Here is a 55,895-nt window from a genome sequence, read left to right as displayed (position 1 = left end):
CGGCGGGTTGCCGATCTCGCCGATCTGCGAGTTGATCCGGCCCACCAGCAGATCAATGTCGTCGCGCAGCTTCTTGTACTCCTCGACGCGTTCCCTCGACGGCGTGGCCACCTGCAGGAAGGCGGTCTCGTTCGGGTCGAGCTGGCCATCGCGGAAGAGCTCACCCAGGGCACGGATCCGCTGGCGCAGGCCCTTGGTGTAGTCCAGCCGGTCGACGCCCAGGAAGATGGTCTTCGGGTTGCCCAGGTCCTCCCGGAGCTTCTCGGCCTCCTGGGTCACCTCCGGATCCTCGGCCAAGGCCTTGAAACCGTCGGCGTCGATGGAGATCGGGTAGGCCCGTGCCCGCACGATCCGGCCGTCGGGCATGGTGATGGTGTCCCGGCTGGCCTGCACCCCGGAGAGTTGCTTGGCCAGCCGAACATAGTTGGCCGCACCACCGGGCAGCTGGAAGCCGATCAGGTCCGCGCCCAACAGGCCCTCCACCAACTCCTTGCGCCAGGGCAGCTGTTGGAAGAGTTCCTTGGGCGGGAAGGGGATGTGGAGGAAGAAGCCGATCTTGAGGTCCGGACGCAGTTCGCGCAGCATGGTCGGCACCAGGTGCAGCTGGTAGTCCTGCACCCACACCGTCGCGCCCTCGGCAGCAACGTCGGCGGCGGCCTGGGCGAACCGACGGTTGACCTCGCGGTAGCAGTCCCACCATTCGCGGTGGTACTCCGGGGGAGCGACGACGTCGTGGTACAGCGGCCAAAGCGTCGCATTGCTGAAGCCCTCGTAGAAGTCCTCGACATCGTGCGTGCTCAGCGGGACGGGGACGATCTGGTACCCCTCATGGGTGAATCCGTCGATGGTCTCGTCGGGGGCGCCGTGCCAGCCGATCCAGGCACCGCCCTTGCGCTTCATCACCGGCTCCAGCGCCGTGACCAGCCCGCCGGGTGAGGTGCGCCAGATGGGTTCTCCGTCGGGCCCGGTCTTGCGATCCACGGGCAGGCGGTTGGCGACGACGACGAAGTCTGCGGTGTTCATCTGTTCCCTCACATCCCTGAGACGGTTCACCCCGACCCTATCGCCCCCAGAATTCATCACACCCCAGCCAAAGGGGTGGGATCGTGGCCATCCGTGGCAGGCTTGTCCCATGACTGCGATGTCCGAAAACAAGCCCTCGAGCAAGGTCAACGACGACGACTTCCCGGAGGCCGGCGCCTGGCGCGCCGTCACGCCCGAGGGGGAGGCCGCCATCCAGGCCATCGTCGCCAATCCGCAGGCGAGCCTGCTGGCCAGCGACTTCGACGGCACGCTTGCGCCGATCGTGCAGAACCCGGCCGAGGCACACATCCATCCCGGTGCCCGGGCCGCCTTCGCTGCACTGGGGGAGCGGCTGGGGCAGATCGCGATCGTCACGGGACGGCCGGTTGCCGCCGCCCGGGAGCTGGGCCAGCTGGACGACGACTCGGGCTTCGCCCGGTTGGTGCTGCTGGGCCAGTACGCCCAGGAGCAGTGGGATGCGGCCACCGACGAGTTGACCATGCCGCCGGTGCCCGAATCGGTCGCCCAGGCCCTTGAGGAGCTGGAAGCGCTGCTGGCCAGCCCCGACGCCCCGGTGGATCTGTCCGGCGTGGTGTTGGAGGACAAGGGCCGCGCGATCGGCGTGCACACCCGGCGCGCCACGGATCCGTCAGGAAGCCTGGCCTGGCTGGAACAGCCGGTGGCCAAGATCGCCGAGCATCACGGTTTGGTGGTGGAGCCCGGGCGCCACGTCATCGAGCTACGCAGTTCCAACATCACCAAGGGTGACGGGATCGACGCACTGGTCACCCGCTTCCAGCCCAAGGTGTTGGTGATGATGGGCGATGACCTGGGTGATCTGGCAGCCTTCGCCCGGATCAAGCAGCTGCGTGCCGAGGGAATGACGGGTGTCTGCGTGGTGTCTGCGTCGGTGGAGCAGCCGACGGTGGCCGAGCAGGCCGACGTGCTGTGCGGCGGCCCCGACGGGATCGCGGCCTGGCTTGAGGACCTGATCCGGGCCTTGGACAGCGCCTCCTGAACCGAGCGTCACTCGCTAGGGTCGGGCGCGTCAGGCGGCGCGGGCCGCGGCGAGGTCGACGAGGAGGTCGCGATGAGCGAGCAGTACAAGCCTGGTGAGCAGGTTCCCAGCACGGTCCCGACCCACTGGTACAACCTTGCCGCCGACTTCCCCGAGCCGATGGCGCCGGCCCTCAACCCCGCCACCCGCGAACCGCTGGGGCCCGAGGACCTGGCGCCGCTGTTCCCGATGGCGCTGATCGAGCAGGAGGTCTCCACCGAACGCTGGATCGAGATCCCGCAGCCGGTGCGGGAGGTCTACGCCAAGTGGCGTCCGTCGCCGCTGATCCGCGCCAACCGGCTGGAGCAGGCGCTGGGCACCGGTGCCCGGATCTACTACAAGTATGAGGGGGTCAGCCCGGCCGGCTCCCACAAGCCGAACACCGCCATTCCCCAGGCCTGGTACAACAAGCAGGAGGGGATCAACCGGCTCACCACCGAGACCGGCGCCGGGCAATGGGGCGCCTCGCTGAGCCTGGCCTGCGCCCTGTTCGACATGGTGTGCGAGGTCTGGCAGGTGCGTTCCTCCTACGACTCCAAGCCCTACCGGCGGGCGCAGATGGAGGTCTATGGATCCTCCTGCCACCCCTCGCCCAGCGAACTGACCGCGGCCGGCCGGGCCATGCTGGCCAAGGATCCCGACACCACCGGCAGCCTCGGGATGGCGATCAGCGAGGCCGTCGAGGTGGCCGCACAACACGACGACGTTCACTACGCGCTGGGCAGCGTGCTGAACCACGTGATGCTGCACCAGACGGTGATCGGGATCGAGGCGCTGGAGCAGCTCAAGGCAGCGGGGGAGCGGCAGGCCGACGTGGTCTTCGCCTGCGCCGGCGGCGGCTCCAATCTGGCCGGGCTCACCTTCCCGCTGATCGGGCAGAACCTGCGCGAGGGCACCACCAGTCGCTTCGTCGCCTGTGAGCCGGCGGCCTGCCCGTCGCTGACCCAGGGCGAATTCCGCTACGACTTCGGCGACGTGGCCGGGCTGACCCCGATGCTCAAGATGCACACCCTGGGCTCGGACTTCGTCCCGCCGGCCATCCACTCCGGCGGGCTGCGCTACCACGGCATGTCCCCGATGGTCTCGCACGCGGTGAACCTGGGCCTGATGGAGGCCGTCGCCGTCGAGCAGGACGATGCCTTCGCCGCCGGACTGCAGTTTGCCCGTACCGAGGGGATCATTCCAGCGCCCGAATCCACCCACGCCGTCGCGGAGGCGATCAGGCACGCCCGTTCGGCCCAGGACGGCGAGGTGATCTTGTTCGGGCTGTCCGGCAATGGCGTCCTGGACCTGGTGGCCTACGAGGACTACGTCTGAGACGCGCTAGGATCGGCCGTCGGCAAGGTGAGGGGCGTTAGCTCAGCCGGTCAGAGCAGGGGACTCATAATCCCTGGGTCGCGGGTTCGAGCCCCGCACGCCCCACCACATCGTGCTCAGCTCAGCGGAGCACGAGTTCCACTCCGAAGCGTTGGAAGTCTCGGTCGAAGCTGGCCAGCCGCGCATCGTGCTCTACAGCTATGGCGGCAATGTGCGCATCCGTTGACAGATTTCCAGCGGCTCCATCCTCCCGGAGCAGGCGCGACAGGATCTCGGCGTGACGTGGGCCCGGTTCGGCAACGGTGATTCGAGGATGCGCGAGCCAACCCCCCACGGCGTCCAGAGCCTCGTTGATCGTGAGCGGCGAAGTGAACAACCGACCATTCGTGGTGATGCGGATGAAGCCCAGGAGCGAGACCCACGGCATCCCCAGGAGTTCAGTCTGCTGCGCGGCCTGACTGAGCCAACCACGTGCTCGGTCATGCTGAGCACTGCCGGTATGAACCGCATGAATCAGGACATTGGTGTCAAGGACGATCATCGCCCAAGCTCCAGCGCGTGAGCGCGCTCCAAGGAGTCCAGTTCATCGGCCAACTGATTCGCATGTGTGAGGTCGACGGCACAGGGGCCGAGGTCACGCATCGGAAAGGCGAGAGGAACCTCATCATCTCCACCGCCCCCGAGTTGCTCCCGCAGTGCACCGTTCAGGACGTCCTTGAACTTCATCCGCCTCACCTCCATCTCCCGCTGCAAGAGCAGTACGACGTCTTCGTCCAGTGTCACCGTGGTACGCATGAGTGCTCATAGCATCACGGTTAATGATGCAGTGATGCATGGCGAGCTTCTTGACCTTCTTCACGGTGCGGTGTGAGCTGGGTGCATGGGTGACGAGCTCTACGAGAACGAGACCGAACAGACGATGACCCGGGAGCGGGCGGCGGCCCGGCTGCGGGAGATTGCCGACGACCTGTCGCGGCACAGCAGATCCGGATCAGCCATGGGGATCGCGACGTGGTGGTGCCGGTACCCAAGCAGGTGACGCTCGCGGTCGAGGTGGAGTCGGGCGAGGAGTCCGAGCTGGAGATCACCATCAGCTGGTGAGACCCCTCGACAGGCTCGGGGATCGTGGTTGGGTTGGCCTCTCGGCGGCGGCCGAGCTTGTCGAGGCCCCTCAGAGTGCGTCGAACAGGCCCTCGAGGGTTCGGCCGACCCCGGAGTCGTCGTGGCTTCCCGCGGTGCCGAATCCCGCGGCCAGCAGCAGCGGGTGGGCATCGGCCATCGCATAGCCATGCCCGACGGCGTGCAGCATCTCCAGGTCATTGGGCATGTCGCCAAAGGCCACCGCGTCCGCCAGATCCACCGAGAGCTCCTGGGCCAGCCGGGTCAGCGTCGAGGCCTTGCTGACACCCAGCGCAGACACCTCCAGCAGCCCCAGTGGCCCGCCCAGCGACCAGGTGCAGGTGAGTCGGTCGTCGCAGACGGGCATCAGCTGCTGCGCGAGCTCGTCGCTGTTGTGTCGTTCGCTGATCACCAGCATCTTCACGAAGGGTCGAGTGGCCACCAACTGGGAGATGTCACCGATGGCCTCCGCTTCCACATGGTCGGGGCGCAGCGGGAAGTGCTCCTCCCGAGCCCAACCCAGACCGTATTCCAGCCCGAAGACGATCTCCGGGCAGATGGCACGCATCTCGCGGGCCACGTCCAGACACAGGTCGGCGGGCACGGGGAAGGTCTCCACCAGCTCACCGGCGGCCAGGTCATAGACCGCGGCGCCATTGCTGCTCAACACATAGGGGTGGGCGGCGCGGATCGGGTCCAGTACGTCCAGCCATCGGGCCGGACGACCGGTGGCCACCACCACGGGTATCCCCAGGTCGGCGGCCCGCAGCATCGCGTCGACATTGCGTTGGCTGGCGCGGCCGTCGGCGCCCAAGAAGGTGCCGTCCAGATCGGTGGCAACCAGCGAGGGGTGCATCACAGCCTCTTGTTCGGCGTCGGGCTACCCGCCTCGCCGGAACTGGTGCCGGAGGGGTCGACGGATTCCATCGACGGCGAGTCGCTCGGCTTGGTCGGCTGGCCATCGCTCGGGCTGGGCGAGCCCGACGATGGCGAACCCGAACCGGACGAGGGGGATGGCGACGCCGAGGACGGCGAGGAGGATCCGCTGGACGGCGACGGGCTGCCCGAGGATGGGGAGGGGGAGCCGGAGGACGGTGAGGGGGAGCCGGACGAGGGCGACGGCGAACCGGATGACGGCGGGGGAGAACCCGACGGCGGCGGCGTCTGCGACGACGGGGGAGGCGTGGTGGGCAGCGGTGGCGGCGGTGGAACCGGCGGCTTGTTCTGGAAGAGCAGCACTGCGATCAGCAGTGCCAGCGCCGAGAGCAGGATCATCAACAGCCAACTGACCAGGATCGACATCCAGCCGGCCCGGTCGGTTCGGCCGGGCCACGGCAGTGGCCAGACCCGCCAGGTGCCGGGCTGGGAGTCGTCGATCCAGTGCAGCCGGTAGTCCGGGCCGGTCGGGCCACCCAGAAAGCTCGTGGAGGAAAGATCGACGCTGCGCAGCAGTCGTTCGGCCTCGGCGACGGCGGCGTCGGTGCCGTCATAGGCCAGCGCCACCCACGGTGCCAGCGGCTTGCCCTGCGGATCCACCGGGGAATCATCGTCGGGCACGAAACGGTGGCCAAGACGTCCGCCGTCCTGCCCCTGGCCACCGCGCGCGACGACGGTGTCGATGTGCAACTTGTTGACCTCGCCGGCCAGCCGCTCCCGGGAGGCGGCATCCTCGGCGGCGCCGTGCGCCAGCATGATGAGCATCACCTGACGGTGGGCGCCCTTGGAATCGACCCCATGGGCCAGGTAGCCGACGCCGGGCGGGCCGGCCAGCAGGCGGGCGTCCAGCCAGAAACCGCCGACGCGTGGTGGGTCCGACGGCAGCAGGGGTGCGGTGAACGGCCCGTGGGCTCCCGCGCTCGGCGGGGCGACGGGCGGCTGCGGCTCGGGGCCGGGCCCTAGCTGATCGGGGCCGGGCTGGGACAGGTCGTCGGACATCGGGTCCATCTCACCACATCCGGCCAAGTCACCGCGTCGGGGACGCCCGCGTGGCACGAAGCCCGGCAGCCGCACGCAGTTCTGGGCGCAAGGTATCGTGGCAACCACGTGCCCAGCCGAGCCCGCACAGTCCAGGAGATATCGCGTGAGCAGCACCCCCGACGCCGCCCCCGGCGGCCCGACGACCAAGCCCGCCAGCGGCCTGTCCAACAAGGAGGCCGCCCAGCTGCTGGGTGAAGCAATTGCCCAGGTGCAGCGGGTGATCGTCGGCCAGGAACACATGGTGGAGCAGCTGATGGTCGGCCTGCTGGCCAAGGGCCACATCCTGTTGGAAGGCGTCCCCGGCGTCGCCAAGACCTTGGCCGTGCGCAGCTTCGCCACCGTCGTCGGCGGGGAATTCGCCCGCGTGCAGTTCACGCCTGACCTGGTGCCCTCGGACATCGTCGGCACCCGGATCTACTCCGCCTCCAAGGAGTCCTTCGACATCGAGCTCGGCCCGGTCTTCGTGAACTTCGTGCTGGCCGACGAGATCAACCGCGCCCCCGCGAAGGTGCAGTCGGCGATGCTCGAGCTGATGGCGGAGAAGCAGGTCTCGATCGCCGGTGTCACCTACCCGGCCAAGAAGCCGTTCATCGTGATCGCCACCCAGAACCCGGTGGAGTCCGAGGGTGTCTATCCGCTGCCCGAGGCGCAGCGCGACCGCTTCCTGCTCAAGGTCGACGTGCCCTACCCTCGCGGCAACGAGGAATTCGAGATCCTGCGACGGATGTCGGTCAGCCCGCCGGAACCCACCAATGTGCTCGACCCGGAGAAGGTGCTGCAGCTGCAGGAGATGGCCAGCAATGTCTTCGTGCACAACCTGGTGGCCGAGTACATCGTCCGGCTGGTGCTGGCCACCCGCACCCCGGCCGACTTCGGCATGCCGGATCTGACCAGCGTGATCCAGATCGGTTGCTCGCCGCGTGCGACGCTGGGTCTGGTGGCCGCCGCCCGCGCCCTGGCCTTGATCCACGGCCGGGACTATGTGCTGCCCACCGACGTGCAGGCCGTCGCCCCCGACGTGATGGCCCACCGTCTGGTGCTGGGTTTCGACGCCGTCGCCGACAACATCGCGCCCGCACAGGTGGTGGAGCGGATCCTGGCAATGGTGCCGCCGCCCACGCCGGTGTGGAACGAGCAGACCCGCAAGCAGCAGCACGAGCAGCATTCGGTGCACCCGGAGCTGCCGCCGCAGGGGCCACAGCAGCCGGGCTCACAGTCCAGCGCCGTGCCCCCGTCCGGACCGGTGCCGCCGCCCGCCAACCCGTTCAACCCACAGAACTGATCCATGACCCCTGTTCCGCACTTCGCCCCGCCTGACGACTCGTCGGGGCGAAACCTGGACGTCGGAGCCGCCGGCAGCGTGCTGGCCGCACCGACGGGTGCCACCCTGCCGCTGAGCAAACTGGCGCCCGAGGCGGCCCTGCGACGGCTGGAACTGACCATCGTGCGACGGCTGGAGGGCTTCCTGCACGGCGACCACCTGGGCCTGCTGCCCGGGCCCGGCTCCGACGTGAACGACGCCCGGGTCTACCAGCCCGGTCAGGACGACGTCCGCAAGATGGACTGGGCCGTCACCGCCCGCACCACCGTCCCGCACGTCCGCGACACGATTGCCGACCGGGAACTGGAGGTCTGGGCGCTGCTGGATGTCACCCCCAGCATGAACTGGGGCACCGAGGGCGTCACCAAGCGCGATCTCGGCATCGCCTCGATTGCCACCATCGGTTTCCTCAGCCAACGGATGGGTGACCGCTTCGGCGGCATGATCATGCGGCAGGACTCGATCAAGCGACTGCCCGCCAGCAGCGGCCGCACCGCCCTCTACGGCCTGTTGCGCAAGATGCTCGACGAGCCGATCGTGCCCGACCACGCCCCGGGCTCGATGACCCTGGCGCAGGGCATCGAACAGATGGTGCGAACCCAGCGGCGCCGCGGCATGCGGGTGGTGGTCAGCGACTTCCTCACCCCCGGCGACTCGGAGCTGGACCCGAATGTGGAACCCGAATGGGAGCGGGCGCTGCGTCGACTCGCCGTGCGCAACCAGGTGCTGTGCATCGAGGTGGTGGACAGCCACGAGATCGATTTCCCCGACGTCGGTGAGATGTTGATCAAGGATCCCGAAACCGACTTCGCGCGGTACGTGAACACCTCCGATCCGGCCGCGCGGGAGCGGATGAATGCCGCCTCGGCCGCGCAGCGCGAGCGGATCAAGATCGCGATGCGCCGGGCAGGCGTCGGCCACATCCAGTTGCGCACCGATCGCGACTGGGTGGAGGACATCGCCCGCTTCGTGCTGGCCTACCGTCGCACGGCGTCGATGCTGCACCAGCCGCCACAGGGGGTGAGCAAGTGATCCAGATGCTGAACCTGCTGATCAGCTGGCCGGAGTTCAAGAACCCGGGACGGCTGTGGAGCCTGGCGATCCTGCCGCTGCTGGTGATCGCCTACCTGCTGGCGCTGCGGCTCAAGGGCCGCACCGGCATCCGCTACACCAATACCGGCGTGCTGGGCGCGATCCTGCCCAAGCAGTCCCAGTGGCGACGCCACCTGGCCGTCGCGATGAGCCTGTGCTCGCTGATCGCGCTCAGCCTGGCCTGGGCCCGGCCGATGGGCGTCGAGCGGGTGCCGCGGGAACGCGCCACCGTCGTCGTGGTGATCGACGCCTCCCAGTCGATGATGGCCAAGGACGTCAAGCCCAACCGGCTGGACGCCGCCAAGGCCGAGGCGAAGATGTTCATCACCACCCTGCCCGACGGCTTCAATGTCTCCGTGGTGGCGCTCAGCGGCAGCCCGTCGGTGCGGATGCCACCGAGCGTCGACCGGGCCGCCACCGAACGTGCGATCGACGGGATCCAGCTGCAGGACGGCACCGCGATCGGCGAATCGATCTCGACCAGTCTGAAGGCGATCAAGCAGGCCCCGCCCGGAGCGGACAAGAAGCCCGCCCCCGGGTTGGTGGTGCTGCTCAGCGACGGCACCAACACCACCGGTGGTGACCCGTCGGGTGCGGCGGCGCAGGCCCGTTCCGCCAAGGTGCCGGTCTACACCATCGCCTATGGCACTTCCACCGGCTATGTGGATCTGGACGGCAAGCGGGAGCGGGTGCCACCGGATCCGACGCTGCTGCAGCAGATCGCCAAGGCGACCGGCGGCAGGTCGTGGAGCGCCGGCAGCGCCAATGACCTGAAGAATGTCTACAAGGACGTGAAGAGCCAGGTGGGGTATGAGGAGGTGCGCAAGGAGCGCACCGCCCAGTACGCCCTCTACGCGCTGGCCTTCGCGACGATTGCCGCGCTCGGCGCGGTCTCGATGGCAGCGAGGTGGCCGTGATGCTCGACGTCCTGCTGATGACCCAGTTCATGCGGCCGCGTCGGTTGTGGTTCCTGCTGCTGATCCCGGCGATCGGGCTGCTCTACCTGCTGCTCAACGGGCGATTCCGGCCCAACCCCGCCAGGCGTCGCAGCCGGCTGGATCTGGTGATCCCCAAGGATGCGGCGTGGAAGCGGCACGGCGCGGTCGCCCTGGCGCTGGCTTCACTGGCATCTTTGGTGGTGGCTTGGGCGATGCCCAAGGCGCACACCAATGTGCCGCGGGACAGGGCAACCATCGTGATCGCCGTCGACGTCTCACGTTCGATGATCGCCACCGACGTCGAGCCCAACAGGCTGGCCGCGGCCCAGTCCGCTGCACAGGCCTTCAACCAGCAGTTGCCCGATCGGTTCAATGTCTCGCTGGTGACCTTCGCCGCGACGACCGAGATGGTGGTGCCGCCCACCACCGACCGGGGTGCGGTGGATCGCGCCATCCAGAACCTGGAGGTGGCGCCGTCGACGGCGATCGGTGACGGGATCTATGCGTCGCTGGACGCGTTGAAGCTGGTGCCGCCGGATCCGCAGCATCCCAAGGAGGTGGCCCCTGCAGCGATCGTGCTGCTCTCAGATGGCGCCACCAACATCGGTCGGTCGTCGCTGACCGCCGCGGAGCAGGCCAAGAAGCAGAATGTTCCAGTCTACACCATTGCCTACGGCACCGCGACGGGTTATGTGATGGAGGGCGGTCAGCGCCAGCCGGTGCCGGTCAACCACGCGGAGCTGGCGGCCGTCGCCCGTGCCTCGGGTGGCAAGAAGTTCTCCGCGGCCAGCAAGGACGAGCTGGAGGCGGTCTACAAGACGATCGCCCAGTCCGTCGGTTACGAGAAGGTCTACACCGAGGTGACCGACAAGTACGCCGGTCTGGCGCTGCTCTTCGCCGTCCTGGCGTCGTTGGGTGTGATCTCGCTGGGTGCCCGCTGGCCGTGATGCAGTTGTCACGGCGTTGTGTCGGTGATTGATTGGAGACATGTCAGCCGACTCCATTGCCCAGAACCTCTCCGCCGTCGAGGACCGGATCGCGCAGGCGTGTTCCGCGGCGGGCCGGGACGTGTCGTCGGTGCGGCTGCTGCCGGTCAGCAAGACCCACCCGATCGGGCTGATCAGGCAGGTCGCGACTCGCGGCTACCCGCTCTTCGGCGAGAACAAGGTGCAGGAGCTGGTGGCCAAGTCCGCCGAGCTGCGGCCCGACGACGACTTCGGTTTCTCGGTGATCGGTCACCTGCAGACCAACAAGGCGCGGCCGGTGGCGGAGCTCGCCGACGAATTCCAGGCGCTGGATTCGGTCAAGCTGGCTCGCGAACTGGACAAGCGGCTGGCCGCGGTGAACCGACGGCTGCCGGTGTTGCTGCAGGTCAACTCGTCACGGGAACCGCAGAAGTCCGGGATCCTGCCGGAGGACCTGCTCGACGTGGCGAAGGCGCTGGAGCCCTTCGACCGGCTCGACGTGCGGGGCCTGATGACGGTGGCCGTCAACGGTGCCCCCGACGAGGTGTCGGCCTGCTTCGAGGAGATGCTGCGGTTGCAGGAGTCGTTGCGTCGCGACGAGGTCTTGGGAGCCGACTGGAATGAGCTGAGCATGGGCATGTCCGGCGATCTGGAGCTGGCCATCAGGCATGGTTCCACCTGCGTGCGGGTGGGCACCGCGATCTTCGGCGCCCGCAGCTACCCGACGGCGGCCTGAGCCCCCACCTGGAAGACCCCTCGACAAGCTCGGGGAACTCCGACGCAGCCACGATGGCAAAGCCTGTCGAGACCCCCGAACCACGCGCTACAGGTTCTCGATCTCCAGCACCGGGACGTCGTCGGCCGGGGTGAAGCCGAAGAGCTGGCTGAAGAAGCTCAACTGCGCCTCGACGACCGAGCGGCGGGTGCTCTGCTTGCGGAAGCCGTGCCCCTCGCCCTCGAACATGATCAGCGCGACGGGCAGCTGCTTGGCGCGCACCGCATCGGCCATGGACTCGGCCTGGTTGGGCGGCACCACCTTGTCGTCCAGCCCCTGCAGGATCAGCATCGGGCTGCTCAGCCGACCGACGTGGTGGATGGGGGAGCGCTCGAGGTACAGCTCGCGCGCCTCCGGGTAGGGGCTGACCAGCCCCAGCGGGTAGCGCGACTCGAACTTGTGGGTGTCGGTGACCAGCGTCTCCAGGTCACCGATCCCGTAGCGGCTGACGCCGGCGGCGAAGACGTCGGAGCTGACCAGCGCCTGCAGGGTGGTGTAGCCGCCGGCGGAACCGCCCTGGATCACCACCCGCTTGGGGTCGGCCAGCCCACGCTCCACCACGGCCTTCACCGCATCGATGGCGTCGTTCACGTCCGCGACGCCCCACTGCCCCTGCAGGCGGTTGCGGTAGGCGCGGCCGAAGCCCGCCGAGCCGGAGTAGTTCACGTCCAGCACCGCGAAACCCCGGGAGGTCCAGAACTGGAAGCCGGTGTTGTAGCCCGCCGGGGCCATCCCCGTCGGGCCGCCGTGGGTGTTGACGATCACCGGCGGCAGTTCCCCGTGGACGGGCGAACAACCGGGATTGGTCGGCGGGTAGTACCAGGTCTGGCTGAGGCCGTGGCGGCCCTCGAACCACATCGATTCGGCGCGGGAGACCCACGCCGGGTCGGGTTCCTGTTCGGCGCCGGCGCGCACGGTGCTGAGCTGTCCGGTGGTGAGGTCGACCTGCGCCACCTCCGTCTCCCGGTCGGCATGCCGGACGACGGCGAAGGCCCCGGCCGCTCCGATGGCGACGGCATCGACATCGGCCATCCGGTCACCCAGCTCCCGATGCTTGCCTGTCCGAACATCCAGCACCGAGAGCTGCGCCGCGCCGTCGACGTAGCCGCGCAGCAGCAGCGTGTGGTCGTCCACCAGGGCGTACTCGTCGCTGCCCAGCACCCAGACCGGGCGGCAGAAGTCGCTCTCGGCGCTCAGCACCTGGCGCAGGCTGTCGCCATTCCAGCTCCACGGGTTCCAGAAACCGCTCTCATCGCTGAGGAAGTGCAGCGTGCCGTCGCCGGCCCACGACGGGTGGACCGTGGAGATCTGCTCGCCACCGGCCACCTGTTCGGCGTCCATCACGGCGTCGCCCTCCAGCCGTCCGACCATCAGTCGGCTGCCATCCCACGGCATGTTCGGGTGGCTCCATTCCACCCAGGCCAGCCGGTCGTCGGCGCCCAGGGTGGGGTGGACGTAGAAATCGGAGCCGCGCACCAGCACGGTGCCGAAGTCCTCATTCGGGTGGTCCATCTGCAGCACGACGATGCTGGTCTCCACCTCGCCGTGCGTGTCGACGGTCTCCTCGCGGTGGTCCTCGCGCACCGCGATCACCATGCGGTGTTGCGGCACCACCCGCAGGTCACCGAAGCAGACCCGCTTGTCACAGGGGGTGATTGCCCGGTCCTGGTCGTGCTCCACCAGGTGCACGGCGCGATCCTCGTCGTTGACCCAGGCGATGATCTGGTCGCGGGCCTGCCAGGTACCGCCGCCATATTCCTGCACCCGGCCGCGGACATTGGCCGGCGCCGGGGTGATCTCGCTGGTCTGGTCGCCACGACGCCGCACCAAGGTCGTGCGGCCATCCTCCTCGGGCCGGGACTCCAGCCAGTAGACGTCCTGACCGTCGACTCCCACGGCACCCAGGCCCACACCGGAGGCGAGCATCGCGTCGATGGAGATCGGGGAGGGCCAGCTGCCGCAGGGTGCATTCGTCGTCGAAGTCATGCATCGAGCCTAGCCACTGCACCAGACCACTTGGCAGCCGACGTCTGCTGAGGCAGAATCATGGGCAACATCACCGCCCGGCCAGTTCCGAGTCTGCAGGGGAAGGCACGACTGGGGCCTTGGCAGGAGGACTGTGATGCTCGGCAACACCCGTGGGCTGCTCTTCGTCCACTCGACGCCGTCGGCGCTGTGCCCGCACATTGAATGGGCCGTCGAGGGCGTCCTTGGCGCGCCCGCACACTTCGACTGGACCCGCCAGCCCGCCCAACCCGGCACGCTGCGCGCGGAGCTGGCCTGGGGAGGTCCGGCCGGCACCGGGGCCCGGCTCGCCAGCGCCTTCCTGGCCTGGCAGCGGGTCCGCTTCGAGGTGACCCAGGATGCCGACGCGACGGGAGAGGGCAGCCGGTGGAGCTACACCCCGTCGCTGGGGATCTTCCACGCCGCCACCACCGTCAGCGGTGACATCACCGTGCCGGAAGAGCGGATCAAGCTGGCCATCGCCGAGGACGCCACCGGCGCCAAGACGCTGCGCATTGCGCTCGACGACCTGCTGGGCACCCCGTGGGACGACGAGCTGGAGGTCTTCCGGCATGCCAGCGAGGATGCCCCGGTCCGTTGGTTGCACCGCGCCGGTTAGGACTCGTCAACAAACCCCTCGACAGCCTGGGGGATCGGGGTTGGGTTCCCGCGCGTCGAAACCACGATGGCCGATCCGGTCAAGGCCCGGGTCACCTGTCGTCGAGCGGTTGAGCTTCCCAGAGCCAAGTGTAGAAGGCCAGTCGCTCCTCGTCGACGGATAGCCCGTAGCCGGAGAGGAAGGCCTTGGCCCAGCCCTCGCCGAAGTTCCATCCCAGGCTGAGGATGGCCGGTGCCAGATCGGCATGCCGGTCAGAGACTCCCAAGTGCCCCAGATCCACGTAGCCGCAGCATTCCCCGGCCTCGTCCAGCAGGAAGTTCGGATTGCAGGCGTCGCCGTGGCAGACCACCAAATCCGCCCCGGGCGTCTGCACCAGTCGTCGATCCCCGAGGTCAGCCAGCCGCTCCGACACCGACCAGTCGAAGGGGCAGTCGGCCACCGGAAGAGCGTCGTGGAAACGGCGCAGCGCCCGCCCCAGCGCGGGCACCACCACCTCGGGCCGGGTCACATTGCGCGGGCTGACCGCAGATTCGCCCGGCAGGGCGGCTGTGGCCAGCAGCGATTCGTCGTCGGTGCTCGCATAGGCAAGGACGGTCGGCACCGGCAGCCAGCGCTTCGCCCATTCCAGCCGAGCGGCCTCCGCGACCACGTCGAAGTCCGGGTGGGTGGGGCCGTGCTTCACGTACTCGCGGTCTGCCCCCTCGCCGATCTCCCAGGTGACACCGCCGATCCCGTTCACCCACACGGCGCGTGCCTGGCCATTCCCAGCGCGCTCGCGCACGTCGTCGGGAATCCGATCCGGCTGGGTCTGCGGAATGCTCATCCCACCAACCTGCCACAGACACTGTCGGTCAGCGCTCGGAACAGCCCTCGACAGGCTCGGGGAACGGGGTTGGGTTCCAGAAAGCACCTAGGCCGCGCCCGGAGAGTATCCGGACGCGGCCTGGGCGGGGGTGGGTAGAAGCCGTCAGCGGCTCTGGTTCTGGTTGGTCACCGCGATGGCGACGTTGTGGCCGCCGAAGCCGAAGGAGTTGTTCAGCGCGGCCAGGTCACCCTGGGGCAGCTCGCGGACCGTGGTGGCGATCTCCACCGGCAGGCCCGGCTCCAGGTTCTCGATGTTGATGGTGCCCGGGATCTTGCGGGTGTTCAGCGCCATCACCGTCGCGAAGGTCTCGATCGCGCCGGCGCCACCCAGCAGGTGACCGGTCATCGACTTGGTGGAGGTGACGATCAGGTCGTCAGCGGCATCGCCCAGCGCGGTGCGGATCGAGTTGGCCTCGGTCACGTCGCCCTTGGGGGTGGAGGTGCCATGCGCGTTGACGTGCTTGATGTCGCTGGGCTGCAGGCCGGATTCCTTCAGTGCGCGGGTCATGGCGGAGGCCTGACCGCGGCCGTCGGGATCGGGCTCGACGATGTCGTGGTTGTCGGCGCTGATGCCGGCGCCGGCCAGGGTGCCGTAGATCTTGGCGCCGCGGGCCTGGGCATGCTCCAGGCTCTCCAGCACCATGCAGACCGAACCCTCACCCATCACGAAGCCGTCGCGGCCGGTGTCCCAGGGACGCGACGCGGTCTCCGGGGAGTCGTTGCGGCGGCTGAGCGCCTGCATCTGGGCGAAGGCATTGATCGGCAGCGGGTGGATGACGGCCTCGGTGCCGCCGGCCAGCACGATGTCGGCGCGACCCAGCCGGATCATGTCGATGGCCAGGCTGATCGCCTCGTTGGAGGAGGCGCAGGCGCTGACTGGGGTGTGGATGCCGGCGCGGGCGCCCACCTTCAGGCCCACATTGGCGGCCGGGGCGTTGCTGATCAGCATCGGGATGGTGAACGGGCTGACCCGGCGCAGGCCCTTGCCCTTCTGGATGTCCCACTGGCCCAGCAGGGAGTGCAGGCCGCCGATGCCACTGGCCAGGCTGACGCCGATCCGGTCCTCGTCCAGGTTCTCGTTGACCTCGCCGAACTTCAGGCCGGCATCCGTCCAGGCCTCCTCGCCGGCCACCAGGGCCAGCTGGGTGGAGCGGTCCAGACGTCGGGCCTGGACCCGATCCAGCTTGCTGGCCGGATCGTCGATGGCCTGCGCGGCAAAGGTGACGGGCAGCTCCGCGGCCCAGTCCAGGTCAATGGTGCGAGCGCCGCTGATGCCCTCGAGCATCGCGCTCCAGGTGGTGGGCGCATCAACACCCAGCGGGGTGAATGCGCCAAAACCGGTGACAACAACGGTGGTCATGAGAACAACTCCTGTGAGTGAAGGATTGTGAGGGAGTGGAGTCGGGTGCGGGCGACGCACTCAACGTCGGCCCGCACCCGGTGTCAGGCTCAGGCCTGGGCGCGCTCGATGAAGGCCACGGCGTCGCCGACGGTCTTCAGGTTCTTGGCATCCTCGTCGGGGATGGAGACGCCGAACTTCTCCTCGCAGGCGTAGATGATCTCGACCATGCTGAGGGAGTCGACGTCCAGGTCCTCGGTGAAGGACTTGTCCAGCTGGACGTCCTCGACGCCGACGCCGGCGACGTCGTTGACGATCTCGGCGAGGTCGGAGCGGATCTCTTCGGTGCTGGCCATGATGGCCTCCTGTTTCTGTGTTGGTGTTGCGGGTGCTGTTACGGAGCCGCCGGGTGGCGGACCCCGGGATCAGGGGAGGGTGACGACCTGGCCGGCGAAGGTCAGGCCGGCCCCGAAGCCGATCAGCAGCGCGGTCTGGCCGCTGTGGGCCTGGCCGGACTGCAGGACGGCGTCCAGGGCCAGCGGCACGGAGGCTGCTGACGAATTGCCCATCTGGGCGATGTCCCGGGCGACGATGATGTCGCCGGGCAGCTTGAGGTGGCGCAACATGGAATCGGTGATCCGGTTGTTGGCCTGGTGCGGGATGAAGACCTCCAGGTCTTCCGGCTCGAGCCCCGCGGCCGCCAGCGTCTCGCGGGTCCGGTCGGAGATGAAGGTGGTGGCCCAGCGGAAGACCTTGGTGCCATCCATCCGGATGAAGGGGTGCTTCTGGTCCTCCGGCAGGCTGCGCCAGTTCTCGATCGACAGCACGTTGGCCTGGCTGGGGTCGGAACCCCAGACAGTCGGGCCGATCGCCGGCACATCGGAGGGGCCCACCACCACGGCGCCGGCGCCGTCACTGAAAAGGAAGGCGGTACCACGGTCGTTGTGGTCCAGGTTCTCGCTGAGCTTCTCGACGCCGATCACCAGCACGTGTACCGATGAGCCGGTGCGGATCAGCGAATCCGCCAGGGTCAGGCCGTAGCAGAAGCCCGCGCACGCGGCGGAGATGTCGAACATGGCGGGGCTGGGACAGCCCAGATCCTGCGCGACGAAGGAGGCCAGCGAGGGCATCTGCTGGGAATTGCTGACCGTCGCCAGGATGACGGTGTCGATCTGGTCGGCGCTCAGCCCGGCCCGCTCGATCGCCTGCCGGGCCGCGGCGACGGCCATGCTGCGCGGTGTCTCGTCGTCGGTGGCCCAGTGCCGCTGGGTGATGCCGGTGCGCTGCTGGATCCACTCGTCAGAGGAATCGATCATGGTGCACATCTCGGCGTTGTCCACCACGCGTGAACCGCGGTGGGCGCCGGTGCTGAGCAGCCGCGCGTAGGGTGCACCCTGTCGTACCTGGATGATTGCCATCTCAGTTGCCGTTCTGCGCGTGGGTCTCGACGAAGGCCCGGGCCTCGTCCAGCTGGTCGGGGGTGTTCAGGTTGAACAGCTCGACGCCCTTGAGGTTGCGCTTGGCAATCCCGGTCAGGGTGCCGGCCGGGGTGAGCTCCAGCAGCCCGGTGATGCCCCGGGCGGCCATGGTCTCCATGCACAGGTCCCAGCGCACCGGGTTGGCCACCTGGGCGACCAGCCGGTCCAGGTAGTCCCGGCCGGAGGCGACGGCGGCGCCGTCGCGGTTGCTGAGCAGGGCGACCCGGGCATCGCCGGGCTGCACGTCGGCGACCAGCGCGCGCAGCGTCTCCACGGCGGGCTCCATGTGCACGGTGTGGAAGGCGCCGGCGACACTCAGCGGGAAGAGCCGCGCACGGGCGGGCGGGTTCTCGGCAAAGGCGGCAAGCTGCTCCACGGTCCCGGCGGCGACGATCTGCCCGGAGCCGTTGTTGTTGGCGGCGGTGAGCCCTGCGGCCTCGATCGCGGCCAGCACCTCGTCGGCCTTGCCCCCGATCACGGCGGTCATCGACGTCGGGCGCACGGCAGAGGCCTTGGCCATCCCGCGGCCACGCTCGCGGACCAGCAGCATCGCGTCGTCCTCGCTGAGCACGCCTGCGATCGCGGCGGCGGCCAGTTCACCGACGCTGTGGCCGGCCACCATGCCAACCCGCTGATCCGCACCGGCATCACCGAGCAGTTCGGCCGCGGTGGCGATGGCCGAGGCCACCAGCAGCGGCTGGGCCACGGCGGTGTCCTTGATGGTCTCGGCATTGGCGGTGGTGCCGTGGCCGGCCAGATCGAGCTCGCTCACCTGGCCCAGACGGGCAAGGCGCCCCGCGAAGCTGTCGAGCTCCAGCCAGGGGGCGAGGAATCCGGGGGTCTGGGCGCCTTGTCCCGGCGCAACGATTGCAAGCACGTAACCACTGTGCAGGCTTGCTGAGAAGTCTGCGGGAGCCGACACGACGAAATCTCAGGCCCCGTTGTTGTCAGATCCCCACAAGCCCCGCTGACATCCCCGCAGGGGAAAGGTCGTCGACTTGTAGGGGTTGCTGAGTTCCCCCGATGTGATCCTGGACGAACCTTGTACGCGTGGACCGCGCCGCGGGTCAACGGGCGGTGGCCGCCAAACGTCCCAGGGTGATTGCCAGCCGCAGGACATAGGCATCGCGGGCGTCGGTGGGGGAGTAGCCCGTCACGTCCTGGATGCGCTTGATCCGGTAGCGCACGGTGTTGGCGTGCACGAACAGGTCCCGCGCGGTCGCCTCCACCGAGCAGGCATGATCCAGGAAGCTGACACAGGTCTCCAGCAGGTCACCGCCGGCCGCGGCCAGGGGCTCGAAGACCTCCTTGGCCAGGGTGCGACGGGCATGCCCGTCGCCGGCCAGCACCCGCTCGGGCAGGAGCTCCGAGGCCGGCAGGGCGCGGGCGCCCTCCGGCCAGGCGTCGGAGGCACGCAGGCCGCTGATCGCGGCCCGGGCCGATCGGGGGGATTCCACCAGGTCGTCGACCAGTGGGCCGATCACCACATGACCGTCACCGAAGAAGTCGGTCAGGGCCTCCACCACGGTGATCGCGCTGGCCTCGTCGGTGATGCTCGGCCCGCTGGCCACCATCACCAGCCGGTCGCCCTGCACCGAGGTGAGCACGTCCAGCTTCATCTTGATCGCCTGGCGACGCAGGTCCGTGGTCGCGTCATCACCCTGTTGATGCACATGCCCGACGGCGACGAAGACCTTGCTGCCGGAGTGCCAACCCAGGGTGGAGGCGCGGGAGACCATCGACTCGTCGGCCTCGGCGCGGACGATGGCGTCGACCACCAGGGCCTCCATCCGAGCATCCCACGCGCCGCGCACCTCGGCGGCCCGGGCATAGACCTCAGCGGCGGCGAAGGCCACCTCCCGGGAGTAGTGCACGATCGCGGTCTGCAGGAGGGGCAGGTCACCCTTGGGCACCAGGTGGGGCAGTTGCTCCTCCACCACGGTGATCGTGGTCCGCATCAGGTCGACGGTCTGGTGCAGGGTGATGTTGCGGGTCAGGGCGCGCGGGGCCGCGGCAAAGACATTGGCCGGGTCGAAGGCGACGTCGGGGTCATCGGCCACCCACTGGGTGAATCCGTCGATGCCGCCCCGGGCCACCACGCTGATCCAGGAACGGTGCTCTGCATCTAGCTCCCCGAACCACGGATGACGCTCGTCCATGGCGCTCAGCACGATGGTGGTCATCTTGCTGGTGGAGGTGGACAGCCGGGAGACCAACGCCTTGCGGGCGCGATCCGAGGGCACCAGCGCCCGTCCAGAGCCGGGGGTGGGAGCAGGCGCGCCGGCCGGGCCGTCAGCATCGCGATTCTTGCGTGGGAGCATCCTCGTCCTTCCTGTGACCAGTGAGCCTACTGCGCCTTGTGCCGTACGGTGGGGCGGTGGCCAGCACCGCAGACACCGTGGAACCGACCGTACCCGCCCCCGCCGAGGCCTTGCGGGAGATCGGCTTCTGGCTGGAACGGGCCCGGGCCGACAACTACCGGGTGAAGGCCTATCGGGGGGCCGCCGACGCGCTGGATTCCCTGGACGCCGACGATCTGGCCGCGTTGCAGGAGGCCGACGCCTGGTCCGCGGTGCCCGGGCTGGGCCGCAGCACCGTCGCCGTGATCCGTGACTGCCTGGCCGGACGCCTGCCCGAGCGGCTGGCCGAACTGCGAGCCTCGGGGGCCGAGCCCCTGGCCCGTTCCGCGGTGCGTGCCCTGGTGCGGGGAGACCTGCACAGTCACACCACCTGGTCGGACGGTGGCTCGTCGCTGGCCGAGATGGCCAACACCGCCGCCCGGCTGGGGCATGAATACCTGGCGATCACCGACCATTCACCCCGGCTCCGCGTGGCCCATGGGCTCAGCGCCGGCCGGCTGCGGGCGCAATGGGGCGAGATCGCCCGGGTCCAGGCCACGCTGGTCGCCGACGGCAGCAGACTGCGGCTGTTGCGGGGGATCGAGGTGGACATCCTGGATGACGGCTCGCTGGACCAGTCGGACGAAGCGCTGGACGGCCTGGACGTGGTGGTGGCCTCGGTGCACTCCAGGCTGCGCTCCGACCGGCAGTCCATGACCCGACGGATGGTGGCCGCCGTCGCCAATCCGCACACCACGGTGCTGGGGCACTGCACCGGGCGGCTGGTCGAGGGTTCCCGGGGCACCCGACCGCCGTCGGACTTCGACGCGGAGGTGGTCTTCGAGGCCTGCCGCCAGTTCGGCGTCGCGGTGGAGATCAATTCCCGTCCCGAACGGCAGGATCCGCCCGACGAACTGCTGGCCCTGGCCAGCCAGATCGGTTGCCTGTTCAGCATCGACACCGACGCGCACGCCCCCGGACAGCTGGACTTCCTGGCGCTGGGCTGTGCCCGCGCGGAGGCGGCGGGGATCGCGCCGGAGCGGATCATCACCACCTGGCCGGTGGATCGGCTGCTGGACTTCGCCGCTGGCTGAGGTGGGTCAGCCCTGCTTGGGCGGGGTGGGCCCGCCGAACATGATCTCGTCCCAGCTGGGGATCGAGGCGCGCTTCTTGCGCGGACGGGGCTTGGGCCGCGGCTGCGACGTCGGCTGCTGAGGAGTCTCCACCAGGGCGTCCTGCTCGGGCACCTCGGGTGCGGGGGCCTCGGGTGCGGGGGCCTCGACAGGCTCGGCCGTCGGGGTCGGGTCGGGAGCATCGGAACCACGGCCCACGAGCTTGTCGAGCGGCTCCTCCTCGGCTGCCGCGTCACCGGCGGCTTCGACGGGCTCGGCCAACGGAGCGATATCGCTCTCGACGGCCTCATCCAGGGTCTCCTGCACCGGATCGGTGCTGGGCAGCTCCACCTCGATGGTGTTCTGGCCGGGTTCGGGCTGGCTGACCTCCACCACCACGGGCGCCGCGGGAACCGCGACGGGGGCCTGGGCAGGCAGCTCGATCAGGGCCGACGGTTCGGCATCCTCGTCCTCGACATCCTCGCCCTCGACCTCCCCGGGGACCTCGACGGGCTCGGCCGTCGGGCTGGGATCCTGCGGCTGGGCAGGGATCGTGCCACGGTCCCCGAGCTCGTCGAGGAGCTCCTGGTCGGACGGCTCGTCCACCGGCTCGGCCGTCGGGGTTTCCTCGTGCGCCAAGGTCTCCTCGCGGACAGCGGCCAGCGCGGGGTGCTCGGCCTCGGCCGGGGGCTCGTCCGCGATCACCGGTTCCACCGCCACCTGCGGCTCGGCCTCCGCAACGTCCTCCACCTCGGCGGCGTCCAGCACCGCCAGCGACGGATCAGCAAGGGCCGCCTCGGACTGGCCCTCGGTGGCGTCGTCGGCTTCGGCCGGCTCCTCGGTCAGGTCAGCGCTCGGCTCCTGCGTCACGGGATTGGCCAGCCCGGCGTAGATGTTCACCGAGTCCTCGGCAAAGGAGCTGAGCATCTCGTAGAGCACGTCCATGTCCGAGGTGTTCTGCGGGACGAAGTCGTAGACCCCGTCAACCTCTTCCAGCTCGGCGGGGGAGTAGTCCTGCACCTCCTCCTCGTCCTCGATGTCGGAGGCCCGGGCCGGTGCGGGCTCGGCTTCGGGGGCCGGAGCAGGCTGCTCTGCAACCGGCTGGGTCTCCGGAGCCGGCTGGGTCTCCGGAGTCGGACGGGGGCCAGTGCCTGCGGGAGGCATGGACGGCTGCTTGGGGGCGCTGACCGAAGGCACATCACCCTGCACCGCGCGGAGCACCGCCAGCTCGTCGTGCAGGTCAATGGTGGGCTCGGCATCGGCCGCGACCGCCGAGGGCACCGGGCGGGGAGCGGGGGCGGCGGTGACCTCACCGATCAGCTGACGGGCCGCGTCATTGGTGGCGACGCTGAACCGAGCGCGCTGGTCAAAGACGAACTGCGCCTCGTGGCCCTCACCGTCGTGCTGCCAACGCCCGACGACACTCCACCGGCGATCCTCGTTGCGCCACGCGTCCCACGTGACGTCGTCCATGTTCACCTGCTGCGCCGCCAGCTTCTCCTCGACGACCGCCCGCATGGCCCGCACCGAGCCGGTCTCGCCCCGGCGTCGCACCGGACACTGCAGCGCGGTGCCAGCCACGTGCTCACGCTCGGCCAGCACCGGCGCGGCAAAGGGCTCCACCTTCTCCATCGGCAGGCCACACTCGCGCACCAGATCCTCCAGCGACGCTCCCGACCGGATCCGGGTCTGGATGTCGCGGGGACTCAGGGCGCTTGTCATGTCATCTCCAGGGCTGGTGGAACGGCTGCCATAGGTTGAGCTGTCAGGTGAAGCTGGTGCAGTTCTCGGGGTTGCGGCGCGCCGGGGGCACAGGCTGCAGGGCACGCAACCACAATTCTGCGTTGCCCAACCTACCGTGCCGCAAGCGATGATGCCCCGCAAGCCCGCGGCGCACCCTGCGGAGAGACCCTGCGGAGAGGGGTATCGGGAGGCTCACCTGTGGTTCAGAACCGCCGTGCAGCGGCCCCACCTGCCCATCAATGAGGTCAGACCGCCAGGTTTGCGCCACAAACCACATTCTGAGTGGCACCCGATGTCATGGTGGCACCGGCCTCGAACCAGAATGCGGTTTGTGTCACAGACCGGAAGGACTCGGCCAGCAGAGGGGCTCGGCTGACGGGTCCGGTGGCTGGTTGGGCAACCGGTGGCGGGTCTGGAAGGATCAGCCCATGACCTCACGCACCACCGAAGCCCCGTCCCTGGCCCCCTACGACGCCATCCTGTTGGTGTCCTTCGGGGGGCCGGAGAAGCCCGACGAGGTGGTGGACTTTCTGGAGGTGGTCACCGCCGGCTCCGGCATCCCGCGCTCCCGGCTGGCGACGGTGGGGGAGCACTACTTCCTGTTTGGTGGCAAGAGCCCAATCAATGACCAGAACAAGGCGCTCATGGCGGCGCTGGAGCAGGAGTTGGTCACCCGCGGCGTGCAGCTGCCGATCTACTGGGGCAATCGCAATTGGCATCCCTTCATCGCCGAGGCCGTGCAGCAGCTGAAGGCCGACGGTCACCGTCGGGTCTTGATGCTCACCACCAGCGCCTTCCCCTCCTATGCCGGCTGCCGTTCCTACCGTGAGGCGCTGGCCCCCGCGCTGGCCGAGCACGGCGACGATCTTCGGGTGGAGCGGATCGGCAACTACGGCCTGGACGAGGGTTTCGTCCAGGCAAATGCCGAAGCGCTGCGCACCGCGCTGACCGAGCTGCCGGGCGCCCGGGTGGTCTTCGTCACCCATTCCATTCCGACCGACATGGATGCCAATTCCGGCGTCGACGGCGAGGGAACCGGTGGCCGGGGCGCCTACACCCGCTGGCATCGGGAGCTGGCGGAGCGGGTCTTCGCCGAGCAGGGGATCGACGGCGAACACGATCTGGTCTTCTGCTCCCGTTCCGGGCGTCCGGGCCAGCCCTGGCTGGAGCCCGACGTGAACGACCATCTGGAAGCGCTGCACGCCCAGGGAATCGATCGGGTCGTGCTGGCCCCGATCGGCTTCATCTCCGACCACATGGAGGTGATCTACGACCTGGACACCCAGGCTCGCGAGACCTGCGACAAGCTGGGAATCCAGATGGTGCGGGCCGCCACCGCGGGTGTCTCCCCGGCCTTCGTCGCGACACTGGCCGATCGGCTGCTGGACCGGGCCGCTCAAGCACGGGAAACCGCCGACGGCGACCTGCCGTGCGACCTGGGCTGTGGTGGTGCGGGATGTTGCCCCAACCTGGGCGCACCAAACACCCCAGCCATCGACTGATCCGGCTTCGGCGAATAGGTTGGGAACAGGCCCACGGCCAGTGGGTCCGACCAGCATCGGAGGACCCATCGTGACCAGTGATACCCAACCCGACGCCCAGCCGGAAGCCACCCCGGAGGCGTCGACCACGGCATCGCCATGGGAAGACCTGGAACGCTACGTGGAGCAACCCCGGCTGAACAGCCTGGAGGTGGCGCCCGATGGCAGTTGGCTGCTGGCCGGGATCCAGACCATCAACCCGGACCGCACCGGCTATGTCACCGCGCTGTGGCGGATCGACCCCCACGGTGAGCGGGCGCCGCACCGGTTGACCCGCGGGGTGGAGGGGGAATCGGCGGCGGCCATCCTGCCCGACGGCTCCGTCGTGTTCACCTCGGACCGTCAGCTGCCCAAACCCGGCTCGCAGGACGCCGACCAGCCCGGCGAACGGGACAAGGCGCTGTGGTGCCTGCCGGCGCTCGGGGGCGAGGCTCACGTGCTGGCCCGACGGGAGGGTGGCTGGCGACGGGTGCAGGCCGCCCGCCGCGGCCGCCGACTGGTCTGCACCGTCGGGATGCGGGCGGGCCTGGAAGCCGACGCCGATCGCGAACTGAGGGTGAGCCGCGGCAGGACCGAGGTGCACGCGATCCTGCACGAGGGCGGCGGGGTGCGCTACTGGGATCAGGACCTGACCAGCGACACCGTCCGTTTCCTGACCGCCGAGTTGCCCACCGGGAGCGATCTCGTACTGGGCTCGAAGGATCTGCGGGCGGTCGCGGGTGACCTTGGCCGGCAATTGGCCGACGACGCCGTCCTGTCCGCGGATGGCAGTTTCCTGGTGGGCAGCTGGACCGATCGGCTCCCGCGCGGCCAGCGACGAACCAAGCTGGTCCGGATCGACGTCGATTCGGGCGAGCTGACCGACGTCGTCGCCGCCGAGGGCGATGACTTCCACCAGCCCGTGATCAGCGATGACGGCAGCCTGCTGGCCTGTGTCCGCAGTGTGCCCGGCAGTCCGCAGGAGGCGCCGCACGTGCACCTGCACCTGGTGGACCTGACCACCGGCGAACACCACGACCTGGCCGCCGACTGGCCTCGTTGGGGCAGCCCGGTGGCCTTCAGCCCGGACAAGGCCACGCTCTATGTCACCGCCGACGAGGACGGCGCCGGCCCGGTTTTCGCCGTCGACCTGGCGACCGGGCAGGTCCGGCGACTCACCGGCCCCGGCGCGCACAGCGCCGTCCGGGTCGCCCCGGACGGCTCCGCGCTGTACGCGCTGCGCGCCGCCTGGAACGAGCCGCCCACCCTGGTCCGGATCGATCCGCGGAGCGGGGACAGCACCGTGCTGCACAGCACGGTGCCTGATCTGCGGTTGCCGGGACGACTGGAGCGGGTGGAGACCACCGCCGACGACGGCGCCCGGATCCCCGGCTGGCTGATCCTGCCCGACGGTGCCTGTGCCGAGCAGCCGGCGCCACTGGTGCTGTGGGTGCATGGCGGGCCGTTGAACTCGTGGAATGCCTGGAGCTGGCGCTGGTGCCCCTGGTTGCTGGTCAGCCGCGGTCGTGCCGTGCTGTTGCCCGATCCGGCCCTGAGCACCGGCTATGGCCGGGACTTCATCCAGCGTGGCTGGGGCCGGTGGGGCGCCGAGCCGTACACCGACAGCCTGGCGATCACCGACGCCGTCGAGGCGCGGGAGGACATCGACCAGAGCCGCACCGCCATGATGGGCGGTTCCTTCGGCGGCTACATGGCCAACTGGATGGCCGGGCACACCGACCGTTTCCGGTGCATCGTCAGCCACGCCAGCCTCTGGAACCTGGAGACCTTCGGCACCACCACCGACGCCCCGTGGTTCTGGGATCGGGAGATGTCGCCGGAGATGATGCGCGCCAACTCCCCACACCACGCCGCCGACCAGATCACCACCCCCATGTTGGTGATCCACGGTGACAAGGACTATCGAGTGCCGATCGGCGAGGGCCTCGCGCTGTGGTGGGCGCTGGTCAGCAACCACGACGGCCCGGAGGCGGAGCTCCCGCACAAATTCCTGTACTTCCCCGACGAGAACCACTGGGTGCTCACCCCGCAGCATGCGATGGTCTGGTACCAGACCGTGCGGGCCTTCCTGGCGCACCATCTGGATGGCACGCCCTGGCAACGCCCCGGTCGGCTCTGAACCCCCTGTCGGAGCGTCCACGGGCAAAGGAAACCGACCATCGGGTAGGACAGGGGCCACCCAATTGGCGCGCGACTTCGGCGGGTGTGATACACATGTGCCTGCCGTTGAGCACCCACGGCGCCCGGGCCGGGAACAAATCCGCGCCCCGGTGGCGTTCTGGGGGCACACCGGGGACAAGGCAAGACCCGTGAGGGTCCACCCGGAACGACCCGCGAGGGCCAAACCCGGAACGACAGGGAAGGAAGAGATGGCGACCGACTACGACGCTCCTCGCAAGACCGACGAGGAAATGAGCGAAGACTCCATCGAGGAGCTCAAGACCCGTCGCAATGACAAGAACTCCGGCAAGGTCGACGAGGACGAGGTGGAGGCCGCCGAAGCCTTCGAGCTGCCCGGCGCCGACCTGTCGCACGAGGAGCTGACCGTGCGCGTCCTGCCTCGCCAGGCCGACGAGTTCACCTGCGGCTCCTGCTTCCTGGTGAAGGCCGCCAGCCAGCGCGCGGAGACCCGCAAGGGGATCGACTACTGCGTCGACTGCGTCTGAGCGCACCTGAGGACACAGCGAAGGGGCCGCATCCGGATGGATGCGGCCCCTTCGTCGTGTCGTCAGATCTTGATCTTCACATTCTTGGAGGTGTCCAGGTGCTCGCCGGTGACTTCCTCGAAGCGACGGCCGACGAAGCGGTTCATCGCCAGCTGGCTGACGCCCAGCCCCAGGCCGCTGGCCAGGGCCCAGATCGCGGCCTGGGTCGGGGGGACGTCGGGATCATTGGGGTCGGGCGGGGTGTCGCCGGTGGCGATCTTCCACGCCGTGCTGACCAGCTTCTGGGCGACGATCGTGGTGACAGCGCCCAACACGCCGGCATAGATCTTGAAACCAATGTTCTGGCTCGTGGTGGCCATGGGGTCTCCTCACGGTGATGGGGCGGTGCACATCCGGGTGCACATGTGATGTGCTTCGACACCCATGGTAGGCAACCCGGGGAACAGATCGGCCCGGGTGGGACCAACTTTCGCCCTTGGCGCAGTGCGACGGTAGGTTGGGCGGCATGCCGAAGGCCGACCAGAACCCCTCCGCCAGTTTCCGCGAGCGGCTGACCATTCCGATCAGCTGGTGGCTGCTCACCGTCGGCTTCGCCAGCACGCTGGTGATCGCGGTCGGCGCCTACCTGAACCTGCAGTTCGGGGCCGCGGTGGCGGTCCTGTGCCTGGTGGCGATCGGTCTGGCCTTCTGGTCCCATGGTCACGTCGTGGTCGGCGCCGACGCGACCGGCCTGCGGGCTGGCCGCGCGCACGTCGAATGGCCATGGGTGGCCGACGTCGAGGTATTGGACGCCAAGCAGGTCAAGGAATCGCTGGGCCCGGGTTCCCTGGCCTCCGGCTGGTTCCTGACCCGCCCCTATGTCAAAGGTGCCGTCCGGGTGGTGCTGGACGATCCGGCCGATCCGCACCCCTTCTGGCTGGTCAGCGCCCGGCACCCGGAGCGGCTGGCTGCCGTCGCCCGTGAACACCTGGCCGCGGCATCGTGACCGAACCCACCGAACTGCGGGTCAAGCGGCTGGATCCGGATCTGCCGGTGCCCCGCCGTGCACACCCCGATGATGCGGGGATAGACCTGATGACCAGCACCGACCTCACGCTGCAACCGGGCGAGCGCGCCCTGGTAGGCACCGGGATCGCCGTCGCCATCCCCGCCGGGTACGTCGGGCTGGTGCACCCCCGCTCCGGTCTGGCCGCCCGCAGCGGCCTGACCATCGTCAACGCCCCCGGCACCATCGACGCCGGCTATCGGGGTGAAGTCAAGATCTGCCTGCTGAACACCGACGCCAGCACGCCGATCACACTGCGCCGGGGCGACCGGATCGCCCAGCTGCTGGTGCAGTCCGTCGCCCTGCCGAGGCTGGTGGAGGTGGACGGGCTGGACGCCACCGAGCGGGGTGAGGGCGGCCACGGTTCCAGCGGCGGTGTCGCTGACTGGCAGGCAGGATAGGATCGCAGACGTTGCCGCGACGAGAGCCGGCGCGGCCTGCTGGAGGGACATTTCACGTGAGTGAGAACGACGCGGTGAACCAGACCGAGCTGAACGTCGCGGCCACCGAGCCCGGAGCCGACGAACAGCTGGCCGACGAGCAGCTGGAGGTCGTCAATCCCGACGACCCGCGCTGGGCCGAACTGGACGAGAAGAAGGACTGGCGCGAGGACGGCCCCTTCGACTTCGACGAGGTGGATCTGGACGCCGACGAGGTCGAGCGACTGGACTTCGGCAGCCTGATCATGACCCCCTTCGACGAGATGAACCTGCAGCTGCAGGTCGACGAGGAGACCCAGCAGGTGCAGGCGGCGCTGGTCATGCACGGCGAATCGGCCCTTGAGGTCGCCGTCTTCGGTGCCCCCGCCGTCACCTCCATGGCCGCAGACATCCGTCGGGACATGGTTGAGGTCACCAGCCAGCAGGGTGGCGACGTCCAGCTGGCCGAGGGCCCCTTCGGCACCGAGATCCGTCGGGTGATCCCGCTGCAGAATGACGAGGGCGAGACGATGTACCACGTCTCCCGCACCTGGTTCGCGCAGGGCCCGCGGTGGCTGCTGCGCGGCGTCCTGATGGGCGAGGCGGGCATGACCGAGGGCGTCGACGGCCCCAGCGCCGTGCTGTACGAGTTCTTCTGCAACCTGGTGGTGCGTCGCGACGACAGCCCGCGGGTTCCCGGTGATCTGATCCCGATGACCATCCCCGCCGAGTTGCTGGCCGATGCTCCCGAGGAGATCCAGGAAGCGCAGCGGACTGTCGGCGAGGGTCAGCCGCCCGTCACCGAGTGATGACGCCCATCGTCACCCAGAGCCCGGCCGGACGCTCCCGTGGGGGAGTGCTCGGCCGGGTCTTGCGTCGGCTGACCACCTCCGAGACGGCATTGCGCGACGAGTCGATGCGCACCGAGTCGACCGCCGCCGGCTGTCAGGCGATCGGGGAGGCGGCGCTGCGCCGGCCGGTGAAGCTGCGCGGCACCGTGCACATGGTCACGCTCAACCCTCGCGGGGTGAACCGCTGGCTGGAGGCCGTGCTCTCCGATGGCAGCGGGGAGGTCACGCTGATCTGGATGGGTCGCCGCGTGGTGCGCGGCATCGAGGCGGGCCGACGGCTGGAGGTGCAGGGTGTGATCACCCTCTACGACGGGCGCCCGACGATCTACAACCCGAAGTACTCCCTGCTGCCCGACTGACATTGGGGGCGTGCCGCCCCCAAACCCCCTGCCAGGGTCGAGAGGGCGCCTGGCTCTCGGACATTGGGTGGTCGGGTTTCTTGTTATCTGGAGTCGCTTTGCTCCGCGCTGTCCGTTCCGGCCGGGCGCACCGGCTCCTTCGTCGCCTGCCCGGTCGGGCTACTCACGCTCGTTCCTCGCGCTCGTAGCGGGTTGGTGGGCGACGGATTCAGGAGCTGACGGAATCGTCGGCGACATGGCGGTCGCGGGGGGCCAGCAGCTGGGAGAGCTCCAGTTCGTGGTCGGTGGAGACGACGAAGAGCAGTTCGTCGCCACCCTCCAGCGCGCCGTCGGGGTGCGGGGCCATCGCCCGGCCGTCGCGGATGATCGCCACCAGGATCGCGTCGCCGGGGAAGGTGATGGTGCGCAGGGTCTCGCCCACCCGGGGGCTTTCGAGGGGCAGGGTCATCTCCACCAGGTTGGTGTTGCCCTTCTGGAAGGTGAAGATCCGCACCAGGTCGCCGACGCTGACCGCCTCCTCCACCAGGGCGGACATCAGCCGCGGGGTGGAGACGGCGACGTCGACGCCCCAGACCTCGTCGAACATCCACTCGTTGCCGGGGTGGTTGACCCGGCCGACGGTGCGCGGCACCCCGAACTCGGTCTTGGCCAGCAGCGAGTGCACCAGATTGGCCTTGTCATCACCGGTGGCGGCGATGCAGACATCGCAGGTGTCCAGCCGAGCCTCCTGCAGCGTGTCCAGCTCGCAGGCGTCGGCCAACAGCCACTCCGCCTGCGGCACCGAATCGGTCTTGATTGCCTTCGGGTCGCGGTCGATCAGCAGCACCTGGTGGCCGTTGACGATCAGTTCCCGGGCGATGGAGCGGCCCACATTGCCGGCTCCGGCGATCACGATGCGCATGGCTTCTCCTCAGTCCTCATCGGCCATTGTTCTGCGGGCCATTCAGTGCTTGACGGGCGGTTCGCCCAGGATCTGTTCGATCTCGTCGGTGCGCTCCAGCTCGATGGCGGCGTAGAGCAGGTCACCGTCCTGCAGGATCGTCTCCGGGGTGGGCACCATGCCGGTGCCGTAGCGCATGATGAAGGGCAGGGGAGTGCGCACCGCGTCGGTGATGGCTCCGACGGTGCTGCCGATCCACTCCTCGTGGGTGTGCACCTGCACCAGCCGGGCATTGCCCGACGGATCCCGCCAAACCGGCTCCGAACCCTCGGGCAGCAGGCCGCGCAGCACCTGGTTGGCGGCCCAGCGCACGGTGGCCACGGTGGGGATGCCGAGCCGTTCGTAGACCTCGGCGCGGCCTTGGTCGTAGATCCGGGCGACCACATTGTGCACGCCGAACTCCTCGCGCACCACGCGGGCCGCCAGGATGTTGGAGTTGTCACCGCTGGAGACGGCAGCAAAACCGTCGGCCTCCCGGATCCCGGCCTTCTCCAGCACGGCGCGGTCGAAGCCCACGCCCTTGATGGTGGTGCCCTTGAACTCCGGGCCCAGCCGCCGGAAGGATTCGGCATTGACGTCGATCACCGAGACGGTGTGCCCGCGCTTCTCCAGGCTGCGCGCCAGGCTCGACCCGACGCGGCCACAACCCATGATGACGATGTGCACGCTGACCTCCGTTGTGTGCTTCGACGACGCATGAACGCTACCGCACCGAATCGGAGACCATTGCTCGGTGGGTCTAGAGTCATGCCGTGAGTCCAACGCATGCGATCAAGCGACTTCTGGTGGGCCGGAAGCTGGCCAGTACCCAGTTGGGGGAGACCCTGCTCCCCAAGCGGATTGCGTTACCCGTCTTCGCCAGTGACGCGTTGAGTTCGGTGGCCTACGCCCCCGACGAGATCCTGCTCACCCTCAGCCTGGCCGGGATGGCCGGCTTCGCCTTCAGCTGGCAGGTGGGTCTGCTGGTCGCTCTGGTGATGGCCGTCGTCGTGCTCTCCTACCGGCAGACCGTGCACGCCTACCCCTCCGGCGGCGGCGACTATGAGGTGGCGACGGTCAACATCGGCCCCAATGCCGGCTTGACCGTGGCGAGCGCCCTGCTGGTGGACTACGTGCTCACCGTCGCCGTCTCCGTCTCCTCCGGCGTGCAGAATGCCGAAGCGATGCTGCCCTGGCTGGCGGGCCGAGAGGGCATCGTCGCTGCCGGGGTGATCGTGGTGCTGATGGCCCTGAACCTGCGCGGCGTGCGCGAATCGGGCACCATCTTCGCCATTCCCACCTACCTGTTCATGGCGGGAATCCTGGGGATGACAGCATGGGGATTCGCCCGGATCCACCTGTTGGGCGACGATCTGCGCGCCGAGACCGCCGACTGGACGGTGGCCAGCACCAGCGAGTACACCAACTTCACCGGAGTGCTGATGATCGCGCTGCTGGCCCGGGCCTTCAGCTCCGGTTGCGCCGCCCTGACCGGCGTCGAGGCGATCAGCAATGGCGTCCCCGCCTTCAAGAAGCCCAAGAGCAGGAATGCCGCCACCACGCTGGCGCTGCTGGGCACCATAGCCATCACCATGCTGCTGGGCATCATCTGGCTGGCAAATCGCACCGGAGTGAAGCTGATCGACCCCAAGGGAGGCTCCTACTATGTGACCGCCTCGGGCGAGCGGGTGACGGGTGAGGGCACCACGGTGGTCGGTCAGCTGGCCCGGGTGGTCTTCCTCGACAGCTTCCAGCCGGCCTTCTACTTCATCGTCACCGTGACCATGGTGATCCTCTTCCTGGCCGCCAACACCGCCTTCAACGGCTTCCCGACGCTGGGCTCCATCCTGGCCCGCGACGGCTACCTGCCGCGCCAGCTGCACACCCGCGGCGACCGGTTGGCCTATTCCAACGGCATCATGTCCCTGGCGCTGGCCGCGATCGCCCTGGTGCTGATCTTCAATGGTTCCGTCACGGCGCTGATCCAGCTCTACGTGGTGGGCGTGTTCGTCAGCTTCACCGTCAGCCAGTTCGGCATGCTGCGGCACTGGACCCGCCACCTGAAGACCGAGACCGATCCCGACGAACGCCGTCACATGCAGCGTTCCCGGATGATCAATGCGATCGGGCTGACCCTGACCGGCGTCGTCCTGGTGGTGGTGCTGCTCAGCAAGTTCCTGCACGGCGCCTACCTGGCGATCATCGCGATGATCGTGGTCTTCACCATGATGAAGGCCATTCGTCGGCACTACACCACGGTGGCCAAGGAGGTGGCGCTGGCCGGGGCCAGCGACCGTGCCCTGCCCAGTCGGGTGCGGGCCGTGGTCTTCGTCGGCGACGTGAACAAGCCGATGATGCGCGCCCTGAGTTTCGCCAAGGCCACCCGACCATCGCACCTGGACGCGGTGTCGGTCAGCGTCGACGACGAGGAGTCGCAGGAGTTGGTACAGGCCTGGGAGAGGGAGAACATCGACGTGCCGCTGAAGGTGATCGCCTCGCCCTTCCGCGAGGTCACGGGCCCCTTCATCGACCATGTGAAGCGGCTGCGCAGCGACAACCCGCGCGACGTGGTCTGCGTCTACATCCCGGAGGTGGTGGTCGGCCACTGGTGGGAGCAGTTGCTGCACAACCAGACCGCACTGGTGGTCCGCACCCGGCTGCACTTCATGCCCGGCGTGATGGTGACCAGCGTGCCCTACCAGCTGCGGTCCTCCGCGGACGCCGACGAGAAGTATGTGCACGATGATCCGACGGCTTGGCGGATGGTGGGCAAATGAGCACGGGCAATGAGCCAGAGGAGACGCCGATCGGCCCCATGCAGGTGGGGTCGGTTGCACACGGCGGGCACTGCGTGGCCCGCTTCGAAGGCCGGGTGATCTTCGTCCGACATGCGCTGCCGGGGGAGAGCGTGATGGTGCGGGTCACCGATGCCTCGCACAAGAACTTCTGGCGCGGCGACGCGGTGGAGATCCTGCAGGCCTCCCCGGAGCGGACGGAACCGCCCTGCCCGGTGGCGGTGCCCGCTGGGTGTGGGGGCTGTGACTTCCAGCACGTCACGGCGACGGGCCAGCGTCGACTGAAGGGCGGCGTGATCCGGGAGCAGCTGGCCCATCTGGCGGGGATCGTCTGGGAGGGCGAGGTGGAGGCCGTCGGGCCGCTGACCGGCTGGCGTACCCGCACCCGCTTCCTGGTCGATCGGCAGGGCAGCGCGCCGAAGGTGGGGATGCGCGCCCACCGGTCGCACGCGCTGATCCCGCTCCCCGCTCGGGGCTGCCTGATCGCCGACGAGAAGACGCCGTCGCCGGCCGAACTGGATCGGATCGCTGCCCAGACCGGAGCCGAGGAGATCCGGGTGGTGGTTCCCGTCGACGGTGAGCCGCGGGTCATCACCAGCCGGGAACAGGGCGCCGAGCTGGTGGTGGAGCACTGCGCAAGCCGCGACCACCTGGTGCGCGCCGATGGCTTCTGGCAGGTGCATCCCCAGGCGGCGTCGACGCTGACCGAGGCGGTGCTGCAGCTCTTGCAGCCGGCCCGGGGGGAGAGCGCGCTGGATCTCTACTGCGGCGTCGGACTCTTCGCGGGGGCACTGTCCGACCAGGGGTGCACGGTGGTGGGTGTGGAGCAGGTGTCCCGGTCCGTCCAGCTGGCCCGACGCAATGTGCCCAAGGGCCGCTTCATCGCGGCGCCCTTGGCCAGGGCACTGCGCCAGCTGCCGCCCCGGGTGGACCTGATCGTGCTGGATCCGCCGCGGACCGGAGCGGGTGCCCAGGTGGTCACCCATCTGGCGGGGCTCGGTGCCAGGGCCATCGCCTACGTCGCCTGTGATCCGGCTGCCCTGGCACGAGATCTGAAGACCTTTGCCCAGCAGGGCTACCGGGCCGAGCTGATCCGGGCCTTCGACCTCTTCCCGATGACCCACCACGTCGAGTGCGTGGCGCTGTTGGTGCGGGACTGAGCTGGGTGGAGCCCGAGATGGCCGACGAGACGGGCGGGGCGGTGGTCAACCAGCCGTCGCGCGGTGCAGGATGAACCTTGACGAGCCCCGCCTTCGGTCCGCTCGCCGGAGGTTCCAGGGAGGGGCGAGCAGGCAGGGAACCGAGAGCGCCCAGAACGCCCCCGCCGAGTACGCCACCGGCGCCATCCGGATGGTTGCCCTCGCAGTGGTCGGCGTGGTCTGCCTGGTGACCATTCCGTCGGTGGTGATGACCGTCAACGGGTCACGTCTGGGCGTGGTTGGCGCCGTCCTGGCGATCTCCCACCAGGTGGTGACCGCGGTGGGCATCGTCCGGGTTGCGTCCAGCCGGCGGCTGTTCTGGTGTGCCGGCGCGATGCTGGCCGCTTCCTTTGCACTGTTGATGACGCACTGGAACCTCAATCCGGGCACCGCGCCCTGGGCGCCGGGTTTCCTGGCCTTCGGCTGGGTGGCGTGGGCCACCTGGGTGCTGCACCTGCGCTCCCAGATCGGCCTGATGCTGGGCTTCTTCGCCGCCCTGGCCCTGCTCGATGCCGCGCTGGTCGGTCTGGCCCGGCAACCGGGGCACGAGTTGCTGGTCTCACTGTGGTATCTGGTGCCCCCACTGGTGATGGCGCTGTTCGGTCTCGCGCTGCGGCTGGTCTCCCACCAGGTGGAACAGGAGATGATGCGACGCCGCGCGATCCTGGAATCCACCGCCTGGCAGCGACGCGAGCTGTTCGCCCGGTCGGAGGCGGCGCGGCTCCTGCACGACCACATCCTGCACGCCTTGCATGCGGTGGCCCGCATCGGTGGTGAGATCACCCCGCAGATGGCGTCGGACGAGTGCGCGTCGGCGCTGCGAGAGCTGGAGCATCCCCGCTCGACGGACCCGACCCAATCACTGCGCGAGCGACTGTCGGCTGATCCCTTGGTCGACATCCTGGATCCCATCATCACGGGGGACACGGGCCAGCTCCCGACCGATGTCACCGAGGCAATGGCGGGTGCGGTCCATGCCGCTCTGGCCAATGTCCGCGAACATGCCCAAGCATCCCGGGTGAGCATCACCCTGGAGTCCCAGCCACGCCCGCGGGTTGAGGTGAGCGATGACGGACTGGGATTCGTCCCGGACCGACTGCCCCGGCAGGGGCTTGGGCTGCGGCACTCGATCGTGGCGCGGATGGAGGACGTCGGGGGAGCCGCCAAGGTGACCAGCGCGCCCCGCCGGGGGACGACGGTCACCCTGACCTGGCCACGGGAGGACGGCGCGCCGGATCCGTTGTGGGTGGGTTCCACCAAGCGGCAGGTCCGTCGCCTGCTGACCCTGACCGCGCTGCCGGGTCTCGCCGTCACCGTGGTGGCCGCGGTCCTGATGGCGATCGCCCATGGCGCATGGCTGGTGGCGCTGTGTTCCCTGGTGCCGGTGGCGGTCGGACTGGTCCATTGCCGCACCCTCTTCCATCGGCCGGGGACGTGCGCCGAAGAGGTCGTGTTGCTGGTGACCGGCCTGGCGAGCTGGTGGGGTCTGCTCGCGCTGGCGCCCACCACGTCCCCGGGCAAGGCGGTCCACGGGCTGTGGTTCCTGTGGGCCTGCTCGGCGCTGATGCACCTGGCCGTCTTGCAGCAGCCGGTCAGGCGGGCCCTGCTGACGGTGCTGGGTTGGGTGGCTCTGGCGGGTCTGGGACTGGCCCTGTCCCGGTCCGCCTGGACCCTCGTGCAGGCCTGGCCGGTGGTCCTGGTGCCACTGGGCGAGGGCCTGGCCACCATCGCCGTCCAGGCCCGGGTGCGACTGCTGGAGCGGCTGCAGCTCGACGAACGCCGGCTGACGACCGAGTCCCAGCAGGAGGTGGCGGCCCGCCGGCGTGACTTGCAGCTCAAGGACTACTGGTCGCAGCAGGTGACCGGGGAGGCAATGCCGCTGATCCGGACGATCGCCGACGGGCTGGAGATCACGCCCGAGCGGATCCGGCATGCCGAGCTGCTCGAGGCCACCCTGCGCGACGAGCTGCTGCTGGGGCCCGAACAGACCACCATGCTGCAGGTGCTGAACACCCTGCGGCGCAAGGGCTGGCACGCCAACACCCCGTCGGTCACGCCCGACGAGCGGGTCTTCCTGGATGCGGTTGCCTACTGGCTGACTCGGATCGGTGAACCGGTGCGGCACCGGCAGGAGGTGAAGGTCAGCATCTCCCGGGGGATGGCGACGCTGGTGGTACTGGAACCCGCAGCGGAGCAGTTGGCCCTGTGGGGGCAGACGGCGGGCCAGTTGGGGGCCCAGCTGGATTCCGGGCCGGGTTTTGCCCGGCTGCGTGCTCCGCTGCCGGACCGGCCGTCGGGCCGGTATTGACGAGTGGGATGATTGGCGGGTGCCCAAGACCAGCGCCAAGTGTCCCATTCGCCCGGGGGATCCGTGCAGCCTGTGCCAGCCCGGCGCCGACGGCCCGCACAACTGCGGTCTGGTCTACCTGGTGATGGACGACCCGCAGTTGCGCGAACAATGGAACGCCAATCGGCTGGAGCTGCGCGCGAGGGCGGCCCGCACGGCCTTTGCCGCGTCCGCGCAGTAACTCCGCTGCGGGTCGGCCGCCGGACGGGAAATGCCTAGTCGCCGCCCAAGTCGACGAGATTTAGAGCATTATTTCCGCACGTTATTAGGCGGTCCGTTGGCTGGCAGCAAGGGGTCTGCTGTAGCAGACTGTGAGAGGAATTCCCGTTCGCCCGGGCACGTCCCGATGAACGTGATATCTTGATATCAAGAGACTTTGGCGCAGGCGCCAAGGCAGCCCGATCAGGAGTGATGCATGAGCGTCAACAGTTTTGGGGCCAAGAGCACCCTTGAGGTGAACGGCCAGTCCTACGAGATCTTCCGGCTCGACGCGGTTGAGGGCCACGAGAAGCTTCCCTACAGCCTCAAGGTGCTCCTTGAGAACCTGCTGCGCACCGAGGATGGTGCCAACATCACCGCTGAGGACATCAAGGCCCTCGCGGCCGGCGCTCCCACCGGTGAGCCCGACCAGGAGATCCAGTTCACCCCCGCCCGCGTGATCATGCAGGACTTCACCGGCGTCGCCTGCGTGGTTGACCTGGCCACCATGCGTCAGGCCGTCGCGGATCTGGGTGGCGACGCCGCCAAGGTGAACCCGCTGGCCCCGGCCGAGCTGGTCATCGACCACTCCGTGATCGCCGAGTACTTCGGCACCGCCGATGCCCTGCAGCTGAACACCGACGTCGAGTACCAGCGCAACCTGGAGCGTTACAAGCTGCTGCGTTGGGCGCAGGGCGCCTTCGACGAGTTCAAGGTCGTGCCCCCGGGCACCGGCATCGTCCACCAGGTCAACATCGAGAACCTGGCCCGGGTGATCTTCCCGCGCACCGTCGACGGCGTGCTGCAGGCCTACCCCGACAGCTGCGTCGGCACCGACTCGCACACCACCATGGTCAACGGCCTGGGCGTCGTGGGCTGGGGCGTCGGCGGCATCGAGGCCGAGGCTGCCATGCTCGGCCAGCCGATCAGCATGCTGATCCCCAAGGTCGTCGGCTTCAAGCTCTCCGGCAAGCTCAACGAGGGCGTCACCGCCACCGACATGGTGCTGACCATCACCGAGATGCTGCGTGAGCACAAGGTCGTCGGCAAGTTCGTCGAGTTCTACGGCCCCGGCGTCTCCGAGGTTCCGCTGGCCAACCGCGCCACGATCGGCAACATGAGCCCCGAGTACGGCTCCACCATCGCCATCTGGCCGATCGACGACAAGACCACCGACTACCTGCGTCTGACCGGCCGCGAGGAAGACCAGATCGCTCTGGTCGAGGCCTACGCCAAGGAGCAGGGCCTGTGGCACGACGCCGCCAACGAGCCGGTCTACTCCGAGTACATCGAGCTGGACCTGTCGACGGTCGTCCCGTCGATCGCCGGCCCGAAGCGCCCGCAGGACCGGATCGTGCTGGCCGAGTCCAAGCCCTCCTTCGCCGAATCGGTCAAGGCCTACACCGACGACCCGGCCAAGACCGTCTCGGTCACCCTGGCCGACGGCCGCAGCTTCGAGCTGGCCAACGGCGCCGTGACCGTCGCCTCCATCACCTCCTGCACCAACACCTCCAACCCGAGCGTGATGATCGGTGCGGCGCTGGTGGCCAAGAAGGCGATCGAGAAGGGCATGCAGCCCAAGCCGTGGGTCAAGACCACCGTCGCCCCCGGCTCCCAGGTCGTCACCGACTACTACGAGAAGTCCGGTCTGCAGAAGTACCTGGACGAGCTGCAGTTCAACACCGTCGGCTACGGCTGCGTCACCTGCATCGGCAACACCGGCCCGCTGATCCCCGAGGTCTCCAAGGCGATCAATGACAATGACCTGGCCGTCACCGCCGTTCTGTCGGGCAACCGCAACTTCGAGGGCCGGATCAGCCCCGACGTGAAGATGAACTACCTGGCCAGCCCGCCGCTGGTGATTGTCTACGCCCTGGCCGGCACCATGGACATCGACCTGGACAAGGATCCGATCGGCCAGGACTCCGATGGCAATGACGTCTTCATGAAGGATGTCTGGCCCACCCAGGCGGAGATCGACGAGGTGATCGGCAGCTCGATCAGCGCCGAGATGTACTCCAACCGTTACGCCGACGTCTTCGCCGGCGACGAGCGTTGGCAGAACCTGGAGACCCCGGACGGCAACCTGTTCGCCTGGGACGATGCCTCCACCTACATCCGTCGCGCCCCCTACTTCGACGGCATGCCGGCCGAGCCGACCGCCGTCGAGGACGTCACGGGTGCCAAGGTGCTGCTGAAGCTGGGCGATTCGGTCACTACCGACCACATCTCCCCGGCCGGCTCCATCAAGTCGGATTCCCCGGCGGGCAAGTACCTCACCGAGCGTGGCGTCGAGCGCGCCGACTACAACTCGCTGGGTAGCCGTCGTGGCAACCACGAGGTGATGATCCGCGGCACCTTCGCCAACATCCGGCTGCGCAACCAGATCGCGCCCGGCACCGAGGGTGGCTTCACCCGTGACTTCACCCAGCCCGACGGCCCGGTGACCACGGTCTACGACGCCGCCGAGGCCTACGCCAAGGCCGGCACCCCGCTGGTCGTCCTGGCCGGCAAGGAGTACGGCTCTGGTTCGTCGCGTGACTGGGCAGCCAAGGGCACCACGCTGCTGGGCGTCAAGGTGGTCATCGCCGAGAGCTACGAGCGGATCCACCGCTCCAACCTGATCGGCATGGGCGTCATCCCGCTGCAGTACCCGGAGGGCCAGAATGCCGAGTCGCTCGGCCTGGACGGCACCGAGACCTTCGATGTCTCCGGTGTCACCGAGCTGAACGAGGGCGTGACCCCCAAGACCCTGCACGTCGTCGCCACCAAGACCGACGGCAGCACGGTGGAGTTCGACGCCGTCCTGCGAATCGACACCCCCGGAGAGCGGGCGTACTACCTCAACGGCGGCATCCTGCAGTACGTGCTGCGCCAGTTGATGAAGTGATCTGCTGATCCCAGTCGATCGGCTGAGGGCCGCATTCCCCACCGGGAGTGCGGCCCTCTGGTGTGTCCGTCCGATTTCGCGGTGGACGAACGTGTACCGGTGCTGGCTCCGCGTGAACCCCATCCCCGCTACGGTCACTGGCAGAGTTTTCCACTGGCCCGTCGATCAGGAGGCCCCGCATGACCACCTCTCGCAGCACCACCATCCTCGCCCTGTCCACCGTCGCCCTGCTGTCGCTGAGCGCCTGCGGTGGCGACAAGAAGGAATCCGCCGCACCGGCATCCAGCAGCTCGACGGTGGCCGTCCCCGGCTCCGACGCCAGCTCTGCCGGGGCCACGGACCAGGCCAGCACCGAGGCCTCCGGTCAGTCATCCGATGCGGCCAGCGCCGATGCCAGTGCAGCTGCCAGCGAGGGGGGTGCGGCCTCAGGCGATGGCAAGAGCTACACCGACGCCCAGCTGCAGGCCATGCTGAAGGGCGTCAAGGTGAATGGGGTGGCGCTGCAGCCCGCTCCGGCCCAGCTCACCGCGCAGATCAAGAAGGTCAATGCCGCGGACATGATGGCGCAGAGCATGAAGACGGCAACGGTGACGCCGGATGCCTGCAAGACTGCCACCCTGGCCAATGCGAAGCTGATGCCCGCCTCCACGCCGCTGGCAGTCTCCGGGGCCAAGAGCCTGCCGCTGGTGATCGTGCGCACCCTGCCGAGCGGGGAGGACGCCAAGAAGCTGGTGGAGGCCGCGAACACCACCGCGGATGCCTGCAAGAACTTCTCGATGACGATGAGCCAGAGTGGTCAGAAGGTGACGGTCAAGGGCACCACCCAGACCATGGCACTGGATTCGGCCAGCTCGCAGACCGAATCCGGGCAGAAGACCAGCGTGAGCGTCGCCGGCCAGAGCCAGGTGACCACCAGTGCGCTGGGCCATGTGGACAATGTCTTCATCCAGATCACCGACATGAGTGGCGGGAAGATCACCCAGAGCCAGTTGAACACCGTGCTGGAGGACGTGGCCAAGGCGGTTGCCGCCAAGAAGTAGTTCCCTGACGAGGCGTTCGGCGCCCGTCCCGGTCTCCGGGGCGGGCGCTGTTGCACGTTCGGGGGACGCAGGAGTCCCTCGTCGAACAGGTTTGCGAAAAAATGTCAGAGGCGACTGGCAGTGTTCGAGGCGGTGGGGGAGGGCCACGGGCATTGCACCGGGCAACACCCCACACCTATCATCGAACACATATTCGAAGGAGTGCGACATGTCGGTGGCCTTCAGGCAGTACCAGGACCGTCCGCCGCGCGAGCAGGCCAGCGGTCGGCCGGGCCCGCAGGAATTCCACTCCGGCGGTTCACTGCGGATCGTGCCCGATTCGGGCGAGCGCCGAGCCGGGGCGGCCCCGGAGCGTATCTATGTGCCGCCGGGCTGGCCCACCGAGGTGTTGCCGCCGGGCGCCCCGGACTGGGAGGCCAGCGCCATCGGCTGGCTGTTGGACCAGTGCCCGGCCGACTACCGCGGCTACCCGGTGCTGCGGCGCCACCCCGTCGTGCTGGCCCGCTTTGCCGCGGAATTCGTGGAGGGGCAGATCCGCTCGTCGCGGCAGGCCCTGGCGACAACCCGGCCGAGCCTGGGGGAGTACGTCGACCATGCGGTGCTGGACCAGGCCGCGGAGGCGATCCAGACCGAGGGGGCACGGCTGGTACGAGTACGGCGAGCCGTGATGCTGGTGGAGGAGGCACTACGGGGGCGAATCTTCCTGCGCAAACTCTGACTTCCAGCCGGTTGAGGCCGTGAACTTGGCCAACGGCCCTAGGATGTTTCTCATGGCTTTGTTGGAACAAATCACCCGGCCCAGCGATCTCAGGGCACTCACCCGTGAACAGCTCGACGAGCTCGCGCGTGAGATCCGCGCCTTCCTGGTGACCAATGTGAGTCGTACCGGCGGGCATCTGGGGCCAAACCTGGGCGTCGTGGAGCTGACCATCGCGATGCACCGGGTTTTCGACTCGCCGCACGATCCGCTGATCTTCGACACGGGCCACCAGAGCTATGTGCACAAGATCCTCACCGGCCGGGCGGGGGACTTCGATGGCCTGCGTCAGAAGGGTGGGCTGTCCGGCTACCCGTCGCGGGAGGAGAGCGAGCACGACTGGGTGGAGAATTCGCACGCCTCCACCTCGCTCAGCTGGGGCGAGGGGCTGGCCAAGGCCTTCCGGCTGCGCGGTGAGGATCGCACGGTGGTGGTGCTGGTGGGTGACGGTGCCCTGACCGGCGGCATGTGCTGGGAGGCGTTGAACAGCATCGCCGTGCAGGACGACCTGAAGCTGGTGGTGGTGGTCAACGACAACGGCCGTTCCTACACCCCGACGGTGGGCGGCCTGGCCACCCACCTGGCCGGGATGCGCACCGATCGTCGCTATGAGCAGGCCCTGGGCGTGGCCAAGCGCAGCATCAACAAGACTCCCGTGGTGGGCAAGCCCGCCTATGACCTGCTGCACGGCATGAAGACCGGGCTGAAGGATGTGCTGGCGCCGCAGGGCATGTTCAGCGACCTGGGGATCAAGTACCTGGGCCCGATCGACGGCCACGACGAGGATGCGGTGGAGCGTGCCCTGGAGCAGGCCAAGGGCTTCGGGGGCCCGGTGCTGGTGCACACCATCACCCAGAAAGGCCGGGGCTTCAAGTTCGCCGAGGACAATGAGGAGGATCGCTTCCACGCCGTCGGCAAGATCAACGAGCTGACCGGGGAGCCGCTGTCCGCCAGCGTCCAGGCCACCTGGACCGATGCCTTCAGCGACCACATGGTGAAGCTGGGCGACAAGCACCCCGAGCTGGTGGCGATCACCGCGGCCATGCTGCACCCGGTGGGGCTGGCTCGGTTCAGCCAGGTCTTCCCGGATCGGGTCTTCGACGTCGGCATCGCCGAGCAGCACGCCATCACCTCCGCCGCAGGCCTGGCCGCGGGTGGTCTGCACCCGGTGGTTGCCGTCTACTCCACCTTCCTGAACCGCGGCTTCGACCAGATGCTGATGGACGTGGCACTGCACAAGCAGGGCGTCACCTTCTGCCTGGATCGGGCGGGCGTCACCGGCACCGACGGGGCCAGCCACAACGGCATGTGGGATGTCTCGATCTGCGGGCTGGTGCCCGGGCTGCGACTGGCCTCGCCCCGTGACCGGCAGCGGATGGAGGAGGCACTGGAGACCGCGATCGGGGTGGACGACGCCCCCACCGTGGTGCGCTGGTCCAAGGAGCGCCTGCCCGACCCGATCCCCGCGATCCGTTCCCTGGATGGGATGGACCTGCTGCGGATCAGTGAGGACAGCCAGGTGCTGGTGGTGGGTCATGGCCAGTTCATGGGCCTGGCGCTGGACGTCGCCGAGCGCTTGGGCCGGCAGGGGGTGCGTGCCAGCGTGATCGACCCGGTGTGGTCGCTGCCCGTCAACCCGTCGCTGGTGGATCTGGCCGCGCAGCACCGACTGGTCGTCAACATCGAGGACTCGATGGTGGTGGGTGGCACCGGCAGCCACCTCTCCGAAGAGATGCACCGGATGCGGGTGCAGACCCCGCTGATGTGCTTCGGCATCCCGCAGGAATTCCTGCCCCACGCCAGCCGCAACGAGGTGCTGGCCGACCACGGACTGACCGGGCAGGACATCGCCCGCGAGGTGCTGGGCTGCTACCTGGCCGGCAGCAGCGACGTGAGCCTCTCCGGCGACGCCACCCGAGCCGTGCCCAATTTCGAGCAACCCCGCTAGTCAGGCGCCCGCAGCACCCCTCGACGGGCTCGGGGACCGTGGTGACGTCCCCGCGCAACGACACCAAGGTGGCCGAGCCTGTCGAGGCCTCAGGCCGGTTCGGGGAAGAGTCGGCAGAGCACCGGAACCAGGAATTCCCGCTGCCAGGGACGGGCTCCCAGCTCGGTCAGGGCCGCGTCGACGGCCTGGGGGGTGAGCGGCGACGGCGGCTCGAAGGTGATCCGACGCAGGGTGTCGGGGCTGACCAGGTTCTCCGGCGGCAGCCCCAGGGTCACGGCCAGCTGCTGGGTGGCCGGACGCACCCGGTTCCAGCGGGCGTAGGCCTCGGGAAAGCGCCGGTCCCAGCTACGCGGCGGGGGAGGCCCGTCCGGAGCCACCCGCAGGCTGGGCAACTGCTTGGGCCCCAGCTGCGCCACCCGCTCCAACGCGATCAGCCAGTTGTTCTCGTACTGCCGGGCGGCGCGGCGCTTGAAGCCGTTGACCCGGCGCAGCTCGTCCTTGCTGGGCACATGCGCCGGCTTGGTGCTGGCGGCCAGGGCGGCCAGCTCGCAGATCGCGGCATCCTGCACCAGGCGGCCCGGTGCCTTGTCCAACTTGGCGGCAAGCTCGTCGCGCACCGTCCACAGTTCCCGCACCACGGCCAGTCCCAGCGCCGAACGCACCTGGTGCATGCCATTGGTGCGGCGCCAGCGATCCCCCCGCACGCGAGGCTCGTCGGTGCAGCGCTCCACCAGCCAGGCAAATTCCTGACGGGCCCATTCGTGCTTGCCAGCCCGCTGCAATTCCTCGGCCATCCGGTCACGCAGCTCCACCAGCAGTTCCACGTCGAGCGCGGCATAGTTGATCCACTCGTCGGGCAACGGGCGACGCGACCAGTCCGCCGCGGAATGCTCCTTGAGCAGCCGCAGCCCGAAGAACTGCTCGATCATCGCCCCCAGCCCCACCTTGGGCAGCCCTAGCAGGCGACCGGCCAGCTCGGTGTCGAATATGGTGCGCGGCACCAGGCCCGCCTCCACCAGACAGGGCAGGTCCTGGGTGGCGGCGTGGATGATCCACTCCGCGTCGGCCACTGCCTCGCCCAGCGCGGAGAGATCCGCGGTGCCGTCGTCACCCTCGAAGGCGGTGGGATCGACGATGTGGGTTCCGGCGCCGGCCCGGCGGAACTGGAAGAGATAGGACTTGTTGGAATAGCGGAAGCCCTGGGCCCGCTCCGCGTCCACGGCCAGGGGGCCGGTGCCGGCGGCGAGCGCAGCAATGCTGGCGGCCAGGGCGGCTGGGGTGTCCACCACGATGGGCAGCCCATCGGCCGGCTCGTCGAGCACGGGCAACTCGGCCGCAGGCTCGACGGACTCCTCGACGGGATCGGGAATCACGGATTCAGCAGTGAGGGTGGCGTCGGGGTGGGGCGTGGTCATCGAGTCCTTCCGGTGCGGGAGCCCAGCAGCACAATGCCTGCCGGCAGCGCGGGCAGGCCCGCGGTGGTGCACAACAAATCCTGCCACGCCGCCAGATGTGGGGTGATGCCATGCTGGTGGTCGATCAGCGGGGTCCAGGAGGCGCGGATCTCCACCTCGGCACGATCCGGGGTGTCCCGCATCTCACCGAAGCAGCGGCTGGAAACGGCGGTGACCGTGCCAGAGGCGGCGGCATAGGGTGCGCCGTGGGCCTCCAAGGCATCGGTCAGCCAGGACCAGCCCACCTCGGCCAGCAGGGGATCGGTGACCATCGAGAAGTCCACCTCGGCCCGGGCGAAGGTGACGCAGCGGTGGATGCCCTCCCAGGCCTCGACCCCTTGTGGGTCGTGCAGCAGCACCAACCTGCCATTGCCCAGCTCGGCACCATCGCTGACCACGTCGGCGGCGATCGCGGCGGAATAGGGGGCGATGCGTTGCGGGGAGGGGATGGACTCCACCTCCACCTCCTGTCGCCAGGGATATGAGGCCATCTCCTGGGTGAGCGCGGCAAAATCCAGCGCGTCGGCGTCGGGCGGAAGCTGGGCACTCACAGCGTTGACCCTATGCACATGGACGACGCCTCCGGCCGAGACTCGCCGGAGCAGCCCGCGCCCAATGTGCTGCCCCGCTCACCGCGATGTGTCTGTACCGGGCGACTGTGGTTGAATCCGGAAGGTGACCGACTCTGCCATGCCCGTCCTTGTCGCCGCCGCCCGCCGCCAGCAGGGAACCCAGCTGCCCGTCTGGTTCATGCGCCAGGCCGGCCGATCCCTGCCCGAGTACCGCGAGCTGCGGGTGGGCACCCGGATGCTCGACGCCTGTGCCGACCCGGAGATGATCCACGAGATCACCCTGCAGCCGGTGCGCCGGCACGCGGTGGACGCGGCAATCTTCTTCTCCGACATCGTGCTGCCGCTCAAGGCGATCGGGGTCGACCTGGACATCGTGGCGGGAACCGGACCGGTCATCGCCCACCCGGTGCGCACCCGGGCCGATCTGGACCAGCTGGTGCCGCTGGAGGCGGGGCACGTCGGATTCGTCACCCAGGCCATCCACAGCATCGTCGACGAGCTCGGCGCCACCCCGCTGATCGGCTTCGCCGGCGCCCCCTTCACCTTGGCCAGCTACCTGGTGGAGGGCGGCCCCAGCAAGGACCACGCCCTGACCAAGTCGATGATGGCCGGTGACCTCGAACTGTGGGACGAGCTCTGCCGGCGGCTCGGGCAGATCTCCGGCGCCTTCCTCCAGGTGCAGATCGACGCTGGCGCCCGTGCGGTGCAACTCTTCGACTCCTGGGCGGGGGCCCTCTCCGAGCGCGACTACCGGGAGCGGGTGCTGCCGCACAGCCGCGGGGTCCTGCAGTCACTGACCGGCGACGTGCCCACCATCCACTTCGGCGTCGGTACTGCCGAGCTGCTGGGCGCCATGAGCGAGGCCGGCAGCGACGTGGTCGGTGTCGACTGGCGCACCCCGTTGGACGTCGCCAGTACCCGGATCGGCTCTGCCAAGGCCGTCCAGGGCAATCTTGACCCGGCCCTGCTGCTGGCCCCATGGGAGGTGCTGGCCGAGCGGGTCCGCGAGGTGATCCGGGCCGGCGCCAAGGCACCGGGCCACATCTTCAACCTGGGCCACGGTGTGCCGCCCACGACCGACCCGGCGGTACTCACCCGGATCGTCGAACTCATCCACACCGAGGGCCCCGGGCTGCGCGCCGACGCCGGTTGCTGAGCCCGGCCCACCGACCGCCACAGACCTCCGTCAAGACAAGACAAGCCGCACGAGACAAGGACATCGATATGGCACGCCTGGACGTCGACAAGATCAACTCCGAACTGAACTACACCATGTGGTCGGTCTTCGCCCGCACCACCCCGGTGCGCCCCGAGGCAGTCGACGAGGCGCTGGCGGCGATCGAGCAGGCCGGAGCCGGCCAGGGCCTGGTGATCCGCGGCTTCTATGACGTCGCCGGCTTCCGCGCCGACGCCGACCTGATGGTCTGGTGGCATGCCCCCAGCTTCGAGACCCTGCAGGACGCCTACCACGCGCTGCGCGCCACGGAGCTGGGTGAGACCCTCATTCCCGTCTGGTCGCAGATGGCGCTGCATCGCCAGGCCGAGTTCAACCGGGCCCACATCCCCTCCTTCCTCTCCGGTGAGGCTCCCAAGAAGACCGTGGTGGTCTACCCCTTCGTGCGCAGCATCGACTGGTACCTGCTGCCCGAGGAGGAGCGCAAGACCATGCTGCGTGAGCACGGCCGGATGGCCGCCCCCTACCCGGGCGTGCGGGCCAACACCGTCTCCTCCTTCGCGCTGGGTGACTACGAGTGGATCCTGGCTTTCGAGAGCGACGCCCTGCACGAGACCGTCGACCTGATGCGGGATCTACGCGCCGCCGAGGCCCGCCGCCACATGAAGGAGGAGCAGCCCTTCTACACCGGTCGTCGACGTGAACTGGCCGAGATCGTGGCCAGCTGGGGCACCCCCCGCGAGGATGCCTGCGGTTGCTGCTGAAGCGTTGACTCGCGTGAGCGACCGGACCCGGGCCGTGGTGGCGCCGTTGGCGCTGGCGGTCGTCCTGATCGGGCTGTGGCAGGTGGTGGTGCTGGCCGCCCAGTGGCCGGCTTTCGTGCTGCCCAGCCCGTCAGCCGTCGTCCATCGTCTGGGGCAGGACCTGACCGTCCCGGCCACCTGGGGCTACCTCGGCACCACCCTGGCCGAGGCCCTGGGCGGGTGCCTGATCGGTGCGCTGGCGGGCCTGCCACTGGCAGTCGCCATCCACGAGTCGACGTGGTTCTCCGCAGCCGCCAACCCCTTCCTGGGCGCCACCCAGGCCATCCCGGCGATCGCCCTGGCGCCGCTGCTGGTGCTCTGGGTGGGCTATGGCCTGCTGGGGGTGATGGTGCTGTGCGCGTTGATGGTCTTCTTCCCGATCCTGGTGACCAGTCTGGTGGGGTTGCGGCATGTGGATCCCGACGTGGTGGACGCCGCCCGGATGGATGGCGCCGGCCGGTTGGCGCACCTGTGGTGGATCGAACTGCCGCTCGCCCTCCCCAGCGCCCTGGCCGGTCTGCGCAATGGTTTCACCCTGAGCATCACCGGCGCGGTGGTGGGTGAGATGGTGATGGGTGGTGAGGGGCTCGGCCAGGTGCTCACCGTGCAGCGTGACCAGGTGGACACCGCGGGAATGTTCTCCACCATCATCCTGTTGTGCACCGTCGCCTCCCTGATCTACACGGCGATCCGCACCCTGGAGCGCCGCTCCAAGCTCGTCGGCGCCCAGCTCCGCGACGCCTGACCTTGCGAAAGGAATCCCGATGGACACCCTGCTGACCCGACGCCTGATGCTCGGTCTGGGAGCCGGCGGCCTGCTGGCCGCCGCCGGCTGCAACGGGACGGCGGTGCAGCAGGCCCAGCAGCCCGCCCCGGATACCGGCGGCAGCGCTGCGCTGAAGGCGACCATTGGCCTGACCTACATCCCCAACATCCAGTTCGCCCCCTTCTACTGGGCCACCGACAAGGGCTTGTTCACCCAGCAGGGCGCAGCGGTGACGCTGCGGCACCACGGCGCCAGTGAAGGGCTGTTCACCGCGCTCGGTGCCGGGCAGGAAGAGTTCGTGATCGCGGGTGGCGATGAGGTGCTGCAGGCCAATGCGGAGGGAATGCAGCTGGTCACCGTCGCCGGCTACTACCAGCGCTACCCGGTGGTGCTGATCGTGCCGGAGAAGTCCGCCATCAAGACTCTGACCGATCTGTCCGGTCGCACCATCGGCATTCCGGGGGAGTACGGCGAATCCTGGTTCGGGCTGCAATTGGCGCTGCACAATGCCAGGCTCACCCGCAAACAGGTGACCATCACCTCGATCGGCTACACCCAACAGGCGGCGCTGGCCACCGGCAAGGTGGACGCGATCGTCGGTTTCAGCAACAACGACGTGGTGCAGTTTGCCCAGTCCGGCGTCGCGGTGCGACAGATCCCGTTGGGCGATGACATTCCCCTGGTCAGCAGCAGCATCGTCACGAGCCGGGACGTGCTGGAATCCTCCCCGGAGCTGGTGAAGGCGGTCTGCCGGGCCGTCGTCGGGGGAGTGCAGGGTGTGGTGGCCAATCCCGATGACGCGATCACCACCAGCGCCCCGCACATCCCTGGTCTGTCCGCCCCGGCGGCGCAGCGCAATGCCAAGGCGACGCTGGCCGCAACCCTGCCGCTGTGGCGCGGCGACCAGCAGGTGCCCGAGCTGACCCTGGACCCGGAGCGTTTCATCGCAATGGAGAAGTTCATGCGGACCGCGGGGATCATCACCAAGCCGGTCGATCCGGCCAAGGCCGTCGACGCGTCGGTGCTGGGCTGATCCGTCGCGGGCTGGTCCCACACCGGCCCTGACCTTGACGGTGCACGTGCAACCGCCCCGCGCACGTGTTGCGGCGCGTGCCCGGGGCAGGTCGACGTGCACCGTCGACCCGGGAGGTCAGCCGATCGGCTGGCAGCTGGTCCAGCCCGCTTCCACCCGGCAACCAGCGATCTCGGTGCCGCCCAGGGGCCGGTAGCTGATCACCACGCCGGTGGCATCCAGCTCGCTGTCGGTGATCATCCCCGGCACGGGCACGGTCTGCTTCGGGGTGCCGTCCAGGGAGAAGATCGCCACCGCGTCCGCCAGCTGGCGACCCTCGAGGGCGAAGGCGTGGGCGCTGGTGAATCCCAGGTTGCGCCCGGGGCGGGCGAAGAACATGTCGGTAACGACGTGCCGGGTCCCGGCCCAGTCATAGAGCCACTCCTCGCCACCGATGCCACCCTCGGTGCCGTTCAGTCGCAGCCAGAAGCCCGGCTTGCCCTGTCGGCTGACCTCGCCCGAGGCCAACTCCTGGGAGGTGGTCTTGCCGGTCGCGAGGTCCAGGTGCCAACCGCGCAGTTCGGCCCCGTCCTCGGTCCACACGTCCACCCGGGAACCGCTCATCCCGACGTGCCAGGCGGCGCCGTCGATCGACGCGTAGCGCACCGCCCGAGAGCCCTTGCCCACCCAGATCTCGTTGATGCCGTTGAGGCTGGAGGCGTAGACCGGCTTCCTTTTCCACGTGCCGATCTGCACCAGCGGACCGATGGGCTTCGGCGCGGCCGCTCGGCTGGCGGTCGAGGTGGCGGTGCGGGTCTGGCCGGCGAGCCGGACGGTGCCCTTGATGGTTGCGGCGGTGCGACGGGCAACCGCCGACCAGCCGGTGAGGGTCACCCGTGCCCCCGCCATGGCCGCCGTCGGGGTGATCTCGACCACCGCCCGCGTGGCGGTGCATGTGCGGGTGCGGATCGGGGCGGCCGTCCAGGTGCCGCCGCTCTGGTAGCCGGCGCCCAGATTGGCGCAGTCGATGGTGCGGGGGCTGGTGACCGTGAATCGGATCGGCTTCTGCAGGGCTGACTGGGTCAGTGCGGGGGTGGCGACATACCAGTGCACATTGTCCGCCTGGTTGACCCACCGGTCGGGGGCGGAGAAGGCGGCCCAGGCGCTGGCCTGGCCCAGATCGGTGCCGGCCGCCCGCGCTGGGGTGGCCGGGCTGAGGGGGAGTAGGAGGCTGCTCAGGCTGACGACGGTGATGGTGATGCGACGCATGTCGATACTTCTCCTGGGGTGATGCCGGCCCCGGCGACGCCAGTGCCCCCGCGGTCCGGCAGCCATCACGCTAGTGCCGCGTCAGCGCCTCTGATAAGGCGCATAAATTCATCACCCGCGACAGCCGCCCGGATCCGCCGGGTTCAGTCCTTTTCCTGCAGGGTAAGGCAAACGGAGTTGATGCAGTAGCGCAGGTCGGTGGGCGTGTCATAGCCCTCGCCCTTGAACACGTGCCCCAGGTGAGAATCGCACGCGGCGCAGCGCACCTCGGTGCGCGGGCGTCCCGGAATGGAGTCGTCATCCAGGTAGACCACCCGGTCCTCGGCCAGCGGCGCGAAGAAGCTCGGCCAGCCGCAGTGCGAGCCGAACTTCTCGTCGCTGCGGAAGAGTTCGGTGTTGCAGGCACGGCAGCGGTAGACGCCTTCGGTGGTGGTGTCGGTGTATTCGCCGGTGAAGGGCTGCTCGGTGCCGGCCTGGCGCAGTACCTGGTATTCCAGATCGTCCAGTTGCGCACGCCACTCGGCTTCGGTCTTGACGATCTTGCCGACGGGTGCCAGCTCGTTCTCGGGGGTGTCATTGCTCATGGCGACGAGGGTACCCGCCCCCAGCCAACGCTTCGCCTAGGCTGGGGCCATGCCCAAGAGTGACGCCGTGATGCTGGAGGTGGATGGCCGCGAGGTGCGCCTCTCCAGCCCCGACAAGGTCTATTTCCCGGAGCTGGGGCTGACCAAACTGGATCTGGCGCGCTATGTGATGGCCGTTGGGCCCGGCATGCTGGCGGCGCTCCATGGCCGTCCTACGACGATGGAGCGCTGGCCCGGCGGCGTGGTGGAGGGTGCTGTCCTGGCAACCCGGGCCGACGGCCGGGGCGACGCCTTCTACCAGAAGAAGGCACCCAAGGGCCTGCCAGAGGGGGTCCAGACCGCAACCGTGACCTACCCGTCAGGGCGGACCGCCCAGCAGGTGACCCCCACAAGCGTCGCGGATCTGGTGTGGATGCTGAACCTGGGCACGCTGCGCTTCCATCCCTGGCCGGTGACCGCGCCCGACACGGAACACGTGGACCAGTTGCGGATCGATCTTGATCCCCAACCCGGGACCGACGTCGGTGACGCCGCCCGGGCTGCCCTCGAACTGCGTGCGGTGCTCGGCGACGTCGGCCTGCAGGGCTGGTGCAAGACCTCCGGCGGGCGTGGCCTGCACGTCTTCTGCCGCGTGCAGCCAGCCGATTTCATCGATGCCCGACATGCCACCATCGCCATCGGACGCGAGCTGGCGCGCCGACTGCCGGAGCTGGTCACGGTGAACTGGTGGAAGGAGGAGCGCGGCGAGCGGATCTTCGTCGACTTCAACCAGATGGCCCGCGACCGGCTGATGGCCAGCGCCTATTCCATCCGGCCGGTGCCCAGCGCGCAGGTCTCCGCGCCGCTGGACTGGGATGAGGTTGCGACGGTCGATCCCGCCGCCTTCACCGTGCAGACCATGCCCGGGCGCTTCGCGGATCTCGGGGATCTGTGGGAGCCGCTGTACGCATCGCAGCGGGGCAGTCTGGCCACGGCGCTGGAGTGGTACCGCCGGGACGAGCAGGCGGGGGAGGGGGAGCTGCCCTACCCGCCGGAGTACCCGAAGATGGCGGGGGAGCCGCCCCGGGTGCAGCCCTCCCGGGCCAAGAAGGCGTCGGGCTGACCGGACATTCACAAGGGGTGATCCCGTCAATTTCTTGAGCGCGGACTGAACTTTTCCGAACCGATGGTGAACTTTTGGTGACGAGGGCGCCCGTTTGGGGCCAGAATGGCCCGCATGGCAAAGGCATCGAAGAAGAAGTCCGAGAGCGGCAAGTCCGCCAAGAAGTCCAGCTCCAAGAACGCGGTGGTCGGCAAGGACACCTCCCTGCGGGAACTGCTACGGATCCCGCAGGGGCCCGTGTCGATGGACTCCTTGGACGCCGACTCCGCCCCGGGCTACCCCGGCAAGGGCAAGGCCGATGCACCCGAGTACGCGGCAGAGATCGAGGCCCGGCTGAGCGACCTGCAGGAGCGGCTGTACGCCAATGGGCGCGAGGATCCCAAGGCACCCAAGGTGCTGGTGATCCTGCAGGGCATGGACACCTCCGGCAAGGGCGGCGTGATCCGGCACGCCATCGGCATGGTCGATCCGCAGGGCGTCGCGCTCAAGGCCTTCAAGTCCCCGACGGCCGAAGAGCGCAAGCACACCTTCCTGTGGCGGATCAAGCAGGCCCTGCCCGGCGCCGGCATGATCGGCATCTTCGACCGGTCCCAGTACGAGGATGTGCTGATCGTGCGCGTCGACGAGCTGGTCCCGGTGGAGGAGTGGGAGAAGCGCTACGACCAGATCAACAAGTTCGAGGCGGATCTGGTGGCCGACGGCGTCAAGGTGGTCAAGTGCTTCCTCAATGTCAGCCGCGACGAGCAGAAGGCCCGGCTGGTGGAACGCCTGGAGAACCCCGAGAAGTACTGGAAGTACAACCCGGGGGACGTGGATTCCCGCAGCAAGTGGCCGGCGTACATGCAGGCCTATGCGGATCTGCTGGAGCGGTGCAACACCGACGACGCTCCGTGGTATCACATCCCGGCGGACAAGAAGTGGTACCGCAACTGGGCTGTTGCCCAGATCCTGCTGGAGACCCTGGAAGAGATGGATCTGGCCTGGCCAGAGGCCGATTTTGACGTCGCCGAAGAGCTGGAGCGGGTCAACAAGAGCTGAGGCCCACCGCGACGCATGGACGACGGGGCGGCACCCATCGGTTGGGGTGCCGCCCCGTCGTCGTGTACGTGGGAGAGTGTGCGTAGACCCCACGCCGGTGCGATCTCAGATCGCGTGGTGCGCCTCGTCGTCCAGCTGCTGGTTCTGCGGCAGTTCGGCATCCAGCAACTCCATGGCGGCAAAGACGTAGCGTGCCATCACCAGATCCAGGATGAACTCGTGGTCACCCATCGGGGCAGAGACCGCCTCGACACCGGCCGCGAGGGCCGACTCACGCATGGCGTGGTAGTTCTCGTCGGCCGAGATGTAGAAGCTGCCGACGGCGACATGACGGCGACCCTGCGAGCGCAGCGCGGCCACCGCCTGGGCGACGTTGGCACCACTACCGTCATTGCAGGCGACGACGCAGGGGAGCTTGTGGTGCGCGGACCACTGCCGCGCCCGCCGGGCCAGCAGCGCATTGCCGCGGGTGTCGCCGGCCTCCGGAGCCGAGAGCACCAGGCCGTCGAGCTCCACGGCGTGGGTCTGGCGCAGCGCCTCCCGCAGGCGGGCGTCGAGCACATTCAGCAGGTCGGTGGCCGGGCCGAGCGGACGAGCCAGGGTCATCGCCACCTGGGGGTGCAGGGCGCGGACACGCTCCAGCATGCCGGTGGCCTGCTCACAGACCTCGACGGCGTGGGTCAGGTCGAGCGGAACAAAGACCATTTCCTTCACGCCCCGGGCGGCCAGGGCCGAGACGACCGCCGGCCCCGACGGGGGACACTTGTCCAGGAAGGCAAGGCCGATGTTGAGCTCGCGACGGCTCTGCTGCATCTGCATGCGCAGCTGATGGATCGTGCTGGTCATCTCCGGCTGTGCGGAGCCGTGGGCCAGGAGGATCAACGCCGGAGCAGTCATGTCAGAGCCTTCGTTCGGGGAATGGAATCTCGGGCGGCTCCATTGCCGTACCGCCACACTGACCTTCTGGAAGGCTCCACCGCAAGCAAATGCCCAAATAGTAAGACGCCGTTTCAGATTTCGGATGGTTTCGGCCCTTCAGGGGCCGTTCAGGAGGTGAAACAATTCCCGCGCACGGCCCCCTTGGGCCGAAGGATCGCGTCACCTTGAGCTGGGAGCATCCGCAGGATCACCGGCAAAGGCTGGAGAATGAGACGCAAATCCGCTGTTTACAGAAATTTTTCCAGACCGAGTGCCGGGCATCGGGCTGCGACAGGTCTTTTTGCGGCTCCAGTGGCGCCACGGCGTGAACTTCTCCTGCCGCATGCCACAAGGCTCAATGTCTGGGACTGGGGCCCACGAAATGGACAACCATACCGGGGAAACATGAGACGGGCCACCGGCCGTGCGCCGGTGGCCCGTCTGTGCGGTGGGCGATACTGGGTTCGAACCAGTGACCTCTTCGGTGTGAACGAAGCGCGCTACCACTGCGCCAATCGCCCTTGCGAGAAGAAACAGTAGCGGGTGTTTTCCCACTCCACAAATCGGCCTCGCGTCGGGCCGACCGACAGAGCGGGTGATGGACCGGAAAGCTCCAGGTGAACGGCCCGTGAAGCCCCGGTTGACCTGCCCGCTTCTTTCCCGCGTGGAACGGGCACCCAGCGCAAGCCCTCGTCGCCGGAGCCCGACCCCCGTGCCGCACTGTGAGCCTCGCGGTGTTGCGACGACCCCCGCCAGTCGGAGTCGAGGTGTCTCCGACGGGGTCAGAGTGCACCACGAGGGTCGGGGCGGTCCGTCGGACCCAAGATCGCCCCGCAGGGCCAGACGTCAGCCCGATGCCCGTCTGACGCCCCGGTGGCGTCGTGTCAGACAACCAGCCGGTGAACGACGGGTGAATCACGCCCATGTGACTCTCGATTTGCACTGCACGAAAACCCTCCGCTAATGTTCTCAACGCACCGCTTCGGGGGGCAGCTCACAGGAGCAGGAAGCCGAAACGAGGATTTGGCAGGGATCGCAAGATCCGATAGAGTTCTCTGGTGCACAGCGCGGGACGCAAGCCCCGGGCAACACATGCGGACGTGGCTCAGTTGGTAGAGCATCACCTTGCCAAGGTGAGGGTCGCGGG

At 68.6% G+C, this 55,895-nt stretch carries 52 protein-coding genes and 3 tRNA genes (2 of these 55 running past the window's edge); 33 read left to right on the top strand and 22 right to left on the bottom strand.

Features of this window, described 5'->3' with window-relative positions; genetic code table 11:
- A protein-coding gene (locus tag AAEX57_RS05750) for an alpha,alpha-trehalose-phosphate synthase (UDP-forming) (RefSeq protein WP_342091463.1) crosses the window boundary here: on the bottom strand, positions 1-1,023 show its 5' portion. The gene continues 366 nt to the left of window position 1, outside the view; only the first 1,023 of its 1,389 coding nucleotides appear in the window; the start codon lies at positions 1,021-1,023; the stop codon falls past the left edge of the window.
- A gap of 109 nt (positions 1,024-1,132) precedes the next feature.
- On the opposite strand from AAEX57_RS05750, the gene otsB reads away from it, so the two are divergent.
- The 3 genes from otsB (at position 1,133) to AAEX57_RS05735 (ending at position 3,505) form a co-directional block, all read left to right on the top strand.
- Positions 1,133-2,041 (top strand): trehalose-phosphatase, encoded by a 909-nt coding sequence (otsB, locus tag AAEX57_RS05745; RefSeq protein WP_342091464.1) that lies wholly within the window; start codon positions 1,133-1,135, stop codon positions 2,039-2,041.
- A gap of 72 nt (positions 2,042-2,113) precedes the next feature.
- Positions 2,114-3,397: a TrpB-like pyridoxal phosphate-dependent enzyme gene (locus AAEX57_RS05740; RefSeq protein ID WP_342091465.1), complete on the top strand. Its 1,284-nt coding sequence runs from the start codon at positions 2,114-2,116 to the stop codon at positions 3,395-3,397.
- Positions 3,398-3,428: 31 nt separating this feature from the next.
- Positions 3,429-3,505, top strand: a tRNA-Ile gene (locus AAEX57_RS05735).
- 13 nt (positions 3,506-3,518) lie between these two features.
- On the opposite strand, the gene AAEX57_RS05730 is transcribed toward AAEX57_RS05735, so the two are convergent.
- Together AAEX57_RS05730 and AAEX57_RS05725 are read right to left on the bottom strand one after the other, a co-directional pair.
- Positions 3,519-3,938: a type II toxin-antitoxin system VapC family toxin gene (locus AAEX57_RS05730; protein WP_342091466.1), complete on the bottom strand. Its 420-nt coding sequence runs from the start codon at positions 3,936-3,938 to the stop codon at positions 3,519-3,521.
- On the bottom strand, positions 3,935-4,192 hold the full coding sequence (locus tag AAEX57_RS05725; RefSeq protein ID WP_342091467.1) for a hypothetical protein: 258 nt from the start codon (positions 4,190-4,192) through the stop codon (positions 3,935-3,937). The genes AAEX57_RS05730 and AAEX57_RS05725 overlap by 4 nt, the downstream gene beginning before the upstream one ends.
- Positions 4,193-4,381: 189 nt before the next feature.
- Here AAEX57_RS05725 and AAEX57_RS05720 point away from each other — a divergent pair, with 189 nt between their 5' ends.
- The gene (locus AAEX57_RS05720) at positions 4,382-4,498 is read left to right on the top strand and encodes an amphi-Trp domain-containing protein (protein WP_342091571.1); all 117 of its coding nucleotides are present in this window, start codon (positions 4,382-4,384) and stop codon (positions 4,496-4,498) included.
- 70 nt (positions 4,499-4,568) lie between these two features.
- Here AAEX57_RS05720 and AAEX57_RS05715 read toward each other — a convergent pair whose 3' ends face one another.
- Both AAEX57_RS05715 and AAEX57_RS05710 read right to left on the bottom strand, forming a co-directional pair.
- The gene (locus AAEX57_RS05715) at positions 4,569-5,372 is read right to left on the bottom strand and encodes an HAD-IIB family hydrolase (RefSeq protein WP_342091468.1); all 804 of its coding nucleotides are present in this window, start codon (positions 5,370-5,372) and stop codon (positions 4,569-4,571) included.
- Positions 5,372-6,217: a hypothetical protein gene (locus tag AAEX57_RS05710; protein WP_342091572.1), complete on the bottom strand. Its 846-nt coding sequence runs from the start codon at positions 6,215-6,217 to the stop codon at positions 5,372-5,374. Before AAEX57_RS05710 ends, AAEX57_RS05715 begins: the two co-directional genes overlap by 1 nt.
- A 379-nt stretch (positions 6,218-6,596) precedes the next feature.
- Between AAEX57_RS05710 and AAEX57_RS05705 the strand changes: the two genes are divergently transcribed.
- From AAEX57_RS05705 to AAEX57_RS05685, 5 genes are read left to right on the top strand one after another with little or no spacing between them, the layout of a single operon-like run.
- Complete coding sequence (locus tag AAEX57_RS05705) at positions 6,597-7,775, top strand: AAA family ATPase (protein WP_342091469.1); 1,179 nt, start codon at positions 6,597-6,599, stop codon at positions 7,773-7,775.
- A 3-nt stretch (positions 7,776-7,778) separates the two neighbouring features.
- Complete coding sequence (locus tag AAEX57_RS05700; RefSeq protein WP_342091470.1) at positions 7,779-8,846, top strand: DUF58 domain-containing protein; 1,068 nt, start codon at positions 7,779-7,781, stop codon at positions 8,844-8,846.
- Between the two features lie 5 nt (positions 8,847-8,851).
- Positions 8,852-9,823 (top strand): VWA domain-containing protein, encoded by a 972-nt coding sequence (locus AAEX57_RS05695; RefSeq protein WP_342091573.1) that lies wholly within the window; start codon positions 8,852-8,854, stop codon positions 9,821-9,823.
- Positions 9,823-10,791: a VWA domain-containing protein gene (locus AAEX57_RS05690; protein ID WP_342091471.1), complete on the top strand. Its 969-nt coding sequence runs from the start codon at positions 9,823-9,825 to the stop codon at positions 10,789-10,791. The genes AAEX57_RS05695 and AAEX57_RS05690 overlap by 1 nt, the downstream gene beginning before the upstream one ends.
- Positions 10,792-10,831: 40 nt before the next feature.
- A complete protein-coding gene (locus AAEX57_RS05685) occupies positions 10,832-11,545 on the top strand; it encodes a YggS family pyridoxal phosphate-dependent enzyme (protein ID WP_342091472.1) in 714 nt (237 codons plus the stop codon).
- Positions 11,546-11,632: 87 nt separating this feature from the next.
- On the opposite strand, the gene AAEX57_RS05680 is transcribed toward AAEX57_RS05685, so the two are convergent.
- A complete protein-coding gene (locus AAEX57_RS05680) occupies positions 11,633-13,570 on the bottom strand; it encodes an alpha/beta hydrolase family protein (protein WP_342091473.1) in 1,938 nt (645 codons plus the stop codon).
- A gap of 136 nt (positions 13,571-13,706) precedes the next feature.
- Between AAEX57_RS05680 and AAEX57_RS05675 the strand changes: the two genes are divergently transcribed.
- Positions 13,707-14,207: a DUF3145 domain-containing protein gene (locus AAEX57_RS05675; protein ID WP_342091474.1), complete on the top strand. Its 501-nt coding sequence runs from the start codon at positions 13,707-13,709 to the stop codon at positions 14,205-14,207.
- A gap of 91 nt (positions 14,208-14,298) precedes the next feature.
- Here AAEX57_RS05675 and AAEX57_RS05670 read toward each other — a convergent pair whose 3' ends face one another.
- The 6 genes from AAEX57_RS05670 to AAEX57_RS05645 form a co-directional block, all read right to left on the bottom strand.
- Positions 14,299-15,030, bottom strand: a complete 732-nt coding sequence (locus AAEX57_RS05670) for an aminoglycoside 3'-phosphotransferase (protein WP_342091475.1) — start codon at positions 15,028-15,030, stop codon at positions 14,299-14,301.
- A 144-nt stretch (positions 15,031-15,174) separates the two neighbouring features.
- On the bottom strand, positions 15,175-16,431 hold the full coding sequence (locus AAEX57_RS05665) for a beta-ketoacyl-[acyl-carrier-protein] synthase family protein (RefSeq protein ID WP_342091476.1): 1,257 nt from the start codon (positions 16,429-16,431) through the stop codon (positions 15,175-15,177).
- 89 nt (positions 16,432-16,520) lie between these two features.
- Positions 16,521-16,766, bottom strand: a complete 246-nt coding sequence (locus AAEX57_RS05660) for an acyl carrier protein (protein ID WP_094765328.1) — start codon at positions 16,764-16,766, stop codon at positions 16,521-16,523.
- 69 nt (positions 16,767-16,835) lie between these two features.
- Entirely contained in the window at positions 16,836-17,828 is a 993-nt protein-coding gene (locus tag AAEX57_RS05655; protein ID WP_342091477.1) for a beta-ketoacyl-ACP synthase III, read from the bottom strand.
- Position 17,829: 1 nt separating this feature from the next.
- Entirely contained in the window at positions 17,830-18,765 is a 936-nt protein-coding gene (locus AAEX57_RS05650) for an ACP S-malonyltransferase (protein WP_342091478.1), read from the bottom strand.
- A gap of 190 nt (positions 18,766-18,955) precedes the next feature.
- The gene (locus AAEX57_RS05645) at positions 18,956-20,071 is read right to left on the bottom strand and encodes a PucR family transcriptional regulator (protein ID WP_342091574.1); all 1,116 of its coding nucleotides are present in this window, start codon (positions 20,069-20,071) and stop codon (positions 18,956-18,958) included.
- Between the two features lie 194 nt (positions 20,072-20,265).
- Between AAEX57_RS05645 and AAEX57_RS05640 the strand changes: the two genes are divergently transcribed.
- The gene (locus tag AAEX57_RS05640) at positions 20,266-21,321 is read left to right on the top strand and encodes a PHP domain-containing protein (RefSeq protein ID WP_342091479.1); all 1,056 of its coding nucleotides are present in this window, start codon (positions 20,266-20,268) and stop codon (positions 21,319-21,321) included.
- Positions 21,322-21,327: 6 nt separating this feature from the next.
- On the opposite strand, the gene sepH is transcribed toward AAEX57_RS05640, so the two are convergent.
- Positions 21,328-23,166 carry a septation protein SepH gene (gene sepH, locus AAEX57_RS05635; protein WP_342091480.1) on the bottom strand — a complete coding sequence of 613 codons (1,839 nt, stop codon included), beginning with the start codon at positions 23,164-23,166 and terminating at the stop codon, positions 21,328-21,330.
- Between the two features lie 344 nt (positions 23,167-23,510).
- On the opposite strand from sepH, the gene AAEX57_RS05630 reads away from it, so the two are divergent.
- The 3 genes from AAEX57_RS05630 (at position 23,511) to AAEX57_RS05620 (ending at position 27,289) form a co-directional block, all read left to right on the top strand.
- Positions 23,511-24,584 carry a ferrochelatase gene (locus AAEX57_RS05630; RefSeq protein ID WP_342091481.1) on the top strand — a complete coding sequence of 358 codons (1,074 nt, stop codon included), beginning with the start codon at positions 23,511-23,513 and terminating at the stop codon, positions 24,582-24,584.
- 70 nt (positions 24,585-24,654) lie between these two features.
- Positions 24,655-26,742, top strand: a complete 2,088-nt coding sequence (locus tag AAEX57_RS05625) for a S9 family peptidase (RefSeq protein ID WP_342091482.1) — start codon at positions 24,655-24,657, stop codon at positions 26,740-26,742.
- 250 nt (positions 26,743-26,992) lie between these two features.
- The gene (locus AAEX57_RS05620) at positions 26,993-27,289 is read left to right on the top strand and encodes a DUF4193 domain-containing protein (protein ID WP_342091483.1); all 297 of its coding nucleotides are present in this window, start codon (positions 26,993-26,995) and stop codon (positions 27,287-27,289) included.
- A gap of 62 nt (positions 27,290-27,351) precedes the next feature.
- On the opposite strand, the gene AAEX57_RS05615 is transcribed toward AAEX57_RS05620, so the two are convergent.
- Positions 27,352-27,648 (bottom strand): DUF4235 domain-containing protein, encoded by a 297-nt coding sequence (locus tag AAEX57_RS05615; protein WP_342091484.1) that lies wholly within the window; start codon positions 27,646-27,648, stop codon positions 27,352-27,354.
- 146 nt (positions 27,649-27,794) lie between these two features.
- Between AAEX57_RS05615 and AAEX57_RS05610 the strand changes: the two genes are divergently transcribed.
- The 4 genes from AAEX57_RS05610 (at position 27,795) to AAEX57_RS05595 (ending at position 29,963) form a co-directional block, all read left to right on the top strand.
- Positions 27,795-28,274, top strand: coding sequence for a DUF3093 domain-containing protein (locus tag AAEX57_RS05610; RefSeq protein WP_342091485.1), 480 nt, complete (start codon positions 27,795-27,797; stop codon positions 28,272-28,274).
- Positions 28,271-28,735, top strand: coding sequence for a dUTP diphosphatase (dut, locus tag AAEX57_RS05605; RefSeq protein ID WP_342091486.1), 465 nt, complete (start codon positions 28,271-28,273; stop codon positions 28,733-28,735). The genes AAEX57_RS05610 and dut overlap by 4 nt, the downstream gene beginning before the upstream one ends.
- 89 nt (positions 28,736-28,824) lie before the next feature.
- Positions 28,825-29,562, top strand: a complete 738-nt coding sequence (locus tag AAEX57_RS05600; RefSeq protein WP_446721105.1) for a DUF3710 domain-containing protein — start codon at positions 28,825-28,827, stop codon at positions 29,560-29,562.
- An 8-nt stretch (positions 29,563-29,570) separates the two neighbouring features.
- Positions 29,571-29,963 (top strand): OB-fold nucleic acid binding domain-containing protein, encoded by a 393-nt coding sequence (locus AAEX57_RS05595; protein ID WP_446721106.1) that lies wholly within the window; start codon positions 29,571-29,573, stop codon positions 29,961-29,963.
- A 208-nt stretch (positions 29,964-30,171) separates the two neighbouring features.
- Here AAEX57_RS05595 and AAEX57_RS05590 read toward each other — a convergent pair whose 3' ends face one another.
- Complete coding sequence (locus AAEX57_RS05590; protein ID WP_342091488.1) at positions 30,172-30,864, bottom strand: potassium channel family protein; 693 nt, start codon at positions 30,862-30,864, stop codon at positions 30,172-30,174.
- 42 nt (positions 30,865-30,906) lie between these two features.
- On the bottom strand, positions 30,907-31,554 hold the full coding sequence (locus tag AAEX57_RS05585) for a potassium channel family protein (protein WP_342091576.1): 648 nt from the start codon (positions 31,552-31,554) through the stop codon (positions 30,907-30,909).
- A gap of 101 nt (positions 31,555-31,655) precedes the next feature.
- Between AAEX57_RS05585 and AAEX57_RS05580 the strand changes: the two genes are divergently transcribed.
- The 8 genes from AAEX57_RS05580 (at position 31,656) to dxs (ending at position 44,056) form a co-directional block, all read left to right on the top strand.
- Positions 31,656-33,659 carry an APC family permease gene (locus AAEX57_RS05580; protein WP_342091489.1) on the top strand — a complete coding sequence of 668 codons (2,004 nt, stop codon included), beginning with the start codon at positions 31,656-31,658 and terminating at the stop codon, positions 33,657-33,659.
- On the top strand, positions 33,656-34,837 hold the full coding sequence (locus tag AAEX57_RS05575; protein WP_342091490.1) for a class I SAM-dependent RNA methyltransferase: 1,182 nt from the start codon (positions 33,656-33,658) through the stop codon (positions 34,835-34,837). Before AAEX57_RS05580 ends, AAEX57_RS05575 begins: the two co-directional genes overlap by 4 nt.
- Before the next feature lie 190 nt (positions 34,838-35,027).
- Complete coding sequence (locus tag AAEX57_RS05570) at positions 35,028-37,184, top strand: ATP-binding protein (RefSeq protein ID WP_342091491.1); 2,157 nt, start codon at positions 35,028-35,030, stop codon at positions 37,182-37,184.
- 19 nt (positions 37,185-37,203) lie between these two features.
- Positions 37,204-37,404, top strand: a complete 201-nt coding sequence (locus tag AAEX57_RS05565) for a DUF6767 domain-containing protein (protein WP_342091492.1) — start codon at positions 37,204-37,206, stop codon at positions 37,402-37,404.
- A 234-nt stretch (positions 37,405-37,638) separates the two neighbouring features.
- Positions 37,639-40,311, top strand: coding sequence for an aconitate hydratase AcnA (gene acnA, locus AAEX57_RS05560; RefSeq protein ID WP_342091493.1), 2,673 nt, complete (start codon positions 37,639-37,641; stop codon positions 40,309-40,311).
- Positions 40,312-40,490: 179 nt separating this feature from the next.
- Entirely contained in the window at positions 40,491-41,351 is an 861-nt protein-coding gene (locus AAEX57_RS05555; RefSeq protein WP_342091494.1) for a hypothetical protein, read from the top strand.
- Positions 41,352-41,559: 208 nt separating this feature from the next.
- A complete protein-coding gene (locus AAEX57_RS05550; RefSeq protein ID WP_342091495.1) occupies positions 41,560-42,069 on the top strand; it encodes a hypothetical protein in 510 nt (169 codons plus the stop codon).
- Positions 42,070-42,121: 52 nt separating this feature from the next.
- Positions 42,122-44,056 (top strand): 1-deoxy-D-xylulose-5-phosphate synthase, encoded by a 1,935-nt coding sequence (dxs, locus tag AAEX57_RS05545; RefSeq protein ID WP_342091496.1) that lies wholly within the window; start codon positions 42,122-42,124, stop codon positions 44,054-44,056.
- An 89-nt stretch (positions 44,057-44,145) separates the two neighbouring features.
- Here dxs and AAEX57_RS05540 read toward each other — a convergent pair whose 3' ends face one another.
- Positions 44,146-45,471 carry an HRDC domain-containing protein gene (locus tag AAEX57_RS05540; RefSeq protein ID WP_342091497.1) on the bottom strand — a complete coding sequence of 442 codons (1,326 nt, stop codon included), beginning with the start codon at positions 45,469-45,471 and terminating at the stop codon, positions 44,146-44,148.
- Entirely contained in the window at positions 45,468-46,061 is a 594-nt protein-coding gene (locus AAEX57_RS05535; RefSeq protein ID WP_342091498.1) for a DUF3000 domain-containing protein, read from the bottom strand. Before AAEX57_RS05535 ends, AAEX57_RS05540 begins: the two co-directional genes overlap by 4 nt.
- A 139-nt stretch (positions 46,062-46,200) precedes the next feature.
- Here AAEX57_RS05535 and hemE point away from each other — a divergent pair, with 139 nt between their 5' ends.
- From hemE to AAEX57_RS05515, 4 genes are all read left to right on the top strand, one after another.
- Positions 46,201-47,238 carry a uroporphyrinogen decarboxylase gene (gene hemE, locus AAEX57_RS05530; protein WP_446721107.1) on the top strand — a complete coding sequence of 346 codons (1,038 nt, stop codon included), beginning with the start codon at positions 46,201-46,203 and terminating at the stop codon, positions 47,236-47,238.
- 68 nt (positions 47,239-47,306) lie between these two features.
- Positions 47,307-48,020, top strand: coding sequence for a hydrogen peroxide-dependent heme synthase (hemQ, locus tag AAEX57_RS05525; protein WP_342091500.1), 714 nt, complete (start codon positions 47,307-47,309; stop codon positions 48,018-48,020).
- Positions 48,021-48,033: 13 nt separating this feature from the next.
- Entirely contained in the window at positions 48,034-48,804 is a 771-nt protein-coding gene (locus tag AAEX57_RS05520) for an ABC transporter permease (protein ID WP_342091501.1), read from the top strand.
- Positions 48,805-48,823: 19 nt separating this feature from the next.
- Positions 48,824-49,858, top strand: coding sequence for an ABC transporter substrate-binding protein (locus AAEX57_RS05515; protein WP_342091502.1), 1,035 nt, complete (start codon positions 48,824-48,826; stop codon positions 49,856-49,858).
- Between the two features lie 117 nt (positions 49,859-49,975).
- On the opposite strand, the gene AAEX57_RS05510 is transcribed toward AAEX57_RS05515, so the two are convergent.
- Together AAEX57_RS05510 and msrB are read right to left on the bottom strand one after the other, a co-directional pair.
- Positions 49,976-51,106, bottom strand: a complete 1,131-nt coding sequence (locus AAEX57_RS05510) for a hypothetical protein (RefSeq protein WP_342091503.1) — start codon at positions 51,104-51,106, stop codon at positions 49,976-49,978.
- Between the two features lie 143 nt (positions 51,107-51,249).
- A complete protein-coding gene (gene msrB / locus AAEX57_RS05505; RefSeq protein WP_342091504.1) occupies positions 51,250-51,690 on the bottom strand; it encodes a peptide-methionine (R)-S-oxide reductase MsrB in 441 nt (146 codons plus the stop codon).
- 49 nt (positions 51,691-51,739) lie between these two features.
- Here msrB and AAEX57_RS05500 point away from each other — a divergent pair, with 49 nt between their 5' ends.
- Positions 51,740-52,792 (top strand): DNA polymerase domain-containing protein, encoded by a 1,053-nt coding sequence (locus AAEX57_RS05500; RefSeq protein ID WP_342091505.1) that lies wholly within the window; start codon positions 51,740-51,742, stop codon positions 52,790-52,792.
- 183 nt (positions 52,793-52,975) lie between these two features.
- Positions 52,976-53,830, top strand: coding sequence for a PPK2 family polyphosphate kinase (locus tag AAEX57_RS05495; RefSeq protein WP_446721108.1), 855 nt, complete (start codon positions 52,976-52,978; stop codon positions 53,828-53,830).
- 105 nt (positions 53,831-53,935) lie between these two features.
- Here AAEX57_RS05495 and AAEX57_RS05490 read toward each other — a convergent pair whose 3' ends face one another.
- The gene (locus AAEX57_RS05490; protein ID WP_342091507.1) at positions 53,936-54,727 is read right to left on the bottom strand and encodes a sirohydrochlorin chelatase; all 792 of its coding nucleotides are present in this window, start codon (positions 54,725-54,727) and stop codon (positions 53,936-53,938) included.
- A 470-nt stretch (positions 54,728-55,197) separates the two neighbouring features.
- Positions 55,198-55,269: transfer RNA gene (locus AAEX57_RS05485), tRNA-Val, on the bottom strand.
- Between the two features lie 573 nt (positions 55,270-55,842).
- Here AAEX57_RS05485 and AAEX57_RS05480 point away from each other — a divergent pair.
- A tRNA-Gly gene (locus tag AAEX57_RS05480) sits at positions 55,843-55,895 on the top strand (it continues 20 nt past the right edge of the window).

It is taken from the genome of Luteococcus sp. H91, from assembly GCF_038433135.1.
Lineage (GTDB): Bacteria > Actinomycetota > Actinomycetes > Propionibacteriales > Propionibacteriaceae > Luteococcus.
The sequence above is the reverse complement of the archived record's forward strand: the minus strand, read 5'-3'. Positions and strand labels throughout refer to the sequence as shown.

What these genes read in the sequence shown, in the direction of transcription:
- AAEX57_RS05615 (WP_342091484.1), bottom strand. Translation starts at nt 27,648, where the DNA reads ATGGCCACCACGAGCCAGAACATTGGTTTCAAGATCTATGCCGGCGTG.
- AAEX57_RS05665 (WP_342091476.1), bottom strand. Translation starts at nt 16,431, where the DNA reads ATGACCACCGTTGTTGTCACCGGTTTTGGCGCATTCACCCCGCTGGGT.
- AAEX57_RS05675 (WP_342091474.1), top strand. Translation starts at nt 13,707, where the DNA reads ATGCTCGGCAACACCCGTGGGCTGCTCTTCGTCCACTCGACGCCGTCG.
- AAEX57_RS05540 (WP_342091497.1), bottom strand. Translation starts at nt 45,471, where the DNA reads ATGACCACGCCCCACCCCGACGCCACCCTCACTGCTGAATCCGTGATT.
- AAEX57_RS05725 (WP_342091467.1), bottom strand. Translation starts at nt 4,192, where the DNA reads ATGCGTACCACGGTGACACTGGACGAAGACGTCGTACTGCTCTTGCAG.
- msrB (WP_342091504.1), bottom strand. Translation starts at nt 51,690, where the DNA reads ATGAGCAATGACACCCCCGAGAACGAGCTGGCACCCGTCGGCAAGATC.
- AAEX57_RS05555 (WP_342091494.1), top strand. Translation starts at nt 40,491, where the DNA reads ATGACCACCTCTCGCAGCACCACCATCCTCGCCCTGTCCACCGTCGCC.
- hemQ (WP_342091500.1), top strand. Translation starts at nt 47,307, where the DNA reads ATGGCACGCCTGGACGTCGACAAGATCAACTCCGAACTGAACTACACC.
- AAEX57_RS05700 (WP_342091470.1), top strand. Translation starts at nt 7,779, where the DNA reads ATGACCCCTGTTCCGCACTTCGCCCCGCCTGACGACTCGTCGGGGCGA.
- AAEX57_RS05740 (WP_342091465.1), top strand. Translation starts at nt 2,114, where the DNA reads ATGAGCGAGCAGTACAAGCCTGGTGAGCAGGTTCCCAGCACGGTCCCG.
- AAEX57_RS05710 (WP_342091572.1), bottom strand. Translation starts at nt 6,217, where the DNA reads ATGCTCATCATGCTGGCGCACGGCGCCGCCGAGGATGCCGCCTCCCGG.
- AAEX57_RS05570 (WP_342091491.1), top strand. Translation starts at nt 35,028, where the DNA reads ATGGTTGCCCTCGCAGTGGTCGGCGTGGTCTGCCTGGTGACCATTCCG.
- AAEX57_RS05515 (WP_342091502.1), top strand. Translation starts at nt 48,824, where the DNA reads ATGGACACCCTGCTGACCCGACGCCTGATGCTCGGTCTGGGAGCCGGC.
- AAEX57_RS05630 (WP_342091481.1), top strand. Translation starts at nt 23,511, where the DNA reads ATGACCTCACGCACCACCGAAGCCCCGTCCCTGGCCCCCTACGACGCC.
- otsB (WP_342091464.1), top strand. Translation starts at nt 1,133, where the DNA reads ATGACTGCGATGTCCGAAAACAAGCCCTCGAGCAAGGTCAACGACGAC.
- AAEX57_RS05730 (WP_342091466.1), bottom strand. Translation starts at nt 3,938, where the DNA reads ATGATCGTCCTTGACACCAATGTCCTGATTCATGCGGTTCATACCGGC.
- AAEX57_RS05670 (WP_342091475.1), bottom strand. Translation starts at nt 15,030, where the DNA reads ATGAGCATTCCGCAGACCCAGCCGGATCGGATTCCCGACGACGTGCGC.
- AAEX57_RS05585 (WP_342091576.1), bottom strand. Translation starts at nt 31,554, where the DNA reads ATGGGTTGTGGCCGCGTCGGGTCGAGCCTGGCGCGCAGCCTGGAGAAG.
- AAEX57_RS05695 (WP_342091573.1), top strand. Translation starts at nt 8,852, where the DNA reads ATGCTGAACCTGCTGATCAGCTGGCCGGAGTTCAAGAACCCGGGACGG.
- AAEX57_RS05645 (WP_342091574.1), bottom strand. Translation starts at nt 20,071, where the DNA reads ATGACCACCATCGTGCTGAGCGCCATGGACGAGCGTCATCCGTGGTTC.
- AAEX57_RS05715 (WP_342091468.1), bottom strand. Translation starts at nt 5,372, where the DNA reads ATGCACCCCTCGCTGGTTGCCACCGATCTGGACGGCACCTTCTTGGGC.
- AAEX57_RS05685 (WP_342091472.1), top strand. Translation starts at nt 10,832, where the DNA reads ATGTCAGCCGACTCCATTGCCCAGAACCTCTCCGCCGTCGAGGACCGG.
- AAEX57_RS05610 (WP_342091485.1), top strand. Translation starts at nt 27,795, where the DNA reads ATGCCGAAGGCCGACCAGAACCCCTCCGCCAGTTTCCGCGAGCGGCTG.
- AAEX57_RS05575 (WP_342091490.1), top strand. Translation starts at nt 33,656, where the DNA reads ATGAGCACGGGCAATGAGCCAGAGGAGACGCCGATCGGCCCCATGCAG.
- AAEX57_RS05510 (WP_342091503.1), bottom strand. Translation starts at nt 51,106, where the DNA reads ATGCGTCGCATCACCATCACCGTCGTCAGCCTGAGCAGCCTCCTACTC.
- AAEX57_RS05500 (WP_342091505.1), top strand. Translation starts at nt 51,740, where the DNA reads ATGCCCAAGAGTGACGCCGTGATGCTGGAGGTGGATGGCCGCGAGGTG.
- AAEX57_RS05490 (WP_342091507.1), bottom strand. Translation starts at nt 54,727, where the DNA reads ATGACTGCTCCGGCGTTGATCCTCCTGGCCCACGGCTCCGCACAGCCG.
- AAEX57_RS05680 (WP_342091473.1), bottom strand. Translation starts at nt 13,570, where the DNA reads ATGACTTCGACGACGAATGCACCCTGCGGCAGCTGGCCCTCCCCGATC.
- dxs (WP_342091496.1), top strand. Translation starts at nt 42,122, where the DNA reads ATGGCTTTGTTGGAACAAATCACCCGGCCCAGCGATCTCAGGGCACTC.
- AAEX57_RS05620 (WP_342091483.1), top strand. Translation starts at nt 26,993, where the DNA reads ATGGCGACCGACTACGACGCTCCTCGCAAGACCGACGAGGAAATGAGC.
- acnA (WP_342091493.1), top strand. Translation starts at nt 37,639, where the DNA reads ATGAGCGTCAACAGTTTTGGGGCCAAGAGCACCCTTGAGGTGAACGGC.
- AAEX57_RS05660 (WP_094765328.1), bottom strand. Translation starts at nt 16,766, where the DNA reads ATGGCCAGCACCGAAGAGATCCGCTCCGACCTCGCCGAGATCGTCAAC.
- AAEX57_RS05690 (WP_342091471.1), top strand. Translation starts at nt 9,823, where the DNA reads ATGCTCGACGTCCTGCTGATGACCCAGTTCATGCGGCCGCGTCGGTTG.
- AAEX57_RS05590 (WP_342091488.1), bottom strand. Translation starts at nt 30,864, where the DNA reads ATGCGCATCGTGATCGCCGGAGCCGGCAATGTGGGCCGCTCCATCGCC.
- hemE (WP_446721107.1), top strand. Translation starts at nt 46,201, where the DNA reads ATGCCCGTCCTTGTCGCCGCCGCCCGCCGCCAGCAGGGAACCCAGCTG.
- AAEX57_RS05655 (WP_342091477.1), bottom strand. Translation starts at nt 17,828, where the DNA reads ATGGCAATCATCCAGGTACGACAGGGTGCACCCTACGCGCGGCTGCTC.
- AAEX57_RS05550 (WP_342091495.1), top strand. Translation starts at nt 41,560, where the DNA reads ATGTCGGTGGCCTTCAGGCAGTACCAGGACCGTCCGCCGCGCGAGCAG.